The 57,671-nt window shown below is 49.2% G+C and carries 54 protein-coding genes (2 of these 54 cut by a window edge); 17 read left to right on the top strand and 37 right to left on the bottom strand.

Annotation, left to right across the window (positions count from 1 at the left end; all coding sequences use genetic code 11):
- The 15 genes from BUB16_RS21730 to BUB16_RS05170 all read right to left on the bottom strand — a co-directional run.
- Positions 1-391, bottom strand: partial view of a D-alanine--D-alanine ligase family protein gene (locus BUB16_RS21730; RefSeq protein ID WP_211483097.1) — the beginning only. It extends 626 nt beyond the left edge of the window; the window shows 391 of its 1,017 coding nt (coding positions 1-391); it begins with the start codon at positions 389-391; its stop codon lies beyond the left edge, outside the window.
- Positions 373-1,302, bottom strand: a complete 930-nt coding sequence (locus BUB16_RS21725; RefSeq protein ID WP_211483096.1) for a class I SAM-dependent methyltransferase — start codon at positions 1,300-1,302, stop codon at positions 373-375. Before BUB16_RS21725 ends, BUB16_RS21730 begins: the two co-directional genes overlap by 19 nt.
- 269 nt (positions 1,303-1,571) lie before the next feature.
- Positions 1,572-1,874 (bottom strand): cytochrome C oxidase subunit IV family protein, encoded by a 303-nt coding sequence (locus BUB16_RS05230; protein WP_073060283.1) that lies wholly within the window; start codon positions 1,872-1,874, stop codon positions 1,572-1,574.
- A 23-nt stretch (positions 1,875-1,897) separates the two neighbouring features.
- Positions 1,898-2,551, bottom strand: a complete 654-nt coding sequence (locus tag BUB16_RS05225) for a cytochrome c oxidase subunit 3 family protein (RefSeq protein ID WP_073060281.1) — start codon at positions 2,549-2,551, stop codon at positions 1,898-1,900.
- 40 nt (positions 2,552-2,591) lie between these two features.
- Positions 2,592-4,325: a cytochrome c oxidase subunit I gene (ctaD, locus tag BUB16_RS05220; protein ID WP_073060278.1), complete on the bottom strand. Its 1,734-nt coding sequence runs from the start codon at positions 4,323-4,325 to the stop codon at positions 2,592-2,594.
- 1 nt (position 4,326) lies between these two features.
- Positions 4,327-5,277, bottom strand: a complete 951-nt coding sequence (gene coxB / locus BUB16_RS05215) for a cytochrome c oxidase subunit II (RefSeq protein WP_073060275.1) — start codon at positions 5,275-5,277, stop codon at positions 4,327-4,329.
- A complete protein-coding gene (locus BUB16_RS05210) occupies positions 5,264-6,106 on the bottom strand; it encodes an SCO family protein (protein WP_073060272.1) in 843 nt (280 codons plus the stop codon). The genes coxB and BUB16_RS05210 overlap by 14 nt, the downstream gene beginning before the upstream one ends.
- Before the next feature lie 22 nt (positions 6,107-6,128).
- Positions 6,129-6,686 (bottom strand): hypothetical protein, encoded by a 558-nt coding sequence (locus BUB16_RS05205; protein WP_073060268.1) that lies wholly within the window; start codon positions 6,684-6,686, stop codon positions 6,129-6,131.
- 71 nt (positions 6,687-6,757) lie between these two features.
- Positions 6,758-7,942, bottom strand: a complete 1,185-nt coding sequence (locus BUB16_RS05200; protein WP_073060265.1) for a hypothetical protein — start codon at positions 7,940-7,942, stop codon at positions 6,758-6,760.
- 45 nt (positions 7,943-7,987) lie between these two features.
- Positions 7,988-8,332, bottom strand: a complete 345-nt coding sequence (locus tag BUB16_RS05195; protein WP_073060262.1) for a c-type cytochrome — start codon at positions 8,330-8,332, stop codon at positions 7,988-7,990.
- Complete coding sequence (locus BUB16_RS05190) at positions 8,329-9,429, bottom strand: c-type cytochrome (RefSeq protein WP_073060258.1); 1,101 nt, start codon at positions 9,427-9,429, stop codon at positions 8,329-8,331. Before BUB16_RS05190 ends, BUB16_RS05195 begins: the two co-directional genes overlap by 4 nt.
- A 35-nt stretch (positions 9,430-9,464) precedes the next feature.
- The gene (locus tag BUB16_RS05185) at positions 9,465-10,013 is read right to left on the bottom strand and encodes a DUF3341 domain-containing protein (RefSeq protein ID WP_073060255.1); all 549 of its coding nucleotides are present in this window, start codon (positions 10,011-10,013) and stop codon (positions 9,465-9,467) included.
- A 12-nt stretch (positions 10,014-10,025) separates the two neighbouring features.
- A complete protein-coding gene (gene nrfD, locus BUB16_RS05180) occupies positions 10,026-11,459 on the bottom strand; it encodes an NrfD/PsrC family molybdoenzyme membrane anchor subunit (RefSeq protein WP_073060252.1) in 1,434 nt (477 codons plus the stop codon).
- 17 nt (positions 11,460-11,476) lie between these two features.
- Positions 11,477-14,530 carry a TAT-variant-translocated molybdopterin oxidoreductase gene (locus BUB16_RS05175; protein ID WP_073060250.1) on the bottom strand — a complete coding sequence of 1,018 codons (3,054 nt, stop codon included), beginning with the start codon at positions 14,528-14,530 and terminating at the stop codon, positions 11,477-11,479.
- Positions 14,531-14,585: 55 nt separating this feature from the next.
- Positions 14,586-15,230, bottom strand: a complete 645-nt coding sequence (locus tag BUB16_RS05170) for a cytochrome c3 family protein (protein WP_073060247.1) — start codon at positions 15,228-15,230, stop codon at positions 14,586-14,588.
- A gap of 359 nt (positions 15,231-15,589) precedes the next feature.
- Between BUB16_RS05170 and BUB16_RS05165 the strand changes: the two genes are divergently transcribed.
- Entirely contained in the window at positions 15,590-16,153 is a 564-nt protein-coding gene (locus tag BUB16_RS05165; protein ID WP_084088045.1) for a DUF420 domain-containing protein, read from the top strand.
- A gap of 126 nt (positions 16,154-16,279) precedes the next feature.
- On the opposite strand, the gene BUB16_RS05160 is transcribed toward BUB16_RS05165, so the two are convergent.
- Positions 16,280-16,999, bottom strand: coding sequence for a metal-dependent hydrolase (locus BUB16_RS05160; protein ID WP_073060243.1), 720 nt, complete (start codon positions 16,997-16,999; stop codon positions 16,280-16,282).
- Positions 17,000-17,336: 337 nt separating this feature from the next.
- On the opposite strand from BUB16_RS05160, the gene BUB16_RS05155 reads away from it, so the two are divergent.
- The 5 genes from BUB16_RS05155 to BUB16_RS05135 all read left to right on the top strand — a co-directional run bounded on the left by BUB16_RS05155 (position 17,337) and on the right by BUB16_RS05135 (position 23,936).
- The gene (locus BUB16_RS05155; protein ID WP_073060241.1) at positions 17,337-18,680 is read left to right on the top strand and encodes an NTP/NDP exchange transporter; all 1,344 of its coding nucleotides are present in this window, start codon (positions 17,337-17,339) and stop codon (positions 18,678-18,680) included.
- Between the two features lie 111 nt (positions 18,681-18,791).
- The gene (locus tag BUB16_RS21055; protein WP_084088044.1) at positions 18,792-20,105 is read left to right on the top strand and encodes a 3-keto-disaccharide hydrolase; all 1,314 of its coding nucleotides are present in this window, start codon (positions 18,792-18,794) and stop codon (positions 20,103-20,105) included.
- A gap of 253 nt (positions 20,106-20,358) precedes the next feature.
- Positions 20,359-21,690, top strand: a complete 1,332-nt coding sequence (locus tag BUB16_RS05145; RefSeq protein WP_084088063.1) for a M20 metallopeptidase family protein — start codon at positions 20,359-20,361, stop codon at positions 21,688-21,690.
- A 489-nt stretch (positions 21,691-22,179) separates the two neighbouring features.
- Positions 22,180-22,845 carry an L-threonylcarbamoyladenylate synthase gene (locus tag BUB16_RS05140; protein ID WP_073060238.1) on the top strand — a complete coding sequence of 222 codons (666 nt, stop codon included), beginning with the start codon at positions 22,180-22,182 and terminating at the stop codon, positions 22,843-22,845.
- A gap of 14 nt (positions 22,846-22,859) precedes the next feature.
- Complete coding sequence (locus tag BUB16_RS05135; RefSeq protein WP_073060235.1) at positions 22,860-23,936, top strand: 6-phosphofructokinase; 1,077 nt, start codon at positions 22,860-22,862, stop codon at positions 23,934-23,936.
- 25 nt (positions 23,937-23,961) lie between these two features.
- On the opposite strand, the gene mtnA is transcribed toward BUB16_RS05135, so the two are convergent.
- The 8 genes from mtnA to BUB16_RS05095 form a co-directional block, all read right to left on the bottom strand.
- On the bottom strand, positions 23,962-25,017 hold the full coding sequence (gene mtnA / locus BUB16_RS05130) for an S-methyl-5-thioribose-1-phosphate isomerase (RefSeq protein WP_073060233.1): 1,056 nt from the start codon (positions 25,015-25,017) through the stop codon (positions 23,962-23,964).
- 84 nt (positions 25,018-25,101) lie between these two features.
- On the bottom strand, positions 25,102-26,802 hold the full coding sequence (ggt, locus tag BUB16_RS05125) for a gamma-glutamyltransferase (RefSeq protein WP_084088062.1): 1,701 nt from the start codon (positions 26,800-26,802) through the stop codon (positions 25,102-25,104).
- 346 nt (positions 26,803-27,148) lie between these two features.
- Complete coding sequence (locus BUB16_RS05120; protein ID WP_170864288.1) at positions 27,149-28,618, bottom strand: TonB-dependent receptor plug domain-containing protein; 1,470 nt, start codon at positions 28,616-28,618, stop codon at positions 27,149-27,151.
- A gap of 106 nt (positions 28,619-28,724) precedes the next feature.
- A complete protein-coding gene (locus tag BUB16_RS05115) occupies positions 28,725-28,916 on the bottom strand; it encodes a hypothetical protein (RefSeq protein ID WP_073060228.1) in 192 nt (63 codons plus the stop codon).
- A 290-nt stretch (positions 28,917-29,206) separates the two neighbouring features.
- Complete coding sequence (gene xerD / locus BUB16_RS05110; RefSeq protein WP_280173640.1) at positions 29,207-30,145, bottom strand: site-specific tyrosine recombinase XerD; 939 nt, start codon at positions 30,143-30,145, stop codon at positions 29,207-29,209.
- On the bottom strand, positions 30,123-32,609 hold the full coding sequence (locus BUB16_RS05105) for an HD family phosphohydrolase (protein ID WP_073060224.1): 2,487 nt from the start codon (positions 32,607-32,609) through the stop codon (positions 30,123-30,125). Before BUB16_RS05105 ends, xerD begins: the two co-directional genes overlap by 23 nt.
- A gap of 118 nt (positions 32,610-32,727) precedes the next feature.
- Positions 32,728-34,728: an NAD-dependent DNA ligase LigA gene (gene ligA / locus BUB16_RS05100; RefSeq protein ID WP_073060221.1), complete on the bottom strand. Its 2,001-nt coding sequence runs from the start codon at positions 34,726-34,728 to the stop codon at positions 32,728-32,730.
- Positions 34,729-34,755: 27 nt separating this feature from the next.
- Positions 34,756-35,796, bottom strand: a complete 1,041-nt coding sequence (locus BUB16_RS05095; protein WP_073060218.1) for a helix-turn-helix domain-containing protein — start codon at positions 35,794-35,796, stop codon at positions 34,756-34,758.
- Between the two features lie 291 nt (positions 35,797-36,087).
- Between BUB16_RS05095 and BUB16_RS05090 the strand changes: the two genes are divergently transcribed.
- From BUB16_RS05090 to surE, 7 genes are all read left to right on the top strand, one after another.
- Entirely contained in the window at positions 36,088-36,801 is a 714-nt protein-coding gene (locus BUB16_RS05090) for a ComF family protein (RefSeq protein ID WP_084088043.1), read from the top strand.
- A gap of 50 nt (positions 36,802-36,851) precedes the next feature.
- Entirely contained in the window at positions 36,852-37,487 is a 636-nt protein-coding gene (locus tag BUB16_RS05085; RefSeq protein ID WP_073060215.1) for a hypothetical protein, read from the top strand.
- 7 nt (positions 37,488-37,494) lie between these two features.
- On the top strand, positions 37,495-38,112 hold the full coding sequence (locus BUB16_RS05080) for a histidine phosphatase family protein (protein WP_170864287.1): 618 nt from the start codon (positions 37,495-37,497) through the stop codon (positions 38,110-38,112).
- 155 nt (positions 38,113-38,267) lie between these two features.
- Positions 38,268-38,957 (top strand): bifunctional demethylmenaquinone methyltransferase/2-methoxy-6-polyprenyl-1,4-benzoquinol methylase UbiE, encoded by a 690-nt coding sequence (gene ubiE / locus BUB16_RS05075; RefSeq protein WP_073060209.1) that lies wholly within the window; start codon positions 38,268-38,270, stop codon positions 38,955-38,957.
- A 188-nt stretch (positions 38,958-39,145) separates the two neighbouring features.
- Positions 39,146-39,592, top strand: coding sequence for a 3-hydroxyacyl-ACP dehydratase FabZ (gene fabZ / locus BUB16_RS05070; RefSeq protein WP_073060206.1), 447 nt, complete (start codon positions 39,146-39,148; stop codon positions 39,590-39,592).
- The gene (gene panB / locus BUB16_RS05065; protein WP_073060203.1) at positions 39,589-40,416 is read left to right on the top strand and encodes a 3-methyl-2-oxobutanoate hydroxymethyltransferase; all 828 of its coding nucleotides are present in this window, start codon (positions 39,589-39,591) and stop codon (positions 40,414-40,416) included. The genes fabZ and panB overlap by 4 nt, the downstream gene beginning before the upstream one ends.
- A 245-nt stretch (positions 40,417-40,661) precedes the next feature.
- A complete protein-coding gene (surE, locus tag BUB16_RS05060; RefSeq protein WP_073060200.1) occupies positions 40,662-41,426 on the top strand; it encodes a 5'/3'-nucleotidase SurE in 765 nt (254 codons plus the stop codon).
- A 102-nt stretch (positions 41,427-41,528) separates the two neighbouring features.
- On the opposite strand, the gene BUB16_RS05055 is transcribed toward surE, so the two are convergent.
- Positions 41,529-42,389 carry an esterase/lipase family protein gene (locus BUB16_RS05055; RefSeq protein WP_073060197.1) on the bottom strand — a complete coding sequence of 287 codons (861 nt, stop codon included), beginning with the start codon at positions 42,387-42,389 and terminating at the stop codon, positions 41,529-41,531.
- 2 nt (positions 42,390-42,391) lie between these two features.
- On the bottom strand, positions 42,392-43,288 hold the full coding sequence (locus tag BUB16_RS05050; protein ID WP_139240194.1) for a hypothetical protein: 897 nt from the start codon (positions 43,286-43,288) through the stop codon (positions 42,392-42,394).
- 154 nt (positions 43,289-43,442) lie between these two features.
- Here BUB16_RS05050 and BUB16_RS05045 point away from each other — a divergent pair, with 154 nt between their 5' ends.
- The gene (locus BUB16_RS05045) at positions 43,443-44,585 is read left to right on the top strand and encodes a hypothetical protein (RefSeq protein ID WP_170864286.1); all 1,143 of its coding nucleotides are present in this window, start codon (positions 43,443-43,445) and stop codon (positions 44,583-44,585) included.
- On the opposite strand, the gene coaBC is transcribed toward BUB16_RS05045, so the two are convergent.
- The 7 genes from coaBC to BUB16_RS05010 all read right to left on the bottom strand — a co-directional run bounded on the left by coaBC (position 44,582) and on the right by BUB16_RS05010 (position 50,377).
- Entirely contained in the window at positions 44,582-45,784 is a 1,203-nt protein-coding gene (coaBC, locus tag BUB16_RS05040) for a bifunctional phosphopantothenoylcysteine decarboxylase/phosphopantothenate--cysteine ligase CoaBC (protein WP_073060188.1), read from the bottom strand. The two genes, BUB16_RS05045 and coaBC, sit on opposite strands and share 4 nt — an antisense overlap.
- Positions 45,785-46,078, bottom strand: a complete 294-nt coding sequence (locus tag BUB16_RS05035; protein WP_073060185.1) for a DNA-directed RNA polymerase subunit omega — start codon at positions 46,076-46,078, stop codon at positions 45,785-45,787.
- A 2-nt stretch (positions 46,079-46,080) separates the two neighbouring features.
- Positions 46,081-46,659 (bottom strand): guanylate kinase, encoded by a 579-nt coding sequence (gmk, locus tag BUB16_RS05030; RefSeq protein WP_073060182.1) that lies wholly within the window; start codon positions 46,657-46,659, stop codon positions 46,081-46,083.
- Positions 46,652-47,533 carry a YicC/YloC family endoribonuclease gene (locus tag BUB16_RS05025; RefSeq protein ID WP_073060179.1) on the bottom strand — a complete coding sequence of 294 codons (882 nt, stop codon included), beginning with the start codon at positions 47,531-47,533 and terminating at the stop codon, positions 46,652-46,654. Before BUB16_RS05025 ends, gmk begins: the two co-directional genes overlap by 8 nt.
- A 73-nt stretch (positions 47,534-47,606) precedes the next feature.
- Entirely contained in the window at positions 47,607-48,950 is a 1,344-nt protein-coding gene (gene glmM, locus BUB16_RS05020) for a phosphoglucosamine mutase (RefSeq protein ID WP_073060176.1), read from the bottom strand.
- 145 nt (positions 48,951-49,095) lie between these two features.
- A complete protein-coding gene (locus BUB16_RS05015; RefSeq protein ID WP_073060173.1) occupies positions 49,096-49,650 on the bottom strand; it encodes a cob(I)yrinic acid a,c-diamide adenosyltransferase in 555 nt (184 codons plus the stop codon).
- 100 nt (positions 49,651-49,750) lie between these two features.
- Positions 49,751-50,377: an IMPACT family protein gene (locus tag BUB16_RS05010; protein WP_084088041.1), complete on the bottom strand. Its 627-nt coding sequence runs from the start codon at positions 50,375-50,377 to the stop codon at positions 49,751-49,753.
- Positions 50,378-50,578: 201 nt separating this feature from the next.
- Here BUB16_RS05010 and BUB16_RS05005 point away from each other — a divergent pair, with 201 nt between their 5' ends.
- From BUB16_RS05005 to BUB16_RS04995, 3 genes are all read left to right on the top strand, one after another.
- On the top strand, positions 50,579-51,286 hold the full coding sequence (locus BUB16_RS05005; RefSeq protein ID WP_073060168.1) for a succinate dehydrogenase cytochrome b subunit: 708 nt from the start codon (positions 50,579-50,581) through the stop codon (positions 51,284-51,286).
- A 27-nt stretch (positions 51,287-51,313) separates the two neighbouring features.
- Positions 51,314-53,233 (top strand): fumarate reductase/succinate dehydrogenase flavoprotein subunit, encoded by a 1,920-nt coding sequence (locus BUB16_RS05000; protein ID WP_073060166.1) that lies wholly within the window; start codon positions 51,314-51,316, stop codon positions 53,231-53,233.
- Between the two features lie 69 nt (positions 53,234-53,302).
- On the top strand, positions 53,303-54,070 hold the full coding sequence (locus BUB16_RS04995) for a succinate dehydrogenase/fumarate reductase iron-sulfur subunit (protein ID WP_073060164.1): 768 nt from the start codon (positions 53,303-53,305) through the stop codon (positions 54,068-54,070).
- A gap of 119 nt (positions 54,071-54,189) precedes the next feature.
- Here the strand turns inward: BUB16_RS04995 and proC are convergent, their stop codons facing one another.
- The 4 genes from proC to argB all read right to left on the bottom strand — a co-directional run.
- Positions 54,190-54,990, bottom strand: a complete 801-nt coding sequence (proC, locus tag BUB16_RS04990) for a pyrroline-5-carboxylate reductase (RefSeq protein WP_073060162.1) — start codon at positions 54,988-54,990, stop codon at positions 54,190-54,192.
- Positions 54,991-55,150: 160 nt separating this feature from the next.
- Positions 55,151-56,443, bottom strand: a complete 1,293-nt coding sequence (gene argH, locus BUB16_RS04985; protein ID WP_073060160.1) for an argininosuccinate lyase — start codon at positions 56,441-56,443, stop codon at positions 55,151-55,153.
- A gap of 88 nt (positions 56,444-56,531) precedes the next feature.
- Positions 56,532-57,602, bottom strand: coding sequence for a M20 family metallo-hydrolase (locus BUB16_RS04980; RefSeq protein ID WP_073060157.1), 1,071 nt, complete (start codon positions 57,600-57,602; stop codon positions 56,532-56,534).
- Positions 57,599-57,671: the end of an acetylglutamate kinase gene (argB, locus tag BUB16_RS04975; RefSeq protein ID WP_073060155.1), read on the bottom strand. 704 nt of this gene lie beyond the right edge of the window; 73 of the gene's 777 nt are visible here — the last part of the coding sequence; the start codon falls outside the window, past its right edge; its stop codon occupies positions 57,599-57,601. The genes BUB16_RS04980 and argB overlap by 4 nt, the downstream gene beginning before the upstream one ends.

Below are 57,671 nucleotides of genomic sequence, written 5' to 3'. Positions count from 1 at the left end.
GATTATCTTCTGCAGTAATTACGGAGGCCTTAGCTACGGGGACTCCGATCTCCGTGGCGATGCCCCTGACCAGGGATTTGTCGTAACAGTAAGCGAGTGTTTGGGGGTTGGAGCCCGTATAGGGTAAATTCAACATTTCCAATAACGCAGGGACATGCAGTTCTTTCTGGGCGTCATTGCTAAATCCCTCATCACACAGGTTGAAGACCAGGTCTGTTTTACCTTTTATTTTCTGAAGGTCCGTTATTAACGTGCTGTGATTGTCGATATAGCTGAAGCGGTAGTTCTTCAGTTTATTCAGCGCCTTTTTCAGCTTGTCAATGGTATCAAAATCATCCGTATCAAATTTTGCATCGGGTTTGACCGCGTCAGCTAGATTGGGATCTCCCATAACCACAACCACATTGCGGATGTTTTTCTTACTTTTTTGAGGGGTCCATTCCTTAGTGGCCCCGCGGTAAGGATAAACCGGTTGGCCATCATCCCCAGGTCCTGGTTGCGCACTGAATCAACCTTAATGTTTCCGTGAAGTTGGATTTCCCGAAATCCAACTTTGTCCACCAGCATTTCCAGCTCCTCTTCGGTGTAAAGCCGTTCCGCATAAAACTGATCGACGATAACCCCCGTATCAGTATGGGTAACGACCTCTCTTGATATCAGGCGTCTATTGTCCGCAGCCAGAGATCGTTCCCTGCACACAAAATGCTTTTTATCTATCCATTCCCAGCTCCTGGGGATGAAATTTTTTCTGAGGAAGGAGCCATCGGCTATATCCATTAAAAGCTTTCCTCCAGGTTTTAGTACTCGGAACACCTCTTTCAGTATTTTGGCATCCTCCTCGGGAACTTCAAAATAACCGAAACTATTTCCCAGTATTGTTACGAAGTCGAATGAGTCGGCAGCATAGGGAAGTTTTCGCGCATCTCCCTCCTTGAGATTTACAGCAGCTCCACGCTTTTTCGCATTGCTTTTGGCTCGCTGTAGTAAATATCTTGATCTGTCGAGACCAAACAGGTTATAGTCCCCCCGCTTGGCTAATTCAATAAGATGACGACCCTGACCGCAGGCGAGATCCAGCAGTGAATGTCCATTTTTGACTTCCAACAATTCATGGAAAATCGTGACTTCGCTTTCCGTTATTTTATCATCACCTACTACATCAGCATCCGTTTTCAGGTAGATTGAGTTGAAGATCCGTTTCCACCATTCCGGATGCAGGTGATGTTCAAGGTTATTTACAGGACCCAGTGATTTTCCCGTATGAGGCTTGTTGTCCCGCTTGGGCTGAGATGCTTTGTTCATTTTTATTTTACATTTTAAAAGTCATTATGCTTGATGCTCCCGGGCTTTTTTCAACAGGGATCAACTAAGTATGCATAATTTTTAAAATAGGGATATAATCCATATTTCCCACTAAGAAATACGGGATAAAAGATTGTTTGCTATGTTTGATTAATAATTGAGGCATTTAACAGAAACCGGTGGCCCCAATAAAAAAAGCCGATCCCCCAAAGGGACCGGCCGGTAGATGCCAGATGGAGCAAACAGAGGATTATGGCATTATCGTATTTTCAGAAGCTCGGTAGGACATCAACGCGAAACAGCGTGTCGAGGAGGGTGAGGCCTACCAAAAGCGCAAGAAAGACAATAGAGGTTCCAAAAAGCATCAGGTTAAAGCGCTTGTCCCAGTACAGGTTCATAAAGAAGAGCGCTACCAGCATTGCTTTAAATGTAGCAATGCCCATGGCAACGATGATGGACCAGGGATCGGGAAGATGCAAATAGTGTACAACAACGGTAAGCACCGTCAAAACCAGGAGTCCGCCGGCTACACCCAATAGGGTTTTATCTGTTGAAATATGATGTCCGCTCATAGGGATAAATCGTTTTTAAGTTATCAGTCAATTAGATAGAACAGGGGGAAAAGGAAAATCCAGATGATATCGACCAGGTGCCAGTAAAGACCGGTAATCTCAACCGGGGTATAGTATTCGCTGTCAAAATGGCCTTTGACCGAACGTACCAACAGCCAGATCATGAGTCCGATCCCGATAATAACGTGAAGACCGTGCAGGCCGGTCATCAGGTAATAAAGGCTAAAAAAGACATTGGCCTTGGGGTGATCGATGCCTTCGTAGGCATAAAACTCACCGGGAAAGATTCCCAGGTGAAACTTGTGCGTCCATTCAAAATATTTAATTACCATAAAAATAGCTGCAAGGGCCAGGGTGATTCCCAGGTTAATGGCGATGTTTCTTTTTTGATTAAGCTGGGCCGACTTGATCGCCATGGCAACAGTCAGACTGCTTCCGATAAGTACGACCGTATTAACACCGCCCCACAGCGTGTTAAGCTCTTCTGAGGCCATGACGAAAAGTTCCGGGTACCACAGCCTGTATACAATATAAGCGGCAAAAAGTCCGCCAAAAAAGAGGATTTCCGTTACCAGGAATACCCACATACCCATTTTGGCAGCGTCGAACTGTTGCTCGGCATCCACAAAATGATGCTGCAGATATCGGGAATGTGAGGAGGTTGAATGATTTGCCATAATTCAGATTGTACTGTTTTATAATTTAATACTCGGTTGGTTATTCCGCTTGGGGCTTTTCTTCTGTGCTGCTGACGTCCACTTCGGTTCCATGGCCGTTTCCGCTTTCAGCAAGGCCGAGCTGAAATTCATCCATCGGCTTGTGGTAGTCATACGGACCGTTGATAATAACGGGTGTGTGATGGAAATTGTGAAGCGGAGGCAGAGAATTGACCTGCCACTCGAGTGCCCGGCTGCCCCAGGGGTTGGGGGAGGCTTTTTCGCCGGTGTAGATTGATTTTACCAGGTAATAGAAGATCATTACAAAGCCGATACCCAGGATATAGGAGCCTATGGTCGAAATTTGATGATAGACCTGAAATTGTTCGATGTAATTGAAATACCGCCGCGGCATGCCCAGGGATCCCATCACAAACTGGGGCAGGAAGGTAACGTTAAAGCCGACAAAAATAATGCCGCAGGCAATCTTGGCCAGGGTCTCATTATACAGGCGTCCCGTCATCTTTGGCCACCAGTAGTGTACTCCGGCTAAAAAGGCCATCACCATGCCGCCTACCATAACAAAGTGAAAGTGGGCGACCACATAGTAGGTATCGTGGAGGTGTACGTTCAGCGCAATAGATCCGAGCACAATGCCCGTCAGTCCACCTACCAGGAAAAGGAAGAAAAATCCGAAAATATACAGCAGGGGCGATGCCAGTTTAATAGATCCCTTGTAAAGGGTGGCTGTCCAGTTAAACATCTTAATCCCGGTGGGAATACCGACCAGGAAAGTCAGGAACGAGAAGACCATGGAAGCCAGGGAAGCCTGACCGGAAACGAACATATGGTGTCCCCAGACCAGAAACCCGATAAAGGCAATGGCCAGGGAGGAAAGGGCGATAGCCCAGTATCCAAAGATATGTTTTTTGGAAAAGGTCGTAATGACTTCCGAAACAATGCCGAAGCCCGGTACAATCATGATATATACGGCCGGGTGACTGTAAAACCAGAAAAAGTGCTGGAAGAGTACCGGGTCGCCGCCGAGCGCGGGATCAAAGATGCCGATACCGAGCAAACGCTCCAAGCCGACCAGTGCCAGCGTGATCGCAAGAACCGGCGTTGCCAGAATCTGTATAATGCTGGTAGCATAGAGGCTCCAGGAAAAGAGGGAGAGTTTATCCCAGCTGAGTCCGGGTGCCCGCATCTTGTGGATGGTCGTTATGAAGTTGACCCCGGTTAGGATGGAAGAAAAGCCGATGACAAAAACGCCAAAGACCATGGTGGTAACCGCCCCGCCCGTCGTCGAAGAGTAGGGGGTGTAGAACGTCCAGCCGGTGTCAATACCGCCATTTACAATCGATACTATGGCAATGAGGGCTCCCGCTACATAAAGATAATAGCTTAGCAGGTTAAGCCTGGGAAAGGCTACATCCTTGGCCCCGAGCTGTAAAGGCAGAAAAAAGTTGCCCAGCGCGGCGGGTACCGAGGGCACCAGGAACAGGAACACCATAATGGCGCCGTGAAGCGTAAAAATCTGGTTATAGGTATTAGCCTCGATAAAGGTTTTGGCAGGTGTCCACAGTTCAGTACGCACCAGCAGCGCCATAATGCCACCCACAAAGAAGAAAAAGGTGACAGAGGCGAGATACATCAGCCCGATTTTTTTGTGGTCGACGGTCGTCAACCATGCCCATATTCCTGTCTCTTCATTCAGATAATGTTGGTCAGGATCTGATTCCGGTTCATACCGTTGAACCTGGATTTTTTTAAGATTTGTTTCTTCAGTAGACATATTATTTCAGTGTTTTTATGTATTCTATAATCGCATTGATCTGTTCGTCATTCAGCTGTCCCTGATAGGTATTCATCACATTCGGATATCCATCAACGACTTTGGCCCCGGGCTCTAAAATCGATTCACGTATGTAATTTTCATCGGCCGTTACCGTCGAACCATCCGACAACTGGACCTCGTGCCCAAACAATCCCTGCCAGGTGGGACCGGTCATATCGCTTCCGTCAGCAGAATGACAGGTTGAGCAGGCCCATTCCTGCGCCAGCTGCTCTCCCCATTCGGCGGGGGCCAGGTCTTCAGGCATGCCACCGCCCCCGGCATTATCCGCCAGCCAGTTTTCAAATTCACCTTCTTCATGAACAATCACTTTCGCAGTCATATCGGAGTGTGAGGTACCGCAATATTCGGTACAAAAGACGATGGACTCGCCGGGTTCCGGCGCATTAAACCAAACCTCCGTATAACGGCCGGGCAGGACATCCTGTTTGATACGGTAGTCGGGCACATAAAAGGAGTGAATGACATCGCTGGAGTTCATAATCAGCTTAACCGGCCGTCCGGCGGGAACATGTAGTTCACCATTGGTCCGGGCCCCGTTCTCATAAGTAAACTGCCAAATCCATTTTTGTCCCGTAACGTTTACTTCATAAGCGTCGTCGGGGGCTACCCGTTGTTCCATGAAAACCTGGTATCCCCATCCAAAGACAATGAGTACCATAATGAGCGGTATGACTGACCAGGTGACCTCCAACTTGTTATTGTGGGTTATCAGAGGCGTTACTTCGTCTTCCGACTCCCGCCGGTATTTAATGACAAAGTAGATGAGAACCCCGATAAGTCCAATCGTTAGTACAAGTCCGCTCAGGTGAACAAACCAAAAAAGAGTGTCAGTCTGGTGAGCCAGCGTTGATTTCGCCGGCGGTAGTAGTAGATCGTTAAGCGCGTCCATTCGGTTCTTTTATTTGCTTTTCATTAGTAGAATATCGGTATCGCAGCCACATAAAGCCAAGAAATATACCCAGAATTATCATGGTAGCAAAGCCACCTAACTTCATAATTCTCCAGGCAACAGGTGCATACGAGTTGGAATCCGCATCGTATTGATAGCAGTAGAGCAATACTTGTTCGGCTGTACTGCCGATTTCGCCGTCCGCCGCTTCGTAAAGTGCATTCCGCATATTGAATTCGTCAAACTTCAGGCCGTAAAGATATCTTGTTATGGTGCCATTGGGACTCAAAAACATGATGGCTGCCCCGTGGGCATACTGCCCGTTTTCAAGCTTGTTATAATCAAAGCCTACGGCCCCGGTCAGTTTTTTGATATTTTCTTTATTGCCACTTAGAAAATGCCAGCCGTTTTCGGCCCCTTTTCTATCCAGCTTGTTTAAAAATCGCTGCTTGTTTTCTGCTGCCAGCTTATGTCCTTCTTCATGATCGAAACTGAAAGTAATAATATTATAGTCGCTGCCCGGACTCCACTGCAAGTCCTTTACGCCCTGAAAGATTGCTTCTTTAATCATAGAGCAGAGCTGGGGACATTCATAATAAACCGGGTTCAAAAGCACCGGCTTGTTATCCTCAAACAGTTCCTGTAGGGAAACTGAATCTCCTTTCGCACTGGCAAATGTCAGATCCAGCGGAATCTTTTCGCCCAGACGCTCAGTGACTCCGACATTCTCTATGTTTTCAGGTTTCTGCCTATTAAGCTGTGCAACGGAGTTTGCCGGCTGTAGGAGTAAGCTTAAGAGTACAATAGCTGCTGGCCCTACATAGTACATATATTCTGTCTATATCTATAAATCAGTTGTCCCCATCCGCAGCCATATCATTGATTACGCTGTCGACGGGCATTCTGTAAGTCCCTTCTTCAAGGTTGACAATCCCAAAACTGGTTATCCTTTCTTCTGCCTTTTTTTTGAGCTGGGTTGCCTGGTAAAACTCACCACTTTCGGCAGAGACACGATCTTGCAGGGCCCGTTCATTATATTGGAACATTTCAAAAAGGGCCTGAACAAATACAATAACGAGAATAATGCCCAGAACGCTCCAAAAAACAAGGCGTTTATAATTCAGGTTATCAAACATGACGCCATGCTCCATCGCGCTTGCTACCTCTTCATCGGATATGGACAGGTCAAGATTCTCCGATTCTTCTTTCTCCTTTTCAACATTTTCTTCGGCCGTTTCAAATACCTGATCGCCCCCTTTTTCAAGTTCGGTCGCCCACATAAGAATAACCGAGACGGGCACGCCGTATTGTTCAGAGAGGGACTCAAGATTTTGTTTGGATTGCTCAAGCGCTTTTCGGGCAACCTTCTTTTTAAACTCCGGACTGTATTTGTTCTCTTCGCTTGTCATAAGATTTTAAAAACTTGTCATCGCAGCGGGCAGGCCCTTACTGCTTTCAACGCATTAGACGATAGTTACGTTTAGTGTTTGTTGAGGGAATCACCCAGTTGCGGGTCATTTACGGGAATCATCTTATTCTGTTTGAACTTGTGGAAAAACAGTCCCAGGAAGATGCCTCCCAGGCCAAAGAAAGTGGTTATAATCATCCAGTTGAAGTGGAACCCGTGATGGTCGAGTACCGGCATCACAAGCCAGTACAATTCAACCAGGTGCGCAGCCAGTATTAATACGGACATTGAGCCGATAATATTGTAATTGGACTTGCTGCGCTTGGGAAGCAGCACGATAAAGGGAATGACAAAGCGTCCAAACAGGTAAAAGTAAGCTAAATATTCATATCCGCCGCTGAGACGTTCCAAATACCACACGGTTTCTTCGGGGATGTTGGCATAATAGATCAGTAAAAATTGACTGAAGGCGATGTAGGCGTAAAAGACCGTAAATCCGAACAGCTGGACGCCCAGATCATAGATATGTCCCCGTTGGATGGTATTGGTGAGCAATCCTTTTTTCCACAGGAAAAGTACGATAAGGATGAGGGTGGCAAATAATCCCTGGAAACTCATTGCGAAGTAATAGACGCCGAAGATGGTGGAATACCAGTGGGGATCGAGAGTCATCAGCCAGTCGAAGGAAGCAAAAGCCAGCGTAATTCCAAAGAAAAAGAGTCCGGGTCCGCTCGTTCTGCGCAACAGGGTTTGGAGTCCCCAGTCGCCGGTTTCATCCATTTCGACGGATTTATTGTAGAGGCGGTAGCCCAGGAAGCTCCAAAGTGCAAAGTAGATGAACTGCCGGATAATGAAAAAAGTGGTATTCAGGTAAGCCGACTTTCCCTGCAGTACCGGGTCGTGTGCTACGGCGTCGGCGTGGGTCCAGTGATAAAGTGAGTGCATGCCCAGCAGCAAAGGGATAATAAACAGTCCCCAGATCCAAAAGTTGGATGAAATAGCTTCAGGGATGCGGCGAATGGCTACGCTCCAGTGTGATCGCGTAAGATGTTGAACAAGCACAAAGAATAAGCTGCCCAGGGCAATACTGGAAAAGAAGGCGAAGTTGACCAGGTATGAAAAGAAAAACTGGTCGTGTTCAAGAAAATATCCTATGCCACTGGCTATTAAACCTACTATACCTACCCCAAATAGCGATTTGGTTACATTCAGGTCAGATGGAAAATCCAGCGTATCGGTTAATTTAGGATTGCTCATAATTTCTTTGAAAACAATTAAGCTTTTGGTATAAGTACGTTAATGTTAACGCAATGCCTTGATATAGTCTGTAACTTCCTGCAGCTCCCGGCCCGTCATGAGATCTCTGAACGAAGGCATGTTGTTATTGAACCCCATTACAACTTTTGCACCCGGGTATTGTATCGATTCTTTGATATAACCTTCGTCAGCGATCACTGTCGACCCGTCCTCAAGTTCACGTTCACTTCCGAATAAACCACTTATCGGAGGCGCCAGTTGCTTCTCCCCGTCAATGGGGTGACAGCTTTGGCAGTCATGATCTTCAAAAAGTTCTTTGCCGTTGCGAGCACTGGCAGACAGCGTGTCCGATCGCGCCCCGGTTGTCGTATCAGTAGTATCGGTTTTCACGGAACTAACAGGCTTTTTTTTTGTGTTGATGCCTCAGCCGTCATCGTCGTATCTGCGGGTTGACCTGTAGAAGCACTTTCCTCGTTTGATTCTGAATCCTCTTCCGCCGGAGGCTCCAGGTCACTTAGCGATTTAATATATTCGATAATTGAATTGATTTCACTGTCACTCAGATGATCGTACGGCACCATCGACGGGGGAAAGCCTTCAGCAATTTTGGCGGAGGGCTCTACAATGGATTCACGCAGGTATTCTTCATCAGCCGTTACGGTTGAGCCATCGTCCAGCGGTCGTTCAGACCCATACAGATTTTGCCAGGTGGGCCCCACGGTTCTAGAGCCGTCCGTAGAATGACAGGCCCCGCAGGCATTATCCGCAGCAATAGTCTCGCCCCGCTCCACGGAAACCTCTCCGCCTTCATCCTGAGAGGCGGCCTCTTCGGCTTCCGCCAGTGCTGCCTGCTGCTGTTGGTATTCTTCCTGCATGGATGCGATATCAACATCGTATCTTCGAATTTCTTCTTCTGTGGCATTTTGGCTTTGCTGCAGGGCACGCACATAGGCAACGATAGCCCAGCGATCTTTGACCGGGATTTGTTGGGCGTAGGAAGGCATATTGCGGATTCCGTTGGCAATGGTTGAATAGATATAGCCGTCGCTCACGTTTCGCAGGCGATCGATATGAAAGCTCGGCGCCGGCACAAAGCCGTAGTTATTGGTCATGATGATGCCCTGCCCGTCCCCGGCGATGCCGTGACAGGGAGTACAGAATACCTCGTAACGATCTTTCCCCCGGTATAAAAATGACTTTGTGAGTTCTGGTGGAATTTCATCAACGAAACTGCTGTCCTCGTTAATACCCTGGTAGTAGGCTTTGTCCGCTTTTAAATTGCCCCGGGCTACCGTCCCTTCCACAGGCTGACGCATAGCGCGATTGTCGTCAAAGAATTCATTGCGCTCCTGCGGTTCAAACCGTTTTTGCTGGTCCATATTCATATTGGGGTGAACCGGGGGCTTTTCGGAAATTTGTCCGCGACATGAGGCGAGGATCATCGGCAGTGCAACGGCCGCAATAAATAAATACTTGGTAGCTTTCATCGGATTATTGTGCAAACTAAAGATTGTTTTGTGAGTTATTCCGAATCGTAAATGGTTTCTATGTGTGTGGCCCCGTTATCCTGAAACAGTTTAGCCACTTTTTCTTCGGCAAAAAGATCGTCCGACGCTTCTACACAGACAAAAAAGCCGTCATCCGAAGCTTTCTCAAAGCGTTCCACATTAAAAAGCGGATTATTGAAACGTGGCAGGTTGTTGAGAAAGAACATCCCGAAGACTGCTGCAAATGCGGAGAACAGAACCGTTATTTCAAAAGTGATCGGTACATAAATGGGCAGATTGATATAGGGTTTGCCGCTGATATTCATCGGATATTCGTAGCCCATCACCCATATCATAAGGGCGAGGATTCCAACCATGCCGGTTATGGCACCTCCCAGCACGATCCAGCCCAAAGGAGATTCTTTGAGTCCCATTGCCTCTTCCATTCCGTGGACGGGGAAAGGAGCATAGGTGTCGAAATCTTTATAGCCTGATTTTTTTACTGAAGCAGCCGCATCAACAAGTTCTTTGGGATTACGGAACTCAGCTAATACACCGTAAATATTATTGTTTTCTGTTTCCATGATTATCAGTTACTAAACGGTTTGCTCTTGTTGTACTACTACAGGTTCGGTTTTGCTCGGGTCAAATTCGTTGGTCTCCCCGTCGTAATTGTGCGGATCAGCCTGCGGCATAACGCCTTTGACTTCGGCAATGGCAACCATCGGCAGAAAACGCAGGAAGAGCAGGAAGAAAGTAAAAAAGAGTCCGAATGTTCCTATATAGGTTGCAATATCCCAAAAACTGGGCGAATAATAATCCCACGCCGAGGGCATAAAATCGGTAGACAGGGAAGCTACGGAAATCATAAAGCGTTCAAACCACATGCCGATGTTGACTATAATGGATATCACGAACGTAATAGCTACGTTGCGCCGAATATTCTTGAACCAGAGAAACTGCGGCGTTACGACGTTGCAGAACATCAGGATCCAAAATCCCCAGGCATAGGGACCTACGACATAGAGCCAGAATATGCCCTGTTCGTAAATATACCCGCTGTACCAGGCAACAAAGCCTTCCATCAGGTATGCAAAGGCCACCAGATTCCCCGTTATCATCATCACCAGGTTCATTTTTTCCATGATATCGATGTTCATGATATCTTCAAGCCCGTATATCTTGCGGGCGATAAGCATCAGCGTCAGTACCATGGCAAAGCCGGAATAGATAGCACCGGCCACAAAATAAGGGGGGAAAATCGTGCTGTGCCAGCCCGGAATGACGGAAACCGCAAAGTCGAACGATACGATAGTGTGTACCGAAAGCACCAGCGGCGTAGCAAGTCCTGCCAGTATCATATACGCTTTTTCGTAGTTCCACCAGTTGCGAAAGCTGCCGGTCCAGCCCAGGGCGGCGATACCGTACGAAATTTTGGCCACTTTGCTTTTGGCTTTATCCCGCAGTGTAGCTAAATCGGGGATCAATCCCACATACCAGAAGAGCAGGGAAACCGTAAAATAGGTACTCACTGCAAAAACGTCCCACAACAGGGGACTCGAAAAGTTCGGCCATGCGGCCATCTGGTTGGGAATGGGAAACACCCAGTAGATCACCCATATACGTCCCACGTGAATAGCCGGGAAGATACCGGCACACATCACGGCAAAGATGGTCATCGCCTCTGCAAAACGGTTGATCGCGGTCCGCCATCCCTGGCGAAAAAGGAATAGAATAGCCGAAATCAGCGTACCGGCGTGACCGATTCCAACCCACCAGACAAAGTTGATAATAGCCCAACCCCATCCGGCCGGGTTGTTTAATCCCCAGATACCGGTGCCATCCCAAATGAGATACCCGATAGCACCTAAAAGAACAATAAGTAGGATGTTAGCAAGTCCAAATGCCAGATACCACAATTTGGGCGTGGGAGACAGAGGTGTCTTAGCGATAAGATCGGTAATACTCCCAAAGGTATGATCACCTTTTACGAGTTTTGGCTCCGGTACGTATTGATAATCTGTGCTCATCGTAAAGTTATTGAGAATTAAGCCAATTTGGGATTGGGATTACGAATTTTGGAGAGATACGACGTTCTCGGTCGTGTATTCAGCTCTTCGAGAAGCAGGTAATTTCGGTTGTTTTTCTTTGTTTTGACCACTTCGCTTTCGGGATCCGTAAGATCACCGAAGTAAATAGCATCGGCGGGACACGCTTGCTGGCATGCCGTTTCGACCGAACCGTCGGCGGGTTTTTTCGTCTCGCCGTCCGTCTCGATTTTGGTCTCGATCTTGGCACGGTTAACCCGCTGCACGCAATAGGTGCATTTTTCCATAACCCCGCGGAAACGAATAGTTACTTCCGGATTCATCGCCATCTGGACAATCTCGGGATCATCCCCTTCGGTTAAAAACTCTTTGGTATAGTTGAAAAAGTTGAAACGGCGTACTTTATACGGGCAGTTGTTGGCGCAATAGCGGGTACCGATGCAGCGATTATAGGTCATCTGGTTCATGCCGTCATCGCTGTGGGTGGTTGCCGCTACCGGGCATACTTGCTCGCAGGGGGCCAGCTCGCAGTGCATACAGGGCACAGGCTGGTGCAGGGCCTTCGGATTGTTGACATCGCCGTCAAAATACCGGTCGTTCCGGATCCAGTGCATTTCGCGTCCCCGGCTTACCTCGCGTTTACCGATGACCGGAATATTATTTTCTGCCGTACAGGCGATCGTACAGACACCGCAGCCGGTACAGGCGTTCAGATCGATCGACATACCCCACTGCGGTTCATCAGCCGGGTATTCCTGCTCGTCAATAGCGTCGAAAATTGAGAGTGGATCACTGTCGCCGGTCGTTTCTTCAGCATAAGCGACACCCGGCATCTCAGCATTATAAGAAGATTCGTAGCTTGAGAAGTTGGGATCATCGCGATATTCCTGCAGCGTGGCGTGGCGCAGGAGCGACCGCCCCTCCATCGTATTATGATCCTGGGTACAGGCGATTTCATAGGTTTTACCGGTCTTTTCTACCGAGATGTCGCTTGCATACAACATATTTGAAGTCGTGCGCAGCGGGTAGGTGTCAACGCCGGTCTTGTTTGCCACACGCCCGATACCCTCGCGGCCGTACCCAACGGTGATGGTGATGCTGTTATCGGCGTGTCCCGGTTGCACCCAGGCCGGCATTTCAACGGTGGTTCCGTCGACCGTGATAGCAACGACCTCTACTTCCGCTTCCCCGAGTCCCGCTGCCGTAACGTCCAGCTGGTCGGCGGTCTTCTTACTCATCAGTGCCACATTGTCCCACGTAATCTTGGTCATCGGCTTGGGCAATTCCTGCAGCCAGCCGTTATTGGCAAAGCGTCCGTCAAAGACGGTGGAATCGGGCCGAATGACCAGTTCCATGCCTTCGGAAGCTTCGCTGCCGGTTGCAAAATCACCCGCAGCAGAGCTGAAGTTATCGGAAAGAGTAACGGAAACCGTTGGAAACTCCTCTTCCGCGGCCACACCGTCGTGGAGCGCTTGTTTCCATCCGCTCTCAAAATCCGACGTATAGTACGATTGCCAGGTCTCCCGGACGAGCTCGTAGCCGTCGCGCTGTTCCCCCGTCAGGATCGTGTTTAAAAACTCAATTTCACTTATGCCGGAATAGAGCGGTTCGATTTGGGGCTGAATAACAGAACGGGTACCCGTATAGGAGGAGCCGTCGCCCCAGGCCTCAAGAAAGTGGGCCCGGTTAAGATGCCATTGGGCCAGACTGGAGGTCTCGTCGTAATAATCAGAGAGGTGAATAACCTGTCCCGCTCCGGAAAGCGCATCAGCAAAGTTCAGGTCGGCCGGGGCGGTGAATGCGGGGTTGGTGCCCACCAAGACAACCGTGTCGATCCTGCCGGCGTTGAGATCTTCAGTAAGGTTGACCAAAGCCTCCCGGCTGTTATTTTCGTCAAGGTGTGGTACCTGGTGATAGCTAACGGTCTGTCCCGCATTGCCGAGTGCAAGATTCATGGCGGCCACTGCAGCATGCAGCGACGGCTTGTGCTCCCGTCCGACGGTCAGAATGGAATTTTCGCGATTTTCCAACAGTTCTTCAGCTAATACGGGAATCCACTCGTGATCGGAATACTTGTTACTGATGCCGCTGAACGCCGAGAGTCCGCTAACCGAATCAGACAGTTCTGCGGCGAGGGCGTAGATAAAAGGTTCAATATCGCTCGACTTGATACGCAGACGGTTGTCGGCGTTCGATCCGGTTATTGAAAACGTACTTTCGATCGCATAGAAACGTGACATGCCGTCCTCAGGCGATTCAATATGGCGGCCGTCCGTAAATCTCCTGGTGTTTTCCTCGCTGTTTTTGGCCGCAGCGGGATTCAGAAAATCATCATCGAAAGCAACAATAACATCGGCGCTGTCAAACTGATTGAAGGTACGCAGCCGCTGCCCGAACGCAATATTGGTCCCCTCGAGCGCATTATCTTCTCCAAAAGGCTCGTAGGTAATCCACCGGGCGTTGGAGAACCGGGCTAACGCCTGATCCTTCAGCCTGTTGTAGGTGGGAGAGGAGTTGGCTTCCGAAACAAAAGCAATATTTTGAGCAGTATCAGAAAAATGATCGCCACAGAAATCAGTAAAGGCGTTTACCGAAGATCGCTCCCCGTCTTTCCTGACATAGCGCGACCGGTCGGGGTCGTACATATTAAGGATAGCTGCCTGCCCAAAAATGCTGGTATTTCCCCTGCTGGCCGGGTGCAGCTCATTTCCTTCGATCTTGGTTGGTCGTCCCTCATGATTTTCTACGACAATGCCGGTCAGGGCATCCTGAAAAGGCATGGCCGATGCGTAGAACAACGGCTTGCCGGGCGTTACCTCTTCCGGCATATCGGAGTAGGGCAGGATCTTCTGAACCGGACGGCGGCAGGCCGCAAAGCCGGCCAGGGCAATAGAAGCCCCCATTACGCGCAGGAAACTGCGTCGCGATACCTCGTCGTTGAGTTCAGTAGCATTTTCGGGAAACTCACGCTCGACGAACTTCTCATATTCTTCGTTTCTTGCAAGTTCGCCCAGGCTTTTCCAGTAGTTGGGATTTTTGACTTCTTCGCTCATTCTGTTACGATTGCATTAATTCAAGTTCGTTCGGCGTGCTATACCTAATTGGCAATTAATAATGACAGCTTTGACAATCAGTCGGGGGATTGATATTGTTTTCAGACACAAGCTCTTGTCCTTTTTCTATCTGGTTTACAATCTCATAACCCATCGTCGTTACTTCTTCGACGGGACGCACCTGCTGTTCGGGATTGCGGTGACAGTCAAGGCACCAGCTCATGCTGAGCGGTTCTACCTGCTGGACGACCTCCATACGATCAACACGGCCATGACAGCTTTCACACCCGACGCCGACGTTTACATGTGCTGCATGATTGAAATAAGCGTAGTCCGGCAGGTTGTGTACCCGTATCCATTCAACGGCTTCTCCCGTCTCCCAGCTCTCCCGAACTTTTTCCAGACGCGGACTGTCGGTCATCACCTGGTTGTGGCAATTCATGCAGGTTTCTGTGGCCGGCACATTGGCGTGCTTTGACTCAAAAACATTCGTGTGGCAATACTGGCAGTCAAAATCCAACTGACCGGCATGCATTTGATGGCTGAATGGAACAGGTTGTTCAGGGGCATACCCCACATCGGTGTATTCGGGAGAAAAATAATACCAGACACCGGCAACTGCTGCTGTTGCAAAAATGATAAGCCCAAGCAATAGTTGGCGCGGAACTTCGTCTGCCCATTTTGGAAAAATCTGAGCCATAGGTCACGTATAATTTATCGTTGCTTATTTGGCAATTGTTCGTAACAAAAGTTTCGGCCTGAAGGTATGGAAAATCCAACTCTTTTAGAACCCGCAAAAATACCTTCGGCTATATTTAAATTTATTCTAAATAGGGAAGGTACTGATCTTAATACCACTTCCAGAACAGTGGGCTAATATATAATCAATTTTTTAAAAATGCCTAACATAAAAGCCGACTTGTTTTCAGGAGGCGATGAAATAATGACAGTTGAGCCGATAAGGAGAGATTTTCACGTTTCCCCGGAATAGCTCTTAATAAATTACCTATTATTCGTACCTTTGATCTCTGCCGAGGTAACCTTTTAAACTTTCTTTACATGACTCACGAGAAACCGTTTACCCTGGACCTTCTTAAAGATATCAGCCCGTTTAAAGCTATCGGGGTTATACTATTAATAAGTGGTGTTGCCCTGGGATTTTTGGTCTGGCTTATTTATTTCAAAGGAGGGAGTGATTACAATTCGAGCCTGATTACCAGTCTGCCTGCGCTCAATGCGTTATTAAACAGTACCAGTACGGTATTGCTGCTATTTGGTTATAAAGCTATTCGGAACCGGAATTTTAGCAGGCACATGAAGTTTAACCTCACTGCTTTTGTAACCTCTTCACTTTTCTTAATCAGTTATGTCATCTACCACAATTTCCATGGGAGTACATCTTTTACGGGAGAGGGTATGATCCGGCCGATCTATTTTTTTATTCTGGTATCACACATTATTCTGTCTGCCCTGGTCCTGCCGTTGATTTTAACCAGCTTTTACCTCGCTTTCTCAGGGAAGCTGAAGCTGCACCGCAAAGTTTCCAAAATTACCCTTCCGGTATGGCTGTATGTTTCCGTGACCGGAGTGATTATCTTTTTTGTACTTCGTGCTTATAGTTGACTGAGGGTTTTGCAAAACCGTTCTTTTGGCCAATCGTTGCATTTTTGTGCATTCAAAACTTCACATATACCCTATATGCTGTGGTTTTGAATGCACTCAGGGGTTGATTTTAACCAAAACTCCAGGTTATTCAAGGCCTTCTTCCAAAAAGTTTTCTCCCGCTTCTGGAATCCAGACCTCGGTATCGGTTGCTTCCTCGGTATAAGTTTTGAACTCTTCGGGATCGCCGGTTAGCACGGGAAACGTAGCGTAATGAACCGGCACGGCGTAGTCGGCCTGAATGAGATCGCATGCCATAGCGGCTTCTTCGGGGCCCATGGTATAATAATCTCCCATCGGAACGGCGATAACGTCCGGGTCATACAACTCTCCGTACAACTCTAAATCGTAAAAAATGTTGGTATCGCCCAAATGATAGAAGGTAATATCCTCGTCGAAGGCAATAACCAATCCGCCCGGATCGCCGGCGTAGTCGCCCTCGAAGGAAGAGCTGTGGTTGGCCGATACCATTGTTACGGAAAAATCATTAAAAGCAACGGTTCCTCCCTTATTAATTTCTACAGCCTGATCCTCGTCCAGGCCGTGTTTGCTGACAAGCAGGCGCGAGAGTTCAACCATCGCCACGACGGTAGCTCCCGTCTGCCGGGCGATATCAAGGGTATCCCCCACATGATCGGCATGCCCGTGAGTCAATAAAATATAGTCGATATCATCCTGTTGTTTGTGTTCCTCCGGGGTCGATGGATTTTGAGAGAGAAACGGATCCACTAAAATGGTTTTGCCGGACGGACTGAGGAGTTTAAAAGCCGAGTGTCCGAGCCATTGTGCCTGAACTGCTGTTTCCATAGATATTTTAATTTTATTGATTAAGTTAAAAAGATATTACGGATCTTTTATTTTAGGTTAAAGATAATAATTAGGCCATGCAAATACTTGGCGACAACTGGAGGGATGTTGGGCCGGAATTATAGTATACGAAGGTTTTGCCAAGTCAACTGTGTTTCGGGTAACGTGGTTGGTGGCTGGATGTTATATTGCAGGTCCTAATAGATACTTTTTTATCTTTACCCCGTCAAAGTGCTGCAGTAATAAAGATAAATATTAAAAAAAGGTGAAGTTGAACAGAAAATCGATACCAAAGGTAGCATAGCCTTGTTTAGACTACAGTCACAAAAAAAAATGGATGAGTAAAAAGAGTTTTTTAAATCGTATTTACAAGCATTTTTTTGATATAAGAAAAAATGAGTGGCCGACAGCTCTGCTTATGTCCACTTTTTTCTTTATGGTCATTGCTACATTCTGGATTCTGAAACCGATGAAGCGTGGATTGCTTGTAAGCTACTATCAGAATACACCGCTTCAGCTATTGGGGACTTCCTTCAGCGGGGCAGAGGTTGAACAGCTTGCAAAGGTTGTTAACATGTTCGTTGTATATGGTGTGGTAGTGCTGTTTACCATTCTTTCCCGGAAGTTTTCGCGGCGCAGCATAAATCTCATCCTGTGTCTCATTTTTAGCGGACTATTCGTCCTGTTCGCCAACCTGATGCGTGAGCCCGCAGCCGGGGTAAGCTGGTCGTTCTATGTGTTGGGGGATATGTTTAATTCAGCGCTTCTCACCTTTTTCTGGGCTTTCTCCAATGATATTTTTAGCGCAGACCAGGCTAAACGGACGTACGGGATTGTGGGACTTGGCGGAATTGTTGGAGGGATGGTGGGCTCTTCCGTAGTAGCTGGTTTTGTAGGAGAATGGGGGCGTCCTACATTACTTTATGTATGCCTGGTTCCAATGGCCGTGATGATAGTGATCGGCTATATAGTTGACCAGCGGGAAAGTGAAGCAGGGAGCGAAGAGGAAACATCCGTTTGTACTGAAAATAATAAGAGCAATGCGGCATTTGAAGGAGCAAGGCTGGTCATTAATTCAAAATATTTGCTGGCCATTGTCGGCCTCATAGGCCTTTATGAAATAGTTTCCAATATAGTGGACTTTCAGCTGTCGGCGACTATAGCAGCCCAGGTTACGGGTGATTTAAACAGGGATGCCTATTTTGGTTACGTCGGTCAGGTAACCGGTATCCTTTCTTTTGTGGTACAACTATTTTTGACCAGTTTTATCATGAAGCGGTATGGGGTTGGCATTGCACTGCTTTTTTTGCCTGTTGCTATTACACTGGGGTCAATAGGATTTCTGGTGTTACCGAGCCTGCTTTTTGCCACCATTATGTCTGCCAGCGACAACAGCCTTAATTATTCAATTAACCAATCCGCAAAGGAAGCCTTGTATACGCCTACCAGCAAAGATATCAAATACAAGGCCAAAGCGTTTATTGATATGTTTGTACAGCGCTCAGCAAAAGTAATGGCAGTCGTTTTAAATCTTGTAGTTGCTTATTACGTCGGTATTGCAAATGTGCGCTGGCTGTCGCTGGCAGCGTTGATCATTTTGATGGGATGGATTTTGGTTGTTCGTTTTGCGGGTAGCGAATTTAAAGAAAAGGCCTCCGAAAAAGGAGCATCTGATAGCTGATCCTGACGGCTTTCCGTTTTAATTTTGCAGATAAAGAGGTGGAAAAGCTATATTTTCAGATTTTACGCTTAAGAACACTACCACTGAAACCCATGACCATACTTAATATCGATGATTATCCAAGTTGTTAATGTTGCCTGCCTATTTTTAAGTACGTTGTTTTTGGTTGCCCACTCACCCGGAGATGAAGATAAGCCGCTGTTTAACGGCACGGATCTTTCAGGCTGGATAAATGTTATCGGGGCATCCGAGAGCTGGACGGCTGCCCGTAATTCGATAAGTGCCACGGGAATACCGAAGGGGGTGTTACGCACCGACAGGCAGTACGAAAATTATATTTTAGAGTTTGAATATAAAAAACCGATGTCCCACGGCCGGGCGGGGATACTGATCCACAGTGATGCTCTTCCGGCAAAGGGAAGTCCCTGGCCGCGAGGCATCAATATTCAATTTTGGGATTCGGGTAATGGCCTGATAGAGGCTGTGGGTGGTGCGGGCATACGGACGGTCAAAAACCCACAGCTCCAAAAAGCCGACGGAGATTCGAGCGGCGGCGGACCGCCTGCTGCCGGGGAAAGATGGCATCACGTTCGCGTTAAAAGCAGCAATGGAGCGGTAACACTGCGAGTGGATGGCAAGCCCGCTGCAATGGGGCTTTACGCCTCTCTTCGCAAAGGTTATATAGCGTTGAAATCCGATGGATCTCAAATTCAGTTCCGAAATATACGCCTCCGGGAGTTACCGGCAGCTGATCTTGCTTCCGAGCAGGTAGCGACTAAAGACCGGGGATTTGTGTCCCTGTATAATGGCCGGGATGTGGGAAGGCACTGGGAATTGCTGCCGGGACACCGGGGACATTGGACGGGCGAGGACTGGCTGATCAATTATGATGGCGGGAGCGAAGAGGAAAGAAAAAGCCTCTGGAGTAAAGGGAAGTATGCTGACTTTATTCTGACGGCGGATATGAAGTTTACCGGCCGGCCGGAAATGGCCGAAAGTCCGGTCGTTTTACCAAACGGCGAGAATCTTAAAACGGAGGATGGCAGCAATAAAACAGTGGTGGTTCCTTATGCCGGGGATACGGGGATTTATGTTCGGGGAAGTTCAAAAAACCAGGTAAATATGGGCAACCGCTTTATTGGCTCCGGAGAAATATACGGGTACCGGGCTGATCGTGATATGCCCAGGGAGGTCAGGCAGGCCCTTATTCCAAGAGTCAATGCCGATGCTCCGCCCGGTGAATGGAACCGATACCGTATTACTATGAAAGGAGATCGGATTACCGTAGTGTTAAACGGGACAGTTGTTATTGATGATGCCCGGCTTCCGGGGATCGCGCCAACGGGTAAGATTGCCTTGCAGGATGATCATGGCAGGGGAAACCGTTTTGTATTTGGGAATTTGTACATCAAAGAGCTTGAATAACCGGCAGTGGGAATCACGAGTCATTTGGTTGTTGGACATTGGTGAGAAAAATTTCGGATATTGTATATAATGAAATTAAGTCTGTCTTTGCAGACAGTTACATTCCCCGGCCGACTCATTCCGGTTGTCCGATCCCGGTGGACTGGGTCAGGTAGTACTCATGATGCTCGAATGTTCTTTTAACCGCATACAACGTTTGTACAATAGTATCCGCACCGACAACAGAATTTTTACAAGTAAACCTATGAATAAAATGTTGAAATCCTCCTTACTGAGCCTGGTCATATTATCTGTTTGCAGTTATTCCCTGTGGGGACAAACCGGGCAAATAAAAGATGTTATTGACCGGGAGTATGAGGATATAGAAAAGTTGTATAAACATTTTCACGCCCATCCCGAACTGTCCAACAAGGAGGCAGAGACCTCCGGGAGACTGGCCGTAGAGCTGGAGCAACGGGGATTTTCAGTGACTGAAGGGGTCGGGGGACACGGTATTGTGGCCGTGTTGGAGAACGGAGAGGGACCAGTCGTCATGATACGGGCTGATATGGATGCCTTGCCGATTAAAGAGGAAACAGGGGTTTCGTTCGCCAGTGACAAAACGGTTACCACCTCCGACGGTGAGTCTGTTCCTGTTATGCACGCCTGCGGTCATGACATGCATATGAGTGTTATGGTGGGAACGGCACAAGTCTTTACAAGCCTGAGGGATCAGTGGGAGGGAACGCTCGTACTCATCGGTCAGCCGGCGGAAGAAAAGCTGTCGGGTGCCAGGGCAATGATTGAGGATGGATTGTTTGAACGTTTCCCGCTGCCGGACTATATACTGGGGCTTCACGTGAATTCAGCCCAGGCTTCAGGAAAAGTGGGGTACGCGCCGGGTTACGCTTACGCGAATGTAGATGTGGGACGTATTGTGGTAAAAGGCAGAGGGGGACATGGGGCATATCCGGATTTGACGATCGACCCGGTTGTTATCGCCTCGCGGCTTGTTCTTAACCTTCAAACGATCATAAGCCGTGAAATTTCTGCGCTGGACCCGGCCAACATCACCGTGGGATCTATTCACGGGGGGACCAGCGGGAATATTATCCCTAACGAGGTGGAACTGGAATTGGTCTTCCGGACGCTGAACGATGATACGCGTGAAAAACTCATCAAAAGGATCAATGAGATGAGCAGGGGGGTAGGCCTGTCCGCCGGTCTCCCTGAAGAAGACTGGCCCCGGCTGGAGCTGGAAAGTGATTCTCATGTATCCTCTGTTTATAATACGCCGGCACTGGGGGAAAGACTGAAAGATTCATTTACCAGGGCTGTGGGAGCAGAAAATGTACGCGAAATATCACCGCTGATGTATGGGGAGGATTTTGGGGAATACGGAAGTGCAAAACCTGAAATACCCGCTTTTTTATTTTCGCTGGGATCGGTAAAACCTGAAGATATGAAAGCTGCCGAAAAAGGATTGATTGAGCCCCCGTCCACCCATTCCAGCAAATACCTGCCGGATATAGAGCCAACTATTCGGACAGGCATTCTTACTATGAGTTCCGCCGTATATGACCTGCTGGAAAGTGAGGATCATTAACCCATCATGAAAAAATTGACGACTTGCTCATTCTTTTTGGCACCCCGGCGGCCGGAGTCCGTTTGGTGTTTTGGGATCCGGGCCGGGTAGCTGAGACCAGCAGCCCACGCCGCCGGAAAAAACGCATTACAACTTGAATGAAAGTGCAGAGATCGGTATTTATAATCTTCTCCTGTAGCGCTATCCGGATCGGCCGTAAGACTGGCGCTTTATGACTCTGTGGAAATGTTTTATACCGATGCAACAGGAATCTGGTGATATCCAATGCACACATTTTTGCCGGGACACTATGAAATATCTTATATTTTTTAACCGTTGACGATGATGACTACCCGAGATCGAAACCAAATCCGGAAGGTACGAGTTCAAAAAGTTGTATGTCCCATCCCTTATTATATGATTTTTTGTTGCACCTTTTATTAATGAAGTTACTTGTATCATATCCAAATTGAATTAACCCCAAACAGATAATATAATTGAGGATTATTTATGGCAGAACGAATTAAACTGCATCCGGAAACACCTCACGTAAAGCGCCTTTTTGAAGTTGCAGATATGATTAAGCAGGGAGCGGTGATTTTGTTTCCCACGGATAGTCAATATGCGATAGGATGCGATTATAAAAATAAAAAAGGTATTGAGCGCATACGCCAGATTCGACAGCTGGGAAAGAATGATCATCTGACTATTTTATGCGATTCTCTTTCCGGCATTGCCCGGTTTGCCCATATCTCCGATCACAATTTTAAACTTATCAAGCGGCTTATTCCGGGACCTTATACCTTTATCCTGCCGGCCACCAAAGAGGTACCGAAGCTGCTGGTTCATCCCAAGAAAAAAACGGTCGGTATCCGTGTACCGGATTATCCCATCGCCGAAGGATTAGTGCGGGAAGTGGGTGATCCTCTGCTGGCCATTACAGCTAAAAAGCCTGAAATGGATAAAGATGCCCTTGCCGGGTTTGAGCGCGAGCCTTTTTTGAGAGAATTCGATAAGCTGGTGGATGTGACGATTGATAATCAGCAGGAATTGCCTTCCCGCGAGACGTCCATCCTGGATATGACCGATGACAATACCAAATTACTGCGTGAGGGCCTGGGAATGGAAGCACTCGAGGAGGTGTTTCGCATGCAGCGGGAACCGTTAGAAAAATAGACAAATAATTTATTATGAAAGTAGCGATTAATACAGGAGGTGGTGATGCGCCGGGATTGAATGCAGCCATCCGGGCGGCCACCCTGGCGGCCCTGAAACGCGGGTGGGAAGTAGTGGGCATTAAAAATGGTTACGGGTCGCTCTATACCGACGATCCGTTTATCAAGTTAGATGCGCAATCGGTGAAGGGAATTACATTGCAGGGAGGAACGATCCTGGGGACCGCAAACCGGGGGAATCCATTCGAGATGCCCTACCAAAAGGAAGACGGAAGCTGGGATACAAAAGATGTTTCCGATCACCTGGTACAGACGTTTGAAGAGCATGAGGTGGATGCGCTGATTGCGATAGGGGGTGATGGATCTATGAATATCGCCAGCCGGCTTATCAGAAAGGGCATTAATATCGTGGGTGTCCCCAAAACAATTGATAACGATATCTACGGCTGTGATATATCACTGGGTTTTGATACGGCCATTGATATTGCCACCGGTGCCATTGACCGTATTACGACCACGGCCGAATCGCACCAGCGGCTGATGGTTGTAGAAGTGATGGGGCGTTATGCCGGATGGATTGCCCTGTATGCGGGTATTGCCGCCTCAGCTGATGTAGTGCTTATCCCGGAAATCCCTTTTTCCTACGATTCCATTGAAGAGAAAATCAGGGAGCGTGAAGCCAACGGCCAAAAGTATACCATGATTGTTGTCGCTGAAGGAGCCCTGGAAAAAGATGGCGAGCTGGTTACCAAAGGCAAGGCAGTGGGACAAGAGGTACAGCTTGGCGGGATTGCCGATCGGCTGGCGGATGAGTTGAGCGAGCGAACGGGCAAGGAATCGCGTTCCGTCGTCCTGGGCCACCTCCAGCGCGGGGGGTCCCCCTCTACCTACGATCGTCTCATCTCTCTTCGGTTTGGAGCCGCGGCGATCCGGTGTGTGCAGGAGCGTGATTTCAATAAGCTGGTGGTCCTGCAGAATAACAAGCTCACGCGCATTCCCATAACCAGCATAGAGGGTAAAATGAAATCGGTTTCCCTGGAGAGCGATACGGTACAGACGGCCCGTGACATCGGTATTTGCCTGGGAGATTAGTATCAGGAAAACAAAGGACTGTTTCTTATTTGACCAGCGTTTTGAAATGTTCATCAAAGGGTGGCTCAATAAGGCCTTTTTCGGTGATGAAGGCGGTTACATACCGGTGAGGGGTAATGTCAAAAGCCGGGTTGTAGGCCTCTGCTTTCTTGGGAGCCACCTCTGAGTCGTTGAACCGGGTAATCTCATCTTCTTCACGCACCTCGATAGGAATGTTATCCCCCTCCTGCAGTTCCATGTCAATGGTGGAGAAAGGAACCGCTACATAGAAGGGTATCTTATTTTCTTTGGCCAGTACCGCAAGGGGATATGTGCCTATTTTGTTCGCCACATCGCCGTTGGCAGCCACATGGTCACTTCCTACGATAACTTTGTCCACCTCCCCGCGGCGCATCAGTGATCCCGCCGTCGAATCGGTAATGAGGGTCATTGGTATTTCCGCATTCATGAGCTCCCAGGCGGTCAGTCGTGAACCCTGCAGGAGGGGACGGGTTTCGTCTACCCAAACCCGGATATCTTTATTTTTCTCATGGGCATGGAAGATAACCGAGAGCGCCGTCCCGTACTGGCCGGTAGCGAGACTTCCGGTATTGCAATGGGTAAGAATCCGGTCTCCTTCGGTAATAAGGTTAACCCCGTTTTCTCCAATTTTTTTGCAGGTCCGCTTATCCTCGTCGTGGATGGTTTTGGCCGTTTTGAGGACAATCTCCTTGAGTTCAGAAATATCTTTGTCCTTATGTGCTTTAATAGTAGTCTTCAGCCGGTGGAGCGCCCAGTGCAGGTTTACGGCGGTGGGACGGGCGGATTCCAAATATTCAGCTACCCGCTCCACCTCTATAAAAAAGCTCTGGAACGAATTTTCGGACAGCTCCTTAATCCCCAGATAAAACCCGTAGGCGGCTGCGATACCGATAGCCGGGGCGCCGCGAATGCGCAATTTTTTGATGGCTTCCCACATGCGTCCGACGTCGCGAATATCACTATACACTTCCCGGCCCGGAAGGTACGTTTGATCAAGAATTCGGACATGGTCGTCACGCCATTCGATTGACTGAATGGCCGTTTTGGTGTCGTTGTTCATACTTTTGCTACCCCTGTAATCAGTAATTTTTTTTTGTACCTCAATGGTATAACAATTCTATCAGGAAATAAAATTTCATTGATTTCAAAATCCAGCGGCCATGCCATCCCCGCGCGGGTCCGGTGCTCCCAGCTTAAACCCGTCGTCGTCCACAAAAATAGTGTGAACACGTCCCAGTCCGTCAGAAGCGCTGAGCGTATGCCCCTTCTGCTTTAGTAATTTTCGGGTGTCGGGGCTGAGGCCAAATTCTTCGTAATAGAGTTTGTCGGGCATCCACTGGTGGTGGAAGCGGGGGACTGAAATGGCTTCAGCCGGATCCATCTCAAAAACGGCCATATTCAGAAAATTGTGCAGGGTAGCCGTTATGATACGGGGTCCGCCGGCTGCCCCCAGCACCATGCGAACAGAATCGTTTTGGGTGACTATCGTGGGAGACATGCTGCTGAGCATACGCTTTTCGGGGGCAATGGCGTTGGCTTTTCCCTGAATGAGTCCGAACATATTCGGTTCTCCCGGCTCGGCCGTGAAGTCGTCCATTTCATTGTTCAACAGGAATCCGGCTCCGCTGACAGCCACCATGCTGCCGAACGAACCATTCAGGGTCGTTGTAACCGCTACGGCATTGCCCGCTTCGTCTATAATAGAGTAGTGAGTGGTTTCGGTGGATTCCCGGAAAGGAATATCGCCGTGGCCTATATCGTCGCTGGAGGAAGCGGTCTCCCAGCTGAAACTTTCCATGCGTTCTTCATTATAGTCCGGGTCCAGGAGTTCCGCCTGCGGGATATCCACAAAATCGGGATCCCCCAAAAAATGGGCCCGGTCCGCGAAAGCGCGGCGCATGGTTTCGGTAATGAGATGGACATATTTGGCCGAATTGAATCCCAGCTCTTTCAGATCGTAGGGCTCCAGCATATCCAGGATTTGAGCAATGGCAATACTCCCGCTGCTTGGCGGAGGCATGATGTTGAGCTCATAACCATTGAAAGAAGCCTGGACGGGATTTCGCCAGACGCTTTCATAACTCTGAAGATCCTCACGGCTAATAATTCCGCCCTGTTTTTCCATCTCGTCCACCAGGAGCTCTGCAGTCTTCCCTTCATAAAAGCCCGCTCGTCCCCGGTCGGCAATACGCTGTAAGGTCCGGGCTAAATCGGTCTGACGAAACAGATCGCCCTCTTGCCAGGGGGTCCCGTCCTGCCGGATGAAATAACCGGCGGACCCCTCATATTTCTTTAATCCTTTTTTGTTGTCATTCAAGGCTTTGGCTTGCCGGTAGGACAAGCGGTATCCCTCGCGGGCCAGCTCGATGGCAGGTTGTATGACCTGGTTCAGGGAGAGATTCCCGTATTCTTGCAGGGCTTTTACCATTCCGTCAACGACTCCCGGAACGCCGGATGCCAGTGCCCCTTCGCGGCTGAGTTTGGGCACATATTTCCCATCCCGCATATACATGTCCTCATCTGCCTGCAGGGGGGCCTGTTCGCGAAAATCAAGAGCCCGGCTGGTCCCGTCCGCGAGACGGACGACCATAAAACCGCCGCCCCCGATATTCCCGGCCCTGGGCAGGGTCACAGCCAGGGCGAATTGAACGGCGACGGCCGCATCCACGGCATTGCCGCCTTGTTGAAGTATCTCACGGCCTGCCTGAGACGCCCGCTGTTCGGCAGTAACGACCACCGCATGTTCGAACGATTTAGACCAGCCTGCCTGGCCCGGACTTTGACTCGGTAATACAAACAGCAGGAATACGCATACGACTGCTGCCAAACGGGAAGAACATTTCATATCGGGAATTACGTTTTGAATATTGCAGGTACTATTTATCAGCAAAAAAATGTTAGGTAAAAATAGAGCGAATCTGCCTATATATAAAATTCATTTGGTTAATTAAAAAGCCGGAGGCCCAAGATAGAGCCTCCGGCACTTATTTAAAAGAGGCTGTAGAAAACCGTTCCTTGGGCCATTTTTGGCATTTTCGCGCATTCAAATTCCTCGCTTATGCCTGTATGCTGCGGTTTTGATGCGCTCAGGCTTAGAGATTGAATAATATTCCCGAAGTTAAAGGTACGAGGGGGTCCTGAATTTAGCAGATGTAAGCCTCGTACTTATAACTAAACCCAGAAGCATCCTCTTAAAAGGTAATACTCAGCTTGGAATATAGGTATCGTCCATTGAATCCCATTGGTGAGGCTGTCGGGTACGGGAAGATGCCCAAAAAGTTTGAATGAGAGGGGGTAAGATCCGGGTAATTATCCAGTAAGTTACGGGCTCCGACCATAAGAGTGGCATAATCTTCAACCACTTCATAGCTGGCAGACATATTGATAACCCACTCTTCACTCAGGGTATAATCCTGTGCGGGATCATTGTCAGGCACCAGGACCTCGCCATATCGCTTGCTGATGGCAGAAAAGCTAAAGGGCCCATTGTCATAGGTAGCCTCCAGATTCAGGGTATTTTTAGGGCGCTCTTTTTCGAGTTCCAGGCGAGCCTCCCGCCCGAAAATACTTTCTCCAAAAGATTCATCCAATTGAGAAGGGGTGCGGACACCGCTCACGAGTCGGTTGCGAGTGGTATTTAGGGCCCCCTTCAACAACAAGGAGCCCTGATCTCCCACCAGGGTACGGTAAGAGGCCGTAAGATCGATCCCCCAGGTCCGGGTATCAACGGCATTGGAGAACACCTGCACCCGCTGTGCCCCGAACTCAGAAACCAGATTCTCAATTTCCGGCCCCGACAAATTGCCGGATAGAATAATACGGTCCTCTATGTCGATGTGAAAGATATCAACGGTGAAGGTTAAGTTATCCGTCGGACTTACCGCCAGGCCCCCACTTGCGTTAAAGGATTTTTCCTCTTTTAAATCCGGTACACCCAGGACATCTGCCACATCACTGGCATTATTAAAGAGTCCGACCTCGTAGGGCACATTATCGATAAAAGTGGTTGATATTTTGGAGAAGTAGCGCTGTGCCAGATTTGGTGCGCGAAATCCCGTGCTTACCGCGCCACGGAAAATGAGCTCCTCCTGCGGTTGATAACGAAGAGCCAGCTTGCCCGTGAGGGTCTCTCCAAAATCGCTGTAGCTTTCGAAGCGACCGGCGGCATTGACCAAGACTTCATCGGCATCTCCTTCTTCCACCTGGTCCCGCGGATCGGCCCCCGCGCGATTTGTGGGTTCCCGCATGCGCATTTCTCCAAAGAGATTGATATATCCCTCATCTCCAACGGAAAAACCGTAAGCAGCGTTGATATCGTGTGTTGTCCCGTCATTGGAGAAATCATCGGTGGCGTGGTTACCCACCTTGTAGCCAACTGAAAACGGAACGGGCTCATCTCTCAGTTCGATATTCACAACACCGGCGATGGCATCGGAGCCGTATTGGGCTGCAGCCCCGTCCCGCAATACTTCCATCTGTTTGACGGCACTTGCGGGGATCGCATTCATATCCACGGGACTGGAGCCTTTCTGTATGCCTGACCCCAGGCGGTTAATCAGAGCCGACTTATGTCGCCTTTTCCCGTTGATGAGGACCAGCGTATGGTCAGGACTGAGTCCACGCAGCGTGAATGAACGAAGGGCATCCATCCCGTCCGCCACGGTCTGCCGGGGAAATTGGTATTTCTGATAATACTAACACACTCAACATGATGGGACCCGGCGTGGTTCCGCGTCCCGGATAACTTTGCCGCTAAACGATATTCTCCTACTCCTCCTCTTCAAGATAGTGGATTCTCTCCGCATCGTGAATCGAGCGAATCAAGAGCCGAATCTCCAGAAAAAGTGATTGATTGTCCTTACAGGCCTCCCTGATATAAAGTTCCTGTTCTGCAAGCGTATCAAAGGTCAATGCCTTGTCAAGTATTTTTTCAATTTTTTGCCAGTGATACCGCTCCATGGTTTCTCTCTGCTTTTATGTTGCCGAACCGTTTATCCATTCCTTTGTAATTATATGCGTATTTATCAGCAAAATGGGCTCATATTTTTGTAGCCCGTATCTCTCTCCGGGAAATTTGTTCAGCAAGGCGGGAAGGAAAAGAGCCCCCAATTTTTTACTTGATTGATTAACCACAACCAAAAAAGGAGGAGTCCTCTTATGCAGACAATAAACATTGAAATATATACGGGATAGTTCGCCTACCGCACCGTTAGGGACATGGCTGCGGGTAACTGTTATAATGCCACCGTTTATGCCCTTGGATGAAACTCCCTATGAACCTGGTGCAGCAGCGACCGGTCCACATGGGTGTAGATTTCGGTGGTGTTGATCGAAGAATGTCCCAGCATTTCCTGGACGGCGCGCAGGTCGGCGCCGCCTTCCAAAAGATGGGTGGCGAAGGAGTGGCGGAATATATGGGGGTAGACATTTTTTTCAACGCCGGCCCGTTCTGCCGCGTCATTGACAATATTCCATATACTCATGCGCGACAAAGGGTTGCCCCGCTGACTCAGAAAGATCTTGTTTTTGGCTTTCTGGGGATTTTTATCGCTTTGAAATTTGGGCCGGACAACCTCAATATAGTGCTCCAGGGCCGACTGCGCTATTTCTCCGACAGGCACCAGCCGCTCCTTGTTGCCTTTGCCCAGCACCCGGATAAAACCGATCTCAAAAAAGAGGTTATCCAGCTCCAGGCCGGTAAGCTCGCTCACGCGCATACCGGTAGCGTAGAGCGTCTCCATGATGGCTGCATTGCGGATGCCGGCGTCTGTTTCGCGATTGGGGACATCGATGAGAGCGGCCACTTCTTCCGGGTTCAACACTTCGGGGAGGTTTTTAGCCTGTTTGGGTAATTCAACCAGTTCGGCCGGGTTGGCTTTCGCGAGATCTTCAACCACCGCAAATTCGTGAAAGCCCCGGATACTGGAGATATTGCGGGCTATCGAGCTAACCGAGAGGTCCAATGCTGAGAGCTCCTCCAGGTATTGTTCGATATGATGCAGACTGATCCCGTTCAGGTCACGGATGCACAGATCACGGGCAAGAAATTTCAGATACCGCTGCAGGTCGTTCCTATAGGAGACAATGGAATTTTCAGAAAGATTTTTCTCCAGTTTAACGAATTGCAGGTAGCGCTGTAGCTCTTCCGTGTAATGCATCGGTCCCTCAGGAATTGTAGTATTCGTCAATCGGCGGTGACGGTTCGGAGTCCTGTCCCTCTTTTTTTTCCGGGAGACGATCCGGGGCACTTTTCGGGGGAAATTCCGTTTCGTCGATCGTATCAGCTTTTTGTTTCCTTTTAGCATCGCCGTCTCCGCCCTCTTTTTTGTCCTCGGGATACTCTACGCGGCTGTGATAGATTCCCACCAATATATTGAGAAAAGTATTTTTGATGGTCGTAAGATCCTGAAAGGTGAGAGGCGTTTTGCTGAGCTGTCCCTCGTTTACGCGAGCATCGATCATTTTATCAATGAGCGTTTCCAACTTCTGGTAATTGGGGTCTTTCATCGCACGTGAGGAGGCTTCAATACAATCGGCCAGCAGCATGATACCTGTCTCTTTGGTCTGGGGCAGGGGACCGTCGTACCGGAAATCTTCCTCCCGGATCTCTTTCTTATCCTCATCGGCCTGTTCTTTTGCCTTGTCCCAGAAAAATTTGATCAGTGTAGTACCGTGATGAGTCTCAATAAAATCAATGACAACTTCGGGTAATTTATGCTCCCGATCTCTTGCTATTTTAACTCCATTGGATACATGTGCCTTGATGACCAGTGCACTCATCCGGGGTTTGAGCTTATCATGTTCATTGGTTTCCGTCTGGTTTTCAGTGAAGTAACCCGGGTTTTCCATTTTTCCTATATCGTGATAGAGTCCGCCCACCCGGCAAAGCAAGCTGTTGGCTCCGATGGCTCCGGCCGCCGCTTCCGCCAGGTTCGAAACCTGCAGGCTGTGGTGGAAGGTGCCCGGGGCTTTGGTCATCAGCTTTTTAAGCAGGGGAAGATTGGTATCGCTGAGCTCCAGAAGCGTAAAGTCAGTGGTGACTTTGAACGATTTTTCAAAGAGTAGAATAAGCGGGTAGGTAATGAAGATAAAGATGGCGTTGAGAAGTACAAAAAAGAGCTCGTTCCCCAGGTTTGTCCACCCGTTGAAAGAGGTCATGCTAAAAGCCAGAATCACCACGCTATAAGAGAGGAAAACGATACCGGGGGTCGTAAAAAAGAACTGGGATCGCTTCTTGATATCACGGACCGAGAATAAACCCAGGCTACAAGCTACGGTAGTGGCCGCTACAAACTCGAAATTCTTGCCATCGATCAGCCCTGTAATAAGGGCTAAGGTAATGGTAGCCAGCAATCCGACGCGTGAGTCAAAGATAATTGTCAGGATGATGGGCGCAATGGCAACCGGCACGATATAGGAGGAAATGCTCTCCAGTCCGTAGACGATGGAGCTGCTCACACAGATAAGGGACATTGCGATGAGTACAAGCAACAGCATGGCATTATTCATAAAAATACGCCGCCTGTACAGGTAGAGATAAAAGAAAAAGATCGTCACAATGGCAAAGACCGCCAGAATGTCTCCCCCATATCGCAGCCAGCGCTCCAGATCAGTAGCATTCTGTGCCCGGGCATCGGCCAGGCTTTCCAGCCGGTTAAGCCGCTCCTCCGTAACAATATCTCCACGGCGGATGATAACCTGTCCCTGTGCCACGGCCCCCTTGCTCAGAGAGATACTGGACAGCGCCTCATTGATGTGTGCCTGGGTTTCCTGTTTGTCAAAAATGATATTGGGCTGTATGGCCTGGTTGAAAAGCTCAGAGGCAACCATGCTCATATCCTCATAGAAAATGTCGGAAAACTGGTGCCGGGCGTACTCCCTGGCTTCTTCTATATCACGAATATTGGCAATGTTGCGGGTTCGCTCGGTATATTCCTTCAGGTCACGAACAATTATTTCATCGATGGACAGCTCATTCTTATCTACATTGATAATCCCATCATTAAATAATGTTTCCGTAACGTCTTCAAGCTGGGTTTTTAGATAATCGCCGATAAATTCATTGGCCGGTCCGGATCGGGTATTGACCGGTTGGTTGAGGATTTCCGTGCGACGGTAATTTTCCAACAGGGTGTTCCAGGAATCCCGGGAGAGATTATGGGGAGCGCTGTTTTTGCGACTCACAAACTGAAGGCTATCTTTTTTAGCCGTCGTCTCATCCTTCTGTTGAGCCGCAATCCATTCTTCATAGCTGTTCAGAACAGGCTCAAAATGCTGAAAAAGAGAATCAATCTTACCCAGTACCCGCATTTCGGCGTCATGATTTACATTATAGATGGGCGGGGTGGATGCTTTGATCTCCTCACGTTCCTGTGCTATCGTCTCCTCGTCCTTTTTAATGGGAAAGGTGAACGGAGCAGTCAGGTCGTCTGCTCTCCAGGGTTCGCCTACGCTGTAGTTCACCGGTTCTTTAAAGGAGGTTTGGGGAACAGAAGCCGCCAGGACAACCAGGAATCCGACAATGATCAGTATTCGAACATACATATTTTTTTGTAGGGAAGAGGCCTGCTCCTGTTTTTTCTTCTTTTCGCCGATAACGGGCGCTCCCCGGTTCTTCTTGGGAGCCAATCCCAGTTTTTCGAGAATACTCATAGTATATTTTAAATCCGCCCCCCAAAACAGTCAATAGTCCGGCAGGGCATTAATTTGTACTTACAAGATACTTCGATTAGCAAATTATACCAACAGTCAATTATATTCCCAAAAATTATCATTCCCCGTCTATAAGATCCAGGAAAGCATCCTGGTTGAGGATCGGAATATCCCGTTCCTGTGCCTGGTCATATTTACTGCCCGGAGAGTCGCCGGCCAACAGGTAATCGGTATTACCGCTCACAGCAGACGTGACCTTTCCACCGTGTTTTTCAATCATCTCTGTGGCTTCTTTGCGGGTCAGGTCGGGAAGGCTGCCGGTAAGTACAAAGGTTCGATCGGTCAATTTTTGAGAAGCAATCTCTTCCTCTTTCATTTCAAATGTTAAGCCCGCGGACTTGAGCGACTGAATCATTCGCAAATTTGAGTCGTCATTAAAAAAGGCTGCTACGGATTCCGCGATAGTCGGACCGATGGCATCGATGTCAGCAATCTTTTCTTCTTCTGCTTCCATAAGTGCATCCATGGTCTGAAATGCGGAGGCAAGGTCCCGCGCCACCGTCTTGCCTACAAAGCGAATCCCCAGCGCATAAATGAGGCGATCGATGGATTGATTTTTACTGTCATTGATGGCATTGATCAGGTTTTGGGCGCTTTTGTCGGCCATCCGCTCCAGCGGCAGAAGCTGTTCTTTCCTGAGTTCGTACAGATCCGCATAATTTCGAATGAGGCCTTCTGAAACAAGTTGATCGGCCACAGCCTCTCCCAGCCCTTCAATATCCATAGCATCGCGGGAGGCGAAATGCGTGATGCGCTGGCGGACCTGGGGCGGGCACTCGGCATTCGTACAGCGCCAGTCCACCTCCTCCCCGAGCTTGGTGAGGGTATGTCCGCAAGCGGGACAGTCTTCAGGCATTTGGAAGGGATCGGGTCGGCCGTCGCGGTTCGGATCGACCACACTTATTACCTGGGGGATAATTTCCCCCGCTTTTTCAACGACTACGCGATCGCCCACACGGATGTCTTTTCGGTGAATTTCATCCTCGTTATGCAGCGACGCCCGCTTTACGACCGTCCCGGCCAGTTCAACGGCTTTAAGGTGGGCCACCGGCGTTATTTTTCCCAGTCGTCCCACTTGAAGTCCGATATCGTTAATCGTAGTCGTGGCCTGCTCCGCCTCAAACTTAAAAGCAATCGCCCACCGGGGGGCCTTGGACGTACTGCCCAGTTGAGAACGGAATTTATCCTCATTGACCTTGACAACGACCCCGTCGGTTTCATAGGGGAGCCGGTGCCGGAGTTCTCTCCATTCATCGATTAACTGGTGTACCTGGTCAATCGAAGCACATTTTTGGTAGTGCTCGGATACGGGCAGCCCGTATGTTGCCAACAGCTTCATTTTATCGAGCTGGGTAAGCGACGCTCCGTCCCCTTCCAAAAGAAGATCGAAACTGAAGAAGCGAATGGGTCGACGAGCCACCTCGCGCGGGTCCTGCATTTTCAGCGAACCAGCGGTAGAGTTGCGAGGATTGGCAAAAGACGGAAGTCCCTGCTGCTCGCGGTGTTCGTTCATCCGGGCAAAGGCTTCTCGCTCCATATAGGCCTCGCCACGCACTTCCACCGCCGGAGGGTAGTCGCCTTCCAGTGCAAGCGGGATATCCCGAACGGTCCTGAGATTCCGCGTGATATCATCGCCCCGTTCACCATCGCCGCGTGTGGCCCCGAGAATTAGTTTTCCATCTTCGTAGCGGAGACGAATGGAGGCACCGTCGAACTTAAGCTCGGCCAAATAGCTAAAGTCTGCATGATCTAACCGTTCGCGTACCCGCCTGTCGAAGTCGTTAAGTTCTTCTTCATTATACGTATTATCCAGGCTGAGCATAGGCACAGGATGTTCAACCGTATCAAAATCGCTGCTCGGCTCACCGCCGACGCGCCGGGTGGGGGAGGCCGGGTCCCGTAGGTCAAATTTTTCCTCGAGTTGTTCTAACTCCGAAAGGTACTCATCAAATTCTTTGTCCGATATGAAAGGCTGGGCCTCCTGATAATAAGCTTTATTGGCCTGCTCGAGCAGTTCACGCAATTCCTTGACACGATTTTGCGCCTGTTTTTTATCCATACTTAAAAATAAATCCTCATATTCGTGTTATAACTGATGAATTATGGAAGGGGGTGGGACATCAATATCCAGGGTATCCGGAGGTGGTTGAAGCCATCTGGGATCATCCTGAAAAAAAGAGCGTGTTATTTCTATTCGACCCGTCTCCGGATTAAAAAATCGTTCCCGGAAGTCGGGGATAACATGTCCATTCATTAGCAGAATGATGTTGTCCAGCCCATCGCGAAACTGAAAATCGTTGACAAAATTAAACCGGATGGCTTCGCCATTTTCAATCCAGTAAGGATTAACTTCATCAAGGATATCCGTATAGACCCTGACGGGTTCCAGGGTACCGTAGGCAGCATACAATACAATCGAAAGGGTGTCGGGCAGCCCTTCGCCCGCCTCCCGGAATTGGCTTGATCGGCCCCCGCCGCGGGTTCGCTGGGCACTATCTTCGATTGTCAGGGATCTGACATCCAGTTGAAGTGAATCGTCCGTGGTGGTTGTCCGGCTCGGTGGTTCTTGTTGGGGGATATTCGTTGCGTTGTTGCCGGGCGTCCTGACATAAAACCAGTAGATCAAGAAAGCCCCAATCGCCAGGAGTATGAGAACGGTCAGGGTAATACGCCATTTTGCCGAGGGGGTACGGGTGGATTTGAATTGATGGCCCATATCAGCCCAGTCCACGGAGTCTATTTCCCGTGTTTTTGAAAGGGGATTTTCGGAAATCGAAGTCGGCGCCGGTTCACCCCTGTTCCTCTTTTCTTTACCTTCAGAATCGGATATTTTTTTGTCCTTTATTTTCTGGCGCCGGTCATCGTCAATGAGCGACCCGCTATAGCTGTTCTTCTCTACCTTGTTGAGCGCATAAATTATGTCGCGTTCATCAATCGAAACAGCTTTGGCATAACTTCGTACATAACTACGAATATAAGTGGGATTGCTGGTTATATCCTCAAAGATGGAGTTATCTTCAATGGAAGCTAAGACCGTTTTCGGGATCTTGCTGGAGTCATGAATTTCTTCAAGGGTTATTTTCCGGCTTTTTCGGATGATCGCCAGATCATTTCCAAGTGATGGCATATTAGGTTTCCAGGTTTGAGGTCATAAAAGGCCATTAGGTATAAACAGTAAATCTAAGCAAATATCATGGTCGGCAAAAATTTTGGGAGGTAAATTTTTTGGTAAGGATTTGCCCGCTAATGGATCTCACTCATAGCACCTGACCCGTATTTCAAACCCTAAATCCTTGTGAGGCAATAGGGAAAAGGGGACCCCAATCCTTTACTTAATTGGATAACCAAAAACGGAGGAGCCCTCTCATGCAAATACGGGCCAAATGAACTTTTAACGTATAAAAAACCTCTTAGTTAAATGAAGCATTTTTTTAATAATATAACAAAAGGCCTTTCGGGTATTGTTTTTCCCCGGGTCTGCGTATGTTGCGGCCGGGAAAATACTGCGCAGCAGCGTCAGTTGTGTTCATTTTGTCTGAACGATCGTTTTGAAGATGCAAATCCGGAAAACGAACGTGCTTCCAGCGATACCCTGCTGCCCGAGGGTATTTTAGCCCAACAGGCCCTGTGGAATTTTGACAAGGGCGGGGTTCTGCAGGACCTGATGCACCTGTTAAAATATGAACGTCTTATCACGTTAGGAATTGACCTGGGACGAAAGCTGGGAGAACGTATACGAAAACATCCTTTTTTGAATCACACACTTCTTCAGGGCCCGATTTCTATTTTACCCGTCCCCCTCCATTATCTGAAGTATCGATTCCGGGGATTCAACCAGGCTTTCAAAATAGCCCTCGGGTTTCAGCAGGTATGGCCGCAAATTCCCATCTGTGATATCAAAAGTGTGGTGAGAATAAAAAACACGCGCACACAAACGGGCCTTACACTGGAAAAACGTCTCAGAAATATCAAAGATGCCTTTAGCGTGAACAACCCATCAATGATATCGGATCATTCGGTGGTGATTGTTGATGATGTATTCACGACCGGCGCAACCACCTTTGAGCTTGCCCAGACCGTTTTGGCATCCGGAGCCCGTGCCATTATAATTCTGACGGTTGCACAGGCATAATTTTTGGCATATAATTCATTTTTTCCAAAAAGAAGGATATTTTTAGGTCTATGAGTAAATTTACTTCGCGACCGCAAAACTTATATTTGGAAACCCAGTTGGGTATCGTCACGCGTACCGGCGATTGGTTTCACACCACGGCCAAACATATCGAACAGTTTGTGCCCGGCCTGCTGGAGGAACGTTCTTTAGATCATCTTGTCGAGGAAGCCGTAGCCTGGGTGCGCAGCGCCGACAGCCTGTCGCTTACCTTGCTGCTCGTTTTGTTAATCTACATACACCCTGTCCTTGCCGCCGTTATTGCCATTGCGTTTCACTTTTTTTGGTATCGTTTTAAAAGCGCGTTTGTGACGATATACCTGGGAAAGTTGTTCAAGGTGATGAACAAAGACGGCTACCTGTTAATCATCTCGCTGGTGATCATAAGCCTCCTTGGCATGAACGGGCAGTATCTGGCCGCCGGAATGGGGCTCGTATTCTTTTTTCTGATGAAACTGGGCCTTTTAAAACGCTTATGGGACAAAATTGACGAGGACAAGGCTGATCAACTCTCCCTTAACGATCGTGTGTTTAAAATGGTTTTAGTAAAGTATGCCATTTACTACAATAAGGCACCTTCGGAAGTGCAGGACATGGAGAAAAAATTTAAAGAACTGGCATTAAGCAGAAAACAAGGCAAAGGCTGACGTGAGTTTGACAAATATATATCTGGCCCGTCATGGAGAAACGGAATATAACCGGCGTAATCAAATGCAGGGGAGAGGGATTGATGCCCCGCTGAATGAGATGGGCCGCCGCCAGGCACAGGCGATAGCCGAGCATTTAAAAGAAAGAGATCTCCACCACATTTACTGCAGCAGCTTAAAACGCTCGCGCGAAACGGCAGAATTTGTGGGCAAGACCTGTTGTTTGAGCGTTCAGCCCCACAGGGAGCTTGATGAAATGAACTTTGGTGTGCTGGAGGGACGGACCATCGCCGAAATCGAGCCGGAGCTGAAAGAACTTCAGCAGAACTGGAAATCAGGAAATATTGATTTTGCCCTGCAAGAGGCTGAAAGTCCCAAAATGGTGCTGGATAGAGCGGCAACAAGGGCTGAAGAGATTATCAGCGAGCAACAGAAGCGTAATTTGCTGTTTGTGCTTCATGGACGCCTGATCCGGATTTTATTATCGCACTGGCTGCAGCTCGGACTCTCTGCGATGCATCGCATAGAACACAGCAATGGAGCACTGTATCACCTGCAGTGGGATGGAGATCAGTTTGAGTCGGTATATCTGAATAATACGGACCATTTAAGAAACGGAGTTTAGATATTGGAAGTAAAAGATCAGTTTCCTGGTATGTCCTTAATGGGAATTCGTAAAAGAGGCCGTTCTCCCAATTTCACCCGTCACCGCGACTTGAGCATTCGGTATCCGGCTTCCAAATCAATGAATACAGCGAAATTTAAAGGTACAGAGCGTTTATGAGTGAAAAAGTTCGCAGGATGTTTGCTGACATAGCCGATGACTACGATCGGGTTAACTCCATTCTATCGTTTGGGGTCCACCATGCCTGGCGGAGCCGAACCGTGCAGCTAAGCGGGGCACGGGAGGGCCATCATGTACTTGATTGTGCTACCGGGACGGGCGACCTGGCGTTGGAATTCAAAGAGAAAGTGGGTGACGGCGGATATGTGCTGGGCACGGATTTTTGCAAGGAGATGATCGAACACGCTCCCGAAAAGGCACAGGAGCATGACCTAACGGTCGATTTTGAAGTGGCTGATGCCATGGACCTGCCCTATGAGAACGACCGGTTTGATATTGCCAGCATTGCCTTTGGTATCCGTAATGTGGATGATCCCATACAGGCACTTAAAGAGTTGGGACGGGTGGTCAAACCCGGTGGGAAGGTGGTGGTACTGGAATTCGGACAGCCTAAAGGATTGCTAAAATACCCCTACGAGATGTACAGCCAGTACATCATGCCTGCAGTCGGGGGATGGATCAGTGGTAACCGGGAGGCATATACCTACCTGCCCAGGACGAGCGCCGAATTTCCGGCGGGAAACAATTTTGTTAACCTGATGAAAAAATCTGATACCTTTACTTCACAGATGTTTGAGAAGCTAACCGGAGGCATTGCTTATATTTATGTGGGTACCGTTCAATAAATAATGTATATTCAATCCTCATGAGTGGTTGAGGTTAGACAGCGTCCGACAGCGACCGGACCGCAGATCCTGAACCTTGAATGCGCCAGATAACGCCAGGCCGCTATCTGCACGCCGGGGGGATGGTGGTTTTTTACCACTCACTGTACTTCCAATTTAAATTTTATTACCAATAAATATTTTTTGACATGTCATTAATGGAAATCGAAGCAATAAAGAAAGTATTACCCCATCGCTATCCTTTTTTATTGGTTGACCGCGTTTTAGAGCTGGAAGAGAAACGTATTCTTGCATATAAAAATGTTTCAGCTAACGAGGATTTCTTTAACGGGCATTTTCCCGGAAAACCTCTGATGCCCGGTGTGTTACAGGTAGAAGCACTGGCTCAGACGGGCTGTATTATGCTTACTGAAATGCATATAGAAGATCCCGATAATCATCTTATTGTTTTCACTAATATCAATAAGGCCAAGTTTCGCAAATCCGTGGTACCGGGCGACCAGCTTATGATGGAAGTGTTCCTTACCAACAGGCGCCGTAACTTTACAACGATGGAGGGGACTGCTACGGTTGATGACAAAGTGGTATGTGAGCTTGAAGCAACCTCTGCAATTGTTCCAAAAGAAGACGAATGAGTACGCAATCATCCCCAGACCGACCGCCTAAAATAACCACCCAGACCATCGTTGACATGAAGGAGAGGGGGCAGAAGATCAGTATGCTCACAGCCTATGACTTTACGATGGCTCATATTGTAGACCAGGCGGGAATTGACGTGATCCTGGTGGGCGATTCCGCCAGTAACGTGATGGCCGGCTATGAGACCACCGTTCCGATGACGCTCGACCATATGATATATCACGCCTCTTGTGTCGTTCGCGGCGTTGAAACGGCGCTGGTTATTGCTGATCTGCCGTTTATGAGTTATCAGGTGACCGCCAAAGAAGCCCTGACCAGTGCCGGACGCATGATGAAGGAAGCGGGGGTTCACGGGGTCAAGCTGGAGGGCGGAAAACCGATTGTAAAAACAATTGCGAAAATTGTGGAGGCGGGGATCCCCGTTATGGGTCACCTCGGACTGACACCCCAGAGCATCTATAAATTCGGGACGTACAAAGTGCGGGCTACCGGGGACGAAGAAGCAGATCAGCTCCTCGAAGATGCCAGGCTTCTGGAGGAAGCGGGCTGTTTTTCCATTGTCCTGGAAAAAATACCCGCGGAACTTGCTCAAAAAGTAACGGCCGAACTTTCTATTCCTACGATCGGCATCGGAGCCGGCGCGGCGTGCGACGGACAGGTATTGGTGACACACGATATGCTTGGGCTCAATAAGGAATTCAAACCGCGATTTTTACGCCGTTACGCCGATATGCATTCGGGAATGACCGAGGCCGTTCAATCGTATATTCAGGATGTCAAATCCGGTGATTTTCCCAGTGAGCAGGAACAGTACGGTTAGCCCGTATTTCTCATAAAAATTTATGGTGAGAAATAAGGGTTAGTTTGGGGAGGGAAAGGGATTAAGCGGTCAGTTTCTGATGCGGAAGTAAGCAGATGTAATATATAAATACGCTTTTTTGTTTCGGTTTCCCTGCAATGAAGAATTTGACCTGAATTATTTTCGAATGAATGCAGAAACAACCTGATTTCTGTTGGAATGATTCGACTACAGCATTTTTTTAAATTAAAGTAACGGATTTATTTATGAGTAATTCCGAACGCCCGGTAATCCTTGTTTGTAACGATGACGGTATCTTTGCGCCGGGGATCCGCGCCCTGGCCGAAGTAGCCGATGAGTTTGGCGATGTGGAAATTATTGCCCCCGATCGACAACAGAGTGCGGCGGGACACGCGGTAACGGTGGATACACCGCTGCGTTCCCGTTCTTTCCAGATTGACGGCCGCTTTAACGGCCAGGCGGTTTCGGGCACGCCGGCCGATTCAATCAAGTTAGCACACGACCAGCTGATGAAGCGAAAGCCCGACCTGGTCGTCAGCGGTATCAACCACGGGAGTAACGCCGGCGTCAACATCCTGTATTCGGGTACGGTAAGTGCTGCTACGGAGGGCACTATTTTGGGGTATCCGTCTATCGCCATAAGCTGCACTGATTTTGATGAGGACGCCGACCTCAGCGGTGCCAAAGAGGCGGCCCGTAAGGTGATCGGCTATGTACTGAGCGTGGGACTGCCACAGGGGGTGACGTTAAATTTGAATGTTCCGGCCGGCGAGCTCAAAGGCATCAAATGGGCGCGCCAGGCGGACAGCCGGTATGTTGAGGAGTTCGAGGGGCGTGTTGATCCCAACAATCGTTCCTATTACTGGCTTACCGGCAGGCTTGAGCTGCTGGATGAAGGAGATGACCTGGATGTCAATGTGCTGGAAAAGGGATATGCGGCATTGACACCTATCCAATATGACATGACGGCTTACGCCCTGCTCAAGAAAGTGGATGATATAGAGCTCTGATACTATCCGCTTTTTTCAACAAGAAACACGGGCTATCCTTATCTTGGTTTGTCCAGCGGGATCAAGTCCCGATAAGCAGATCCTAACGCCCGGTGGAATAGGTTAATGTCCCTTTTCCTCCAGCATCTTTACCACATCCAGCCAGAAAGAACGGTAGATGGTTTCCCGGTCGTTTTTGACGCGGACATGCATCTGTTCCAGGTGCGAAAGGCTGGACGTCTTGATATGATGACCCCATTTCGAGCTTTCGACAGAAACCATGCCGTCATTGATCCCTTCCTGTTCGTAGATATGATTATTCTGATAACGGCTGATGACGCGAATGGGGACCGAGGTGCCCTTGCCCACCGCCGAGCTGTATGAATAATAGGGAATACCGGGTACATCCGTGATTTTCGGATTGAATTCTTCCGTGATATACCGGCGGGTGAGCTGCACCGCGGACCCCACAGAATCGCTTTTGGTCTTGGGGTAGATCCGATCACCCATCCAGTCCAGGAAATCAGCTAACTTCTCACGGATGGCATCCGGTGTTTTAAGCGTCAGTTCGGCGAGAGAAGTACCATGATGGGGAGTTGAGACTGTAGTAAATGAGGCCACGTTGTGCGCGATATCCAGCTCGGAAAGGGCATAGCGCATATCCAGTCCCCCCATGCTGTGCGCGATGATGTTCACCTTCTCATAGTGCTGTTTATCCGTCAATTCACGAATCGAATGCACCCATCCCCGGGCGCGCGTTTCAATTTTGGCATAAGGCACAATGTTAGGGGCGAAGGCGGTTACATTGTGAGAACGCAGAAGCATTGAGACATCGTAGAGGGGAGATGGTTTGACCAGCGAAGCGATTGCTCCGTAGCCATGACATAGCAGAACGGGGTATTTGAGGTGGACCGTTTCGGGACCCGGAAACTCTTCCAGTTGGAGCTTGTTAAGCCATCGGTCGGTATCAAATTGTTCAAGCATACTTAAAAATTTATTTTAGGCGGTGGAATAAGTTCAACACCGGCTTTTTTTAGTTCAGGTAGTTTTTCACCCAGCCAGTGTAATGTTGTTTCATTTCCTGTAATAATAGCCAGAGAGTAGGACTGCCCCGACTTCAGTTTATTCAGTTCTTCCAGAAAAGAAGCCTTGCCAAGATATTCATGCAGGTATAAAGCCTCGCGGGCATCAACAAATGTTAAATCGGTTCGGGCGGCCATGTTCTTGGCGTCGGGCGAATTATCGCTACCTGACAGCAACAGCTTCGCATTGGGCAGGACATTCTCAAACTGTTTGAGTCGCCGCAACGCCACCGAGGGGTTATGCTGCATTAAATCCTCATTCTCATCATTCCGGAGCCAAAAGAGGATACGGTCGTACTGTCCTGCCAGTGATTTCTGGAGCTCATTGGCTTCCATCGGATGATTAATGGAAAGCACAATGGGAATAGGCTCGCCGAAGGTGGTTAAGGTATTCAACAACTCATCATCCGGAAATCTTTCTATGGCAACAATGATACTGGCGCGGTCTCTGTGATAGACGAGATCAGGATCGGTATGCAGGGCCACCGTCCGAAAAACTGTTCCCTTATATTCCAGGTGGATACGCATTTGCTGGTCCGAAAAGCTTACCCGCGCCGGAGTGGAGACGCCGAGAGCGTGGAATCTTCTGTTTAGTTCGGCATGCAGCTGCGTTTTAGAAAAGCCGGCCGGTAAATCAATATGGTAGATTTTGCGGCTGAAGGTTGAATCCACCTCCATGGAAGAACGGCTGATTTGCTGGTCGCTGATACTGAAACTTCTCAGTTCATATGCGATCAGTGAATCAGCCTGGGCAAAAGATTGAAGCTTTGCCGGCGGACGGTCTGAAATATTGAACAACATGAATCCGCTTACCATACACGAGATCAGAAGCAGTAAAACGATAACTCTTTTTTTCTTTTGTTCCTTCAAATCAGATGCAGATATTTAGTTGGCGGTAATAATACAAGATGCCGCTCAATACGTTAACAACGATTCTTATATGGTATCCAATATTATGTCGTACGAAATTGAGCTTGTTGAGAATTCAGAACAAATAGATGCCTTTCATGATCTTCCATTCCAAATATATGAAGATTATCCTAACTGGGCACCACCGTTCCGATTCGAAATAGAAAATATTTTCGACCCTGAACATAACGTTTTTTTTGATAATGGCGAATGTGAACGTTTCCTGGTTAAACAGGGTAACCGGGTGAGGGCCCGCTTTGCCGTGATGAATAACCCGGCCCGCGATCGTGTACTGGAGCCGAGGATGGGAGGGATCGGTTTTCTTGAAATGGAAAATGATCGCCGGCTTGTGCGAAAAATCATAGATTTTGCTGAAGCATGGCATTATGACCGGGGCTACCGGGCCATGCGGGGGCCGATTAATTTTGGTGAAAACGATACCTATTGGGGCTTGCTGGTAGAAAATTACGACGAACCGCCCATTTACGGCATGTTTTACCATCCCCCCTACTACAAACAGTTGCTTGAGCAGACGGGTGCTGTTAAACTGGATGATCACTGGAGCTACAAGCGTGAATTTGCCAAGCCCATTCCCGAACGGATGAAAAAAATAACCGATCGCATAGAGAGCCGTTCCAATGTTTCCTTGCGTTCCATTGATATGAACAATATTTATCGTGATGCCGAGTATATCCGGGAAATTTATAACGAGGCATGGAGTGAGCAGGAGATTGATGAACGGGAAGAAGAGTTTACGGAGTTGACCCGGGACACCGTCCGGGAAATGGTGGATAAACTAAAACCCGTCATGATTCCCGACAGTGTGCTTATTGCTTTTGTAGATGATGAGCCGGCCTCCTTTATCGTGTGTGTGCCCGACCTGAACGAGATCTCCCGGGAGACCGGCGGGCGACTCCGGTGGTGGCATTATCCCAAGCTGCTTTGGTTTAAGCGGCGAGCCAGGCATTTACGATCGCTGGTATACGGGACGAAACCCAAGTTCAGGAAGATGGGATTAGAGGCACTGACCTTTACCAGGGGTATCCAGTATACCAGGGAGGCAGCCCCCAGCCTTGAATACCTCGAAGGGGCGTGGGTGAGTGAAAAAAACTGGCTCATGCAACGGAGCCTCGAAGCACTTGGCTGCCGTCATCACAAAACGCACCGAACTTATAAATGGGAATTTTAGCCCGTATTGAAAATGCGGTCGAGCAGCTGGCGGGCGACGTCTTTCTTGGTGCCTGAAAAATCCTGCCGGACATTCTCACCCAGCAGGGTTACGGTATTGGTGTCGGTTCCAAAGCCGGAATTATGGTCCGCAATCGAATTGGCGGCTATCCAGTCTGCTTTTTTGCTTTCCCGCTTCTTTTGAGCATACTCAACCATGTTCTCGGTCTCCATCGCAAATCCGATGAGAGTCTGCCCCTCTCTTTTATGATGGCCGAGCCAGGATAGAATATCCGGCGTGCGGCTCAGTTTTAGCGATGAAGCATCATCGTTCTTTTTTATTTTTTGCTCGGCGGGCGATTCAGGCGTAAAATCTGCCACCGCCGCGGCCATGATAATGACATCGGCATCCGCATGGGCCTTTACTTGCTCGAAGAGTTCATCCGTCGAGACAATTTCTATCGTATCGACTCCTCCCGGTTTCGGAATATGGACCGGACCGTGGATAACCGTTACCTCGCCTCCCATAGTACGTGCAGCCTCTGCCATGGCAAACCCCATCTTGCCGGAGCTGGGATTGGAAATAAAACGGACCGGATCTATAAACTCGCGGGTGGGACCGGCTGTGACTACCACCTTCTTCCCTGACAGGAGACCCCGAAGCTGTTGTTCTTCGAGGATCGCCCGGCACTCCTCCAGGATCATTTCGGTTTCCGGAAGACGTCCCCTGCCTTCGAGCCCACTGGCCAGGTAACCGGCTTCGGGTTCAAGGATATGGATACCGTCCCCGCGGAGCGTCGCTAAATTCCGCTTAACAGCTGCTGACCGGTACATTTCCCCGTCCATGGTGGGACAGACAAGCAGGGGACACCGTGCCGAGAGAACCGTGGCGGTAAGCATATTATCGGAAAACCCGCCGGCTATTTTAGCCATCGTATTGGCGGTACACGGGGCAATAACAAAAAGATCGGCCCATTCCCCCCAGCTAATATGCCGGGTCCACTGGTTTTTGTCCGACTGATTACCGGGAAAAATATCGACAGCAACAGCATGACGGGAAAGCGAAGAGAAGGTATCGCTACCCACAAATTGCAGGGCACTGGGGGTCATGGTAACACGCACCTGCGCCTCGGCTTTCTGGAAAGCACGTAAAAGAAAAGCAGCCTTATAAGCTGCAATTCCCCCGGTGACGCCTAACACTATCCGTTTGCCGGATAACATCTATTCTTCGTCCTGTGGATATCTGAAATAAATGTCGCCGCGGCGCATTTCATCCACCGCTCGCTGCGTAGGGTGAGGCAGCTTCTCAAAATCCTTGGAAATATTCTCCTGTTCTTCGTTAAAGGAGAATTCATCCTCATCCTCAAAGCCTTCAAAATATTTGAGCTTCTCATCCAGCTGAAGCTTTTCCTGTGCAGCAATCTGGCGTGCACGCTTCGACATGATGGTAATCAATTCGTACTGATTACCGGTACTTTTGTTCAGTTTTTCAACATCAAGCGTTTTTATAGACATAACTAATCAGTAATAAAAGGTTCAATAATTGTCCGAATTTCTTCGTACGCCGTATCGAGATCGTCGTTTACCACAATATGATCGAAGTGCCGGGCGTGGTTCATTTCCATTTCGGCCCGCTGCAAACGTTTTTTTAATGTGACATTCGTTTCGCTTCCGCGTTTCCGGAGGCGCTGTCGCAGAACGTCCATTGAAGGCGGCTCTATAAAAATGGATATTGCTTCCGATCCGTATATTTCAAGCACGTTGAGAGCGCCTTTCACTTCAATATCAAGCAGGGGAAAATACCCAGAATCAACCAATTTATCAACTTCTGACTGCAGCGTCCCGTACCGGTATCCGCTGTAATATTCCCATTCTAAAAACGCATTTCCCTCAATCATTCGGCTAAACTCGTCTTCGTTCAGAAAATAGTAGTCTTCGCCCTCAATTTCACCCTTTCTGGGGGGACGGGTAGTAGCGGAAGTTGAAAACTTTATTTCCGGGTACTCATTAAGCAACCGCCGGGCCAGCGTTGTTTTACCGGCTCCGCTGGGAGCCACAAGAACAATGATTTTCCCGCGACGCTCTGTTTTATTCAACGTTCTGCACCTGTTCCCTTATTTGTTCCAGGCTTTCTTTAGCCTGTACGACATACTGAGATATTTCCGAATCATTGGCCTTGGAGCCGATAGTATTGATTTCCCGGTTTATCTCCTGGCTCAGGAAGTTCAGGCGACGACCGACCGCGTTCTCATTTTCGACGGCCTCGCGGAAAAACTTGAGATGCGACTGCGTGCGGACAATTTCTTCTGTGATATCCATTTTATCGACGAGCACAGCAACTTCCATTTCCAGTCGGTCATCGTCAATTTTGTCGTTATCGATCAGGTCGTTGATACGTTCCAAAAGTTCCTCTTTGGTTTTCTTAGCGCGCCCGTTCGTTTTTTCCCGGATAATGTTCAGCATCTCTTCGATATGATCAACCCGCTGGAGCAGATCCTCCTTAAGCTGACTGCCTTCCTGCCGGCGCATGCCGGTAAGGGCTCCGGCGGCTTTTTCGGTGGCGGACCGGGTGAGCTCCCAGACGATCTGCCGTGTTTCATCGTCCTCCTCGCGGGACTCAAAAATGTCGTTGAACTGCATCAGATCGCCCAGGGAAATCGGTTTTTCGATATTTGCGGCATCACGCAGGTCATTGAGCATCATTTTGTAGCCGCGCACCAGATTTTTATTGAAAGTGATGTCCGGCCGGCCGGTATCAGCTTTATCAACACGAACGGAAGCATTTATTTTGCCCCGCTGTATATGCTGCTGGAGGCGCTCCTTGAGTTCGAGTTCCTTCTCCTGTATAAGCTGGGGCAGTCGCAGTGAAATATCGAGATAGCGGCTGTTAACGGTTTTAAGCTCCACCGTTACCGATATATTATCCGACGAAGCTTCGCCGCGACCAAATCCGGTCATGGATGTAATCATAAATAACTTCCGAATAGATGAACATTAAACAATTAGGGAAATTAAGATAATAAAGTAAGACTCCGAATAAAATCTACCGGACGGCCGCAACAACCGTATCCGCGAGTTCTTTGGCTTTTTCTGCGGAGATCCCTTCGGAATAGATACGAATAATCGGTTCAGTGTTTGATTTTCGAAGATGTACCCATCCGTCTTCAAAATCAATTTTTACCCCGTCGGTGGTATCAGGGTGGTAATCCCGGTACACTTTCTGCGCTTTTTCCAGAATAGCGTCCCCGTCAATATCAGCCAGGTCCATCTTGCTTTTTCGTATGACATAACCGGGCAGGGAGTTCCGGTAGTCCTCGGCCGTTATGTCGCGTTCGGCAAGCAGCTGCATCATGATGGCAGCGCCCATCAGGGCATCACGCCCGTAATGAAGGTCGGGATTAATAACCCCGCCGTTGCCCTCCCCGCCGATTACGGCATTCACTTCTTTCATTTTTTGGACCACATTAATTTCACCCACGGCTGAGCGGTGACATTCTTGCCCGTACTGTTGGGCTATATCATCCGTCACGCGCGAAGAAGAGAGATTCGTCGCGCAGGCCCCTCCTTTTTTCTCAAGCATGAAGTCGAAAGCCGCCGCCTGGGTATATTCCTCGCCGAACAGGTTACCCTTGTCGGATACCAGTGCCAGCCGGTCGCCATCGGGATCGGTTACCAGCCCAAGGTCACACCCTTTTTCACGGACAAGCGAACAAATATCCTGAAGATGCTCGGGAAGGGGCTCCGGGTTGTGCGCAAAGCGTCCGTCAGGCTCGTCATGAACCGCATGGATTTCATCAACACCCAGCGCATGCAGCAGGGGAGGGAGGGCAATCGCGCCCGTCCCGTTAACCGGATCCATAGCCACCGAAAAGTTTTTGGATGCAATAAGATCCGGATCAATATAGGGCAGGTCCAGAATTTTCCGGATATGGTGATCCAGAGCGTCCGTATCGGTTTCGACGGACCCTATTTGGTCGAAGGGTTTGTACCGGTAAGATTGATCTTCGCTGATACGGATCACTTCCCCTCCTTCCCCGGCGTCGAGGAATTCGCTCCTGCTGTTAAGAAGCTTCAAGGCATTCCATTCAGCGGGGTTATGGCTGGCGGAAATGATGACGGCCCCGGCTGCGCTGTGTTTAAGGACAGCCATGGCTACCGTGGGAGTCGTGGCGACGCCCAGCTGTACGACATCGCAGCCTACGGATTGGAGCGTTGCTGCGACGATATCCTCACACACTTGTCCCGTCACCCGGGTGTCGCGGCCGACGACGATTTTCCCGCCGTCAGCCCAGCTTCCGAAGGCGGCGCTGAAGCGACCGAGATTTTCAGGAGTTAAGTCGGTTCCGAAAATGCCCCGGATACCCGAGACGGAAATCATTAAGGCCATATGCTTGACATCAAGAGTTAAATTCTAAATAAATGAATGCAGGTAGTTACTATTTTTTGTCCATTATTCAAAGCAGGTAGCAAGCAGGCCGCAGCTCACAGCTGTTCTGCCATTGGAAGGCATTCGCCTGACCGTCTCCCGCTGTTCACGGGTCCTGTCTGTCCGGCTTCCATGTTTCTTCAGGTGTGCCTTTCCGTTTGTTTTCGAACCGGGCCATGACAAAAAGAAAATCCGAGAGCCTATTCAGAAATTTTATAGTTTGGCCTGATACGTTATGCCATTTTTGACAGGCGACAGCAGCGCGCTCGGCACGCCGGCAGACGGTACGGGCGATATGAAGCGTTGATCCGGCCTGTGAGCCTCCGGGTAAAATAAAATTTTTAAGAGGTTCCAGCTCCTTTTCCATTTCATCTATGGCCTCTTCCAGGAAATCAACCTCTTCCTGGCCAATACGATCAATCCTCGGTTTCGCCGAGTGGGGGGTAGCCAGGTCCGCTCCCAAAATAAACAGTAATTTTTGGAGTTTTTTCAGATGTTTTTTTCCGACTTCGGATAATTCATAGCTTGCTGCGAGTCCTATGAAAGAGTTGAGCTCATCCACCGTGCCGTAAGCACGAATCCGATGTTGAGACTTTGACACCCGCTGTCCGCCAAAGAGTGAGGTTTCTCCCCGGTCGCCTTTTCTGGTATAGATCTTCATGATTCCAAATTTGTAAAATTTGTTGTTTCAAAGGTACGGAGTACTGAGCAGATTATCAGATTAAAAGTGAGACACGGATCACCGCGGATTGGACGGCAGGTTAATCAGTTGATGTAAGCGTAACGAAACTGGCTTCCCCCTTGCCGGCTTTAATGCCACGGTGTTCAATATTCCGGAGTTCCTGCCAAAAAGTATCGGCCTGTTCCAATCGGCAGGCGAGTTTAAGCGTAATTTTTTCGAGGTATTGCGAATCAATCTCTTTCAGATCAAAGGTGTGTTTCAGCTGATCAATTTGGCTTTGCTGTGAATAGGGATAGGTCACTCTGAAATTTCGGGTCGGGATAAGCTTTGAAAACGATGCCTGTTCCAGGCAGAGCTTTGCTGCTTCCCCGTAGGCCCGGACAAGCCCGCTTTTGCCCAGGTTGGTTCCGCCGTAATATCGGACGACGACACACCCGGCGTTGACCAAATCATACGATTTCAGTTGATTCAGGATCGGGAGTCCCGCTGTCCCGCCCGGTTCACCGTCGTCTTGCGCGAACTCTTCAAGGTCGTTCGGATCCATCCGCCACCCGTAGCAGTGATGGGTGGCATCCGGGTAATCAGACTTGATATCCGTTAAGCGGCTTTCGAACTGTTCCAAAGTACCGGTGGGAAAGAGAAAGCCGATAAATTTCGAACCCTTTTCCCGAAATGATGCTCGAGAGGTTTTCGTAATTGATTGCACACGTATCGTTTAGATGACCGTTACCAGTTCATTTAAGAATCTCTAATTTAGAATATTTCTGAATAAGATTTAAAAATTAAAACAGTTCCTGCCGGCCTTGCCTTTTTATCCATTTCGCCTCATCTTCTACCCTTGCTAAACGGACCCGCGTGTTGGCTAACGGTTGCGGGTTAACAGACATTCTAATAATGAGTATCAGTGATGGCATCATTTCTACAAGCGCTTAAATCACAAGTAGGGCGAAAAATACTAACAGGCGTCACAGGCGTTGGCCTAATCATTTTTATTATTTTTCACTTGGCTACGAATCTCCAGGTTTTTGGTGATGTGCACGCCTTCAATGAAGCTGCCTATGCGCTCGAGAGTATGGGATGGCTCCTGTATATTCTGGAAGCCGGCCTGGCCGTCGCTTTTTTGTTGCATGCCTATGTCGGGATTTCGATCTGGTGGCGCCGCCGGAAAGCACGTCCCCGGGGGTATGAAAAATATCAGAGCAAAGGGGGACCCAGTCATGTCACCTGGGCCTCAAAATCGATGATTTTTACCGGTATCGTGCTGCTTGTTTTTCTTATCATACATCTCGATACTTTTAAATTCGCGGATCCCGGGACGGTGATCCTGCCCGGCGGGGGGGAAGCCAGAGATCTCAAGGCCTTAATGCTGGCTACCTTCCAACAGCCGATATACGCTTTCGGGTATACGGCCGTAATGATTTTATTGGGATTTCACCTGGGACACGGGTTCTGGAGTGCCTTCACATCCCTGACGATGAAGCACAACCGGTATTCGGCCCTTATTTATGCGGCCGGTATTGTATTTGCCCTTTTAATGGCCGTGGGATTTCTGTTTATTCCTCTTTATATCTATTTTGGCGGAGGCTGTGAAGCTGCTCTCATACAGTGCCAATAATTATTTTGCAAATCCACTTTTAGACTTATGAAATTAGACTCAAAAGTTCCTTCCGGGCCGTTAGAAGATAAATGGTCCAAGCATTTAAAGGATATTAAACTGGTTGCTCCCAACAACAAGCGCAATCATGATATCATCGTTGTGGGTACCGGCCTGGCCGGTGGATCTGCCGCGGCGAGTCTGGCTGAGCTGGGTTATAACGTAAAGAGCTTCTGTATCCAGGATTCGGCACGGCGAGCCCACAGCATTGCAGCCCAGGGGGGGATTAATGCCGCCAAAAATTATCCCAATGACGGCGATACCATCTGGCGCCTGTTTTATGATACCATCAAAGGCGGCGATTATCGTTCGCGGGAATCGAATACCTACCGGCTGGCTCAAATTTCAAATGAAATTATTGACCAGGCTGTCGCGCAGGGTGTTCCTTTCGCCCGGGAATACGGAGGACTGCTGGCTAACCGGTCTTTCGGCGGGGCCCAGGTATCCCGCACCTTTTATGCGCGGGGACAAACGGGTCAGCAGCTGCTGCTGGGAGCCTACCAGGCGATGATGCGCCAGGTACATGAAGGCAATATCGAGATGCACACCCGCCACGAAATGCTGGACCTGGTGGTGGCCGGAGGGAAAGCCCGCGGTATTGTGACGCGAGATCTCGTATCCGGGGAGATCCGGCGCTGGATGGCCGATGCCGTGGTGCTGGCCAGCGGCGGGTATGGAAATGCTTTTTACCTGTCAACCAATGCCAAGAATTCAAATGTGACGGCCGCCTGGCGCTGCCACAAGCGGGGCGCCGGCTTTGCAAATCCCTGTTACGTGCAAATTCACCCGACCTGTATCCCGGTCTCCGGTGATTACCAGTCGAAGTTGACGCTGATGAGCGAGAGCCTGCGCAACGACGGACGCGTTTGGGTGCCTGAAAAGAAAGGAGATGACCGTCATCCGAATGATATACCGGAAGAGGATCGATACTATTATCTGGAAGAGAAGTACCCCGCCTTCGGAAATCTCGTGCCGCGGGATGTGGCTTCCCGGAATGCCAAAATCGTCTGTGATGAAGGAATGGGCGTGGGTCCGACGGGACGAGCGGTCTATCTTGATTTTGCGGATGCCATTGAGCGCGACGGAAGGAAAACCATTTCGGAGAAATACGGGAATCTCTTTGAAATGTACGAAAACATTACCGGCGACAATCCCTATGAAGAACCGATGCGTATTTTTCCGGCCGTGCATTATACGATGGGGGGATTGTGGGTCGACTACAACCTGATGAGCAACATCCCCGGGCTGTTTGTGGCCGGCGAGGCCAATTTCTCAGATCACGGGGCAAACCGGCTCGGAGCCAGTGCGCTGATGCAGGGACTGTCGGACGGTTATTTTATCATCCCCTATACGATCGGAAATTATATCGCGGATGCGGATATCGATGAGATCGATACCGGTCACGAAGCTTTTGACGAAGCTGCTGAAAATGCCCAGCAGCATATTGATAAATTACTAAGTGTCAAGGGCGATAAAAGCGTAATCGATTTCCACCGCGAGCTGGGACAGATTATGTGGGATAAGGTGGGTATTTCGCGCAGTGAAGAGGGACTCAAACAGGCCATTCGGGAGATCCGGGCGCTCCGCAAGGAGTTCTGGGAAAATGTGCGGGTGCCGGGCGAGGCGTCCAATTTCAACAAGTACCTGGAATTTGCGGGACGCGTGGCCGATTTCCTGGAGCTGGGAGAGCTGATGGCGGAAGATGCCCTCCACCGGGATGAGTCTGCCGGCTGTCACCTTCGCAAGGAGCACCAAACGGAAGAAGGGGAAGCCCTGCGGAATGATGAAGAGTACGCCTATGTGGCCGCCTGGGAGTTTAAGGGGGTAAACGGCGAGCTTCAGGAGAAGCTCCACAAGGAGAACCTGGAATTTGAATTTGTCGAATTGAAACAACGAAGTTACAAGTAATTTTAGGCCGCAAAGACACCGGCCCGTACTCTGGGTATCTGGTGTCACCGTGGCAAAACGGAAAGCATTATGGCTGACACATTTACCATCCACTTGAAAATCTGGCGGCAAGACGGACCGGATAAACCCGGCAAGCTGGTCGACTATACCCTTGACAATGTCAACGAGCACATGTCATTTTTAGAGATGCTCGATGTCCTGAATGAACAGATTGTTGCCGAAGGCAGGGAGGAGCCCGTCGAGTTTGATTATGATTGCCGAGAAGGCATTTGCGGCTCCTGCAACCTGATGATTAATGGCCGGGCGCACGGTCCCAAGGCAATGACCTGTACGTGTCAGCTGCATATGCGCAATTACAGTGACGGAGATACGATTGTCATCGAGCCGTTCCGGGCGAAGGGTTTTCCGGTTATAAAAGATCTGATTGTGGACCGCAGCGCGTTTGACCGCATCATAGAAGCGGGAGGGTATGTATCCGTCAAAACGGGCTCGGCGCCGGACGCCAATTCCATCCCTGTTGATAAATCCGTAGCAGATACCGCTTTTGATTATGCCACCTGCATCGGCTGCGGGGCGTGTGTGGCGGCCTGTCCCAATTCATCCGCTTCCCTCTTTACCGGCGCAAAGCTGGCGCACCTGAACCGCTTGCCCCAGGGCGAGCCGGAGCGGAAACGGCGTACGGTTGCCATGGTCGAGCAGATGGATAAAGAAGGCTTCGGGGATTGCTCGAACTACGCCGAATGCGAGGCCGTTTGTCCCAAGGGAATTTCTATCTCAGCCATTGCCGAGATGCGCCGTAATTATGTGAAAGCGGCGCTCGCCGGCGATGAGGTATAAAAGAAAAATTCCCTCCCTTTTGACCAGCTGTCAGACCGCAGAATAAACCCATATCCTCAGGTACTATCTAAGCAATTTTTCTTCGCCCCGTCCGCTCAACCTTACGGGAAATACACGGCTCAGCGGATTTTTTCAATCATCTCATACGAAACTTTTATCCCTTTAATCAACGCTGAACTCAGTCCGTTGTGCTCCATCTCATTCAGTCCCGCAATGGTACAGCCTTTGGGCGTCGTTACCTTGTCGATCTCGTGCTCGGGATGGTTATCGGAGTCCAGCAGCAGCGCCGCAGCACCGAGCGCGGTCTGCGAAGCGATAAGCTGAGCTTCCTTCGCATGAAAGCCGACTTCGATCCCTCCCTGTGAAGCGGCGCGGATGTAGCGCAGGAAAAAGGCGATACCGCAGGCTCCCAGTACGGTGGCTGCTTCCATAAGGTCCGTATTGATAAGCAGCGTCTTGCCGAGCGACTCAAAAAGTTCTATGACCTTTTCTTCAGCCTCTTTATGCGGGGTTTTTCCCACGCAGGTCATGGCCTGGTTAATAGCGGCCGCCGTGTTCGGCATTACGCGAAAAATAGGAAATCCGGAACCGGTCAGTTCCGTAATATCTTCATCGGTTACCCCGGCCATTGTCGAAATGAGAATATGTTGTTGCGGGTCCAAAACGGGTTTTATGTCATTTACGAGGTCTTCAATCTGGGTCGGCTGAACGGACAGTATAACCAGATCAGCCTCTTCTACCGCTGCGGTATTATCAGTAGTGACGGTAATGCCGTCGTCTTCGAGATAGCGAATAAGATCGGCATTTCGCCGGGTTATCGTGACATCATATTTTGAGGAGGCTTCCTCCGTGCGGGCAAGGCCTTTGGCCAGTGCCGTACCCAGATTTCCTCCGCCGAGAATCGCAACTTGCGTGTCCATAGTTTTGTTTGTTTGGTTTAAAATTAATTATGTAAAGCCTTTGCAAAGCCGTTCTTTTGCCCAATGTCGGCGTTATCGGTCGGTTGAAATTTTCACATATGGCATATGCTGCGATTTCAACCTCCCTCTGGCCTTGACTTTGAACAATATTCCTGGTTTTTCAAAGGCTTCTATATGCCTGGTTAAACTTTTCCTTGATTTCTTCATTGCAAAGATTGCCGATACTGCCTTCATGGGTGTGCTTCAGTTTTTTGTCGGGACGAAAGGTCCCCTTGGCAATCGCTTCTCCCACCTTGCGATAAGCCTCCCTGAAAGGGACTCCCCGCATAACATTCTTATTGACCTTCTCCACACTAAACAGGTAGTCATATTTTTCATCATAAATCACATTGGTATTGACCTGTACATGCTCAAACATAAAATGGCTGATGCTGAGGCACGACTTGAGGGTTTCCACGGCCGGAAAGAAGCTGTCCTTCAGCAGTTGAAAATCCCGGTGATAGCCGTTGGGCAGGTTGCCGGTAATCAGTGTAAGTTCATTGGGCAGGTTTTGAACGCGGTTGCACTTGGCGCGGACCAGCTCGAAAACATCCGGATTTTTCTTGTGCGGCATAATACTGGATCCGGTCGTCAGTTCATCGGGAAAAGAGAGAAAGCCGAAATTCTGGCTCATATACAGGCAGACGTCCATCGCCATTTTGGAAAGCGTGCCCGCTACCGCACTGAGCGCAAAGCTTGTCATCTTCTCCAGTCTTCCCCGGCTCATCTGGGCCGCTACGGAATTATATTTCAGGGTTCTAAAATCCAGCGCTTCGGTGGTCATGGTACGGTCCAGCGGCAGGGAAGTGCCAAAACCGGCGGCAGAGCCCAGCGGGTTTTGATCGGCCACCCGGTAGGCCGCATTGAGCATATACAGGTCGTCAACGAGCGACTCGGCGTAGGCCCCGAACCACAAGCCGAAAGAGGAGGGCATCGCCACCTGCATGTGCGTGTAGCCCGGGATGATTACCTCCTTGTACTGTTCGCTCAGCGCAATCAACCGGTCGAAGAGTTCCCTGACCAATTTCTTTATCTCGAGAATTTGATCCTTGGCATACAGATGCAGGCAAACCAGCACCTGGTCGTTACGGGAGCGTCCCGCGTGGATTTTTTTGCCCGTCTGTCCCAGTGCCTGCGTCAGCTCATACTCAATTTTAGAGTGGATGTCCTCGAATTTTTCCTCAATGGTAAACGATCCTTCCTCCAATTCCTCCAGTAACCGGTCCAGCTCCCTGAGAAGATCTTCCCGCTCCCCATCGGATAAAATCCCGACACTGTGCAGCATTCGGGCATGTGCTTTAGAGGCACGCAGATCGTATTCAGCAATTTCCAGATCCAGTACACGATCATTGCCCACCGTGAACTGCTCAATGATGGCACTGGTTTCTTGCTGTTCTTTGTTCCAAAGTTTCATGGTTATTCCTGGTTAATCGTTATTGTTAAATCGCAGGTATGTTGTTAGTAGAAGGTATAAAGTTGAAAGCATGAATAAATACAAATACCTATGCATTATTATTACGGAGAACCGCATCCAGCAGCTTAATGTATGTTTCAATACCTTCCTCTACTTCCCGGAGCAGGATAAACTCGTCGGCCGTATGGGAGCGGGCGGATTTACCCGGGCCTATTTTTAACGAGGGCACCGGTATAACCGACTGGTCGGAAAGGGTGGGAGAGCCATACTGCTCCAGCCCCAGCTTGTCGCCGGAATGCACAACAGGATGATCCAGTGGAATAAAAGAGGGGTTCAGCCGGATCGAACGAGCGGTAATATCCGATTCAATATGCGCATCGATAATATCCAGAATTTCGACATTGTCATGCACATCGGTACTGCGCACATCCACGGTAAAGGTACAGCGGTCGGGCACCACATTGTGCTGGCTGCCCGCCTGAATGACGGTAACGGTCATTTTGACGGGACCCAGCATCTCCGACACCTTTTCAAAACGGTAGGTCCTGAACCACTCGATATCCTCGAGGGCCAAATAGATAGCGTTTTTTCCCTCATCCCGGGCCGCATGTCCGCTGACTCCTTTTGCGGTACATTCCAGCACCATCAGTCCCTTCTCGGCTACGGCCATGCGCATCTGGGTGGGTTCGCCTACAATGGCACAATCGATGGCGGGTATTTTGTCGAGAATAGAAACGATGCCGTTCTCCCCGGAGATCTCTTCCTCCCCCGTGGCCGCCAAAATGAGATTATAGGTTAAGTTTTCTTTGGAGTAAAAGTGAATAAAGGTGGCGATCAGCGATGTCAGCGCCCCCCCCGCATCATTGGAACCCAGTCCGAATAATTTGCCGTCTTCCACGACAGGGGTATAGGGGTCTTTGCTGTAGCCCGAGTTGGGATGGACCGTATCGTGATGAGAATTCAGCAGAATCGTCGGCCTGGAAGGATCAAAATGCTTGTTGACACACCAGATGTTATGGTTATGCCGGCGGGTAGTAATTCCCTTGTCCTCCAGAAACTGCTGTATTAAATCTCCGGTCTCTTTTTCCTCCTTTGAAAAGGAGGGCGTGGCAATAAGTTGTTTTAAGAGATCAATGGCTTCTGCGTATAGCTGGCTCATAAGGTAAGTTCGGTCCCCTTGTCGTTCAGAAGGTTGTCGACATGCTTGATATGCACGCTGTTGACCTCT

The organism is Fodinibius roseus, from assembly GCF_900129315.1.
In the GTDB taxonomy this organism is placed as follows: Bacteria; Bacteroidota; Rhodothermia; order Balneolales; family Balneolaceae; genus Fodinibius; species Fodinibius roseus.
The sequence above is the reverse complement of the archived record's forward strand: the minus strand, read 5'-3'. Positions and strand labels throughout refer to the sequence as shown.

What these genes read in the sequence shown, in the direction of transcription:
- BUB16_RS21725 (WP_211483096.1), bottom strand. Translation starts at nt 1,302, where the DNA reads ATGAACAAAGCATCTCAGCCCAAGCGGGACAACAAGCCTCATACGGGA.
- BUB16_RS05230 (WP_073060283.1), bottom strand. Translation starts at nt 1,874, where the DNA reads ATGAGCGGACATCATATTTCAACAGATAAAACCCTATTGGGTGTAGCC.
- BUB16_RS05225 (WP_073060281.1), bottom strand. Translation starts at nt 2,551, where the DNA reads ATGGCAAATCATTCAACCTCCTCACATTCCCGATATCTGCAGCATCAT.
- ctaD (WP_073060278.1), bottom strand. Translation starts at nt 4,325, where the DNA reads ATGTCTACTGAAGAAACAAATCTTAAAAAAATCCAGGTTCAACGGTAT.
- coxB (WP_073060275.1), bottom strand. Translation starts at nt 5,277, where the DNA reads ATGGACGCGCTTAACGATCTACTACTACCGCCGGCGAAATCAACGCTG.
- BUB16_RS05210 (WP_073060272.1), bottom strand. Translation starts at nt 6,106, where the DNA reads ATGTACTATGTAGGGCCAGCAGCTATTGTACTCTTAAGCTTACTCCTA.
- BUB16_RS05205 (WP_073060268.1), bottom strand. Translation starts at nt 6,686, where the DNA reads ATGACAAGCGAAGAGAACAAATACAGTCCGGAGTTTAAAAAGAAGGTT.
- BUB16_RS05200 (WP_073060265.1), bottom strand. Translation starts at nt 7,942, where the DNA reads ATGAGCAATCCTAAATTAACCGATACGCTGGATTTTCCATCTGACCTG.
- BUB16_RS05190 (WP_073060258.1), bottom strand. Translation starts at nt 9,429, where the DNA reads ATGAAAGCTACCAAGTATTTATTTATTGCGGCCGTTGCACTGCCGATG.
- BUB16_RS05185 (WP_073060255.1), bottom strand. Translation starts at nt 10,013, where the DNA reads ATGGAAACAGAAAACAATAATATTTACGGTGTATTAGCTGAGTTCCGT.
- nrfD (WP_073060252.1), bottom strand. Translation starts at nt 11,459, where the DNA reads ATGAGCACAGATTATCAATACGTACCGGAGCCAAAACTCGTAAAAGGT.
- BUB16_RS05175 (WP_073060250.1), bottom strand. Translation starts at nt 14,530, where the DNA reads ATGAGCGAAGAAGTCAAAAATCCCAACTACTGGAAAAGCCTGGGCGAA.
- BUB16_RS05170 (WP_073060247.1), bottom strand. Translation starts at nt 15,230, where the DNA reads ATGGCTCAGATTTTTCCAAAATGGGCAGACGAAGTTCCGCGCCAACTA.
- BUB16_RS05165 (WP_084088045.1), top strand. Translation starts at nt 15,590, where the DNA reads ATGACTCACGAGAAACCGTTTACCCTGGACCTTCTTAAAGATATCAGC.
- BUB16_RS05160 (WP_073060243.1), bottom strand. Translation starts at nt 16,999, where the DNA reads ATGGAAACAGCAGTTCAGGCACAATGGCTCGGACACTCGGCTTTTAAA.
- BUB16_RS05155 (WP_073060241.1), top strand. Translation starts at nt 17,337, where the DNA reads ATGAGTAAAAAGAGTTTTTTAAATCGTATTTACAAGCATTTTTTTGAT.
- BUB16_RS21055 (WP_084088044.1), top strand. Translation starts at nt 18,792, where the DNA reads ATGATTATCCAAGTTGTTAATGTTGCCTGCCTATTTTTAAGTACGTTG.
- BUB16_RS05145 (WP_084088063.1), top strand. Translation starts at nt 20,359, where the DNA reads ATGTTGAAATCCTCCTTACTGAGCCTGGTCATATTATCTGTTTGCAGT.
- BUB16_RS05140 (WP_073060238.1), top strand. Translation starts at nt 22,180, where the DNA reads ATGGCAGAACGAATTAAACTGCATCCGGAAACACCTCACGTAAAGCGC.
- BUB16_RS05135 (WP_073060235.1), top strand. Translation starts at nt 22,860, where the DNA reads ATGAAAGTAGCGATTAATACAGGAGGTGGTGATGCGCCGGGATTGAAT.
- mtnA (WP_073060233.1), bottom strand. Translation starts at nt 25,017, where the DNA reads ATGAACAACGACACCAAAACGGCCATTCAGTCAATCGAATGGCGTGAC.
- ggt (WP_084088062.1), bottom strand. Translation starts at nt 26,802, where the DNA reads ATGAAATGTTCTTCCCGTTTGGCAGCAGTCGTATGCGTATTCCTGCTG.
- BUB16_RS05115 (WP_073060228.1), bottom strand. Translation starts at nt 28,916, where the DNA reads ATGGAGCGGTATCACTGGCAAAAAATTGAAAAAATACTTGACAAGGCA.
- BUB16_RS05105 (WP_073060224.1), bottom strand. Translation starts at nt 32,609, where the DNA reads ATGAGTATTCTCGAAAAACTGGGATTGGCTCCCAAGAAGAACCGGGGA.
- ligA (WP_073060221.1), bottom strand. Translation starts at nt 34,728, where the DNA reads ATGGATAAAAAACAGGCGCAAAATCGTGTCAAGGAATTGCGTGAACTG.
- BUB16_RS05095 (WP_073060218.1), bottom strand. Translation starts at nt 35,796, where the DNA reads ATGCCATCACTTGGAAATGATCTGGCGATCATCCGAAAAAGCCGGAAA.
- BUB16_RS05090 (WP_084088043.1), top strand. Translation starts at nt 36,088, where the DNA reads ATGAAGCATTTTTTTAATAATATAACAAAAGGCCTTTCGGGTATTGTT.
- BUB16_RS05085 (WP_073060215.1), top strand. Translation starts at nt 36,852, where the DNA reads ATGAGTAAATTTACTTCGCGACCGCAAAACTTATATTTGGAAACCCAG.
- ubiE (WP_073060209.1), top strand. Translation starts at nt 38,268, where the DNA reads ATGAGTGAAAAAGTTCGCAGGATGTTTGCTGACATAGCCGATGACTAC.
- fabZ (WP_073060206.1), top strand. Translation starts at nt 39,146, where the DNA reads ATGTCATTAATGGAAATCGAAGCAATAAAGAAAGTATTACCCCATCGC.
- panB (WP_073060203.1), top strand. Translation starts at nt 39,589, where the DNA reads ATGAGTACGCAATCATCCCCAGACCGACCGCCTAAAATAACCACCCAG.
- surE (WP_073060200.1), top strand. Translation starts at nt 40,662, where the DNA reads ATGAGTAATTCCGAACGCCCGGTAATCCTTGTTTGTAACGATGACGGT.
- BUB16_RS05055 (WP_073060197.1), bottom strand. Translation starts at nt 42,389, where the DNA reads ATGCTTGAACAATTTGATACCGACCGATGGCTTAACAAGCTCCAACTG.
- BUB16_RS05050 (WP_139240194.1), bottom strand. Translation starts at nt 43,288, where the DNA reads ATGTTGTTCAATATTTCAGACCGTCCGCCGGCAAAGCTTCAATCTTTT.
- BUB16_RS05045 (WP_170864286.1), top strand. Translation starts at nt 43,443, where the DNA reads ATGTCGTACGAAATTGAGCTTGTTGAGAATTCAGAACAAATAGATGCC.
- coaBC (WP_073060188.1), bottom strand. Translation starts at nt 45,784, where the DNA reads ATGTTATCCGGCAAACGGATAGTGTTAGGCGTCACCGGGGGAATTGCA.
- BUB16_RS05035 (WP_073060185.1), bottom strand. Translation starts at nt 46,078, where the DNA reads ATGTCTATAAAAACGCTTGATGTTGAAAAACTGAACAAAAGTACCGGT.
- BUB16_RS05025 (WP_073060179.1), bottom strand. Translation starts at nt 47,533, where the DNA reads ATGATTACATCCATGACCGGATTTGGTCGCGGCGAAGCTTCGTCGGAT.
- glmM (WP_073060176.1), bottom strand. Translation starts at nt 48,950, where the DNA reads ATGGCCTTAATGATTTCCGTCTCGGGTATCCGGGGCATTTTCGGAACC.
- BUB16_RS05015 (WP_073060173.1), bottom strand. Translation starts at nt 49,650, where the DNA reads ATGAAGATCTATACCAGAAAAGGCGACCGGGGAGAAACCTCACTCTTT.
- BUB16_RS05005 (WP_073060168.1), top strand. Translation starts at nt 50,579, where the DNA reads ATGGCATCATTTCTACAAGCGCTTAAATCACAAGTAGGGCGAAAAATA.
- BUB16_RS05000 (WP_073060166.1), top strand. Translation starts at nt 51,314, where the DNA reads ATGAAATTAGACTCAAAAGTTCCTTCCGGGCCGTTAGAAGATAAATGG.
- BUB16_RS04995 (WP_073060164.1), top strand. Translation starts at nt 53,303, where the DNA reads ATGGCTGACACATTTACCATCCACTTGAAAATCTGGCGGCAAGACGGA.
- proC (WP_073060162.1), bottom strand. Translation starts at nt 54,990, where the DNA reads ATGGACACGCAAGTTGCGATTCTCGGCGGAGGAAATCTGGGTACGGCA.
- argH (WP_073060160.1), bottom strand. Translation starts at nt 56,443, where the DNA reads ATGAAACTTTGGAACAAAGAACAGCAAGAAACCAGTGCCATCATTGAG.
- BUB16_RS04980 (WP_073060157.1), bottom strand. Translation starts at nt 57,602, where the DNA reads ATGAGCCAGCTATACGCAGAAGCCATTGATCTCTTAAAACAACTTATT.